Source organism: Microcoleus sp. B4-D4, assembly GCF_036705185.1.
Lineage (GTDB): Bacteria > Cyanobacteriota > Cyanobacteriia > Cyanobacteriales > Microcoleaceae > Microcoleus.
On the sequence record NZ_JAUBTX010000048.1, the window covers coordinates 1 to 48,590 of the forward strand.

Sequence of the window (48,590 nt, forward strand, 5' to 3'; positions counted from 1 at the left end):
CTCTTTATATATACGTCTAAAGAGGGCTAAAGCCCAATTACGTACCTATTTCTAGGATGACAATTAATCCACCCTGCTTCTTAAGGGGGGTTAGGGGGGATCTCCGGATCGAGAAAAGGAGAATTACGACCAAATACGGTTTACTTAATATATTTATGCCCCGGAGATCCCCCTCGCATCCCCCTTAAGAAGGGGAGTAGGGGTTGACTTTAAGAGCATTCTTGTTCCCCCTTTCTTAAGGGGGTTAGGGGGGATCTTTGGATCGAGAAAAGGAGAATTACGACCAAATACGGTTTACTTAATATATTTATGCCCCGGAGAACCCCCTCGCATCCCCCTTAAGAAGGGGAGTAGGGGTTGACTTTAAGAGCATTCTTGTTCCCCCTTTCTTAAGGGGGGTTAGGGGGGATCTCCGGATCGACAGGAGGAGAATTATGACCAAATTAAACGACTCCAATTTCCACCTACCTTACAACCAAAAACTTATCCCAATCGCCCAGGAACTTCGGAAAAATCCAACTCCAGCCGAAAAAAAAAATTGGCAAAATTGTCTAAGAAATTTCCCTTTTCGAGTTTTGAGGCAGCGACCGATAGACAATTTTATTGTAGATTTTTATTGTGCTGCTTTAAGATTGGTAATTGAGGTAGATGGGGAAAGTCATTTTACGGAACAGGGGAAACAACATGATGCAGAAAGAACAGGGATTTTAGAGGGGTATGGACTCAAAGTTGTCAGGTTGACGAATGTTGATGTGTTGCAGTATTGTGAAGGAGTTTGTCAGGAGTTGTTGGCGGAGTGCGATCGTAATAGTTAGGGCCTAGATCCCCCCTAACCCCCCTTAAGAAGCAGGGTGGTTTTATTGTGGGGAGAAGAAATCTGAAACGACAGAAAGCACCGCTCAAAGCTCGCGTCTGGGACGCAAGTGTTATATTAATAAAGGTACGTAGTTGGGCTTTAGCCCTCTTTATATATACGTCTAAAGAGGGCTAAAGCCCAATTACGTACCTATTTCTAGGATGACAATTAATCCACCCTGCCTAACCCCCCTTAAGAAGGGGGGGACAAGAGTATCATTGCGCTCAAAACAGTTGCCAAAAAGAGCACAAGATGAGACAATACAAAAAAATATAGAAATTTCGGAGTTATGATTCTTGGTAAGTATTAAATGTCGGGACATTACCTTCTCAAATATTCAAGCCATAATCTTTGACAAAGACGGCACTCTAGAGGATTCTCAGGAGTTTTTGAGACTTTTGGGGCTTAAGCGATCGCGCCTCGCAGATGCTCAAATTCCCGGCGTTGGAGAGCCTTTACAAATGGCTTTCGGCATCGAAAGCGGCAGCATTGATCCCACGGGTTTGCTAGCAGTCGGCAGTCGCAGAGAAACTGAGATTGTCACAGCGGGATACATTGCGGAAACTGGCAGGGGATGGTTGGAATCTTTAAATATTGCGCGCCGCGCTTTTGATGAAGCTGACGAAATGTTTAAAAATGCGTCATCTTCTCCGATGTTTGTCGGCAGTTTGGAAGTGCTAAAAAATCTTTCGGAAGCTGGTTTAAAACTGGGAATTCTGTCTGCTGCTACGACGGCGGCGGTGCAGAAATTCGTGAAAACCCATGAATTAAGCGATTGGATTCAGTTAGAAATGGGTGTGGATTCGACGGAACTTAATAAACCAAATCCGAGATTGTTTTTGCAAGCTTGCGAACAACTGGGAGTAAATCCTGCAGCGACTTTGATGGTGGGAGATTCAACGGGTGATATTCAGATGGGTCAGAATGCGGGGGCGGCAGGCTGTATCGGGATTTGTTGGGGAAATGCCGAGGTTAGTCATTTGGAAAAGGCTGATGTGGCGATCGCATCTTTGGATGAAATCATAATTATAGCAGATTGAGCAACAATCGTATCACTAAGGCTGGTTTGGCTTGGAAAAATATGGCACTACAGCCTAGTCTAGATCCCCCCTAACCCCCCTTAAAAAGGGGGGGACAAGAGTGTTCAAAGTCCACCTTAAAAAGGAGGAGAAAAAAGAGCATTCAAAGTCCCTTCTTAAGTGGGATTTAGGGGGATCTAGACTAAGCTATAAGCGAGAGATACAAAGGTTTTTAATCTTAATTTAACACCAATTGGCAATGCTTAACTCCCTACAAACAACGCAAACCGAGAATTACGATATCCCTTTCAACGCCATCAAGTTCGGTGACTTGCGGCAGATATCCCCACTGCTGAAAGCCAAATTTCTCGAACAATCTTAAACTCGGCTGATTGTGGGCAAAAATCAGGCCTATCAGGTTTTTTAGTTGCAATTCGGGACTCCGCAGGATTGCCGATTGCAATAATTTTTGTCCAATTCCGCAGCGTTGGCGATCGGGCGCGACGTAGAGGCTAACTTCTGCTGTATGCTGATAGGCGGCGCGTCCGTAGAAAAGCTGAAAACTCAGCCACCCCACAATATTTTGTTCGGATTCCATTACCCAAATCGGCCAGGAATTGGGAGAATGTTCTCTGTACCACGCGAGGCGACTTTCTACTGAGACTGGTTCTAAATCTGCTGTGGACATTCTGCCCGGTATTGCTGCGTTATATATTTGAACAATTGCTGCTAAATCGCTTTCTACTGCGGATCTGATTTTCATAGTTTGGAAGAAGGAAGTGAGAAGTTGTAGGGTGCGGATACATCAAAAATCCCTAACTTGCATATCAATAATCTGACATATCCGCACCTTATACCCTTTCTAAAAATTTTGCTACAAAATTTGTATTCGGTTTGTTTTTCGGCCCTGTTGTCAGGTGCGTCGTTAGGAGATTTTTTTTATAATTTCAGGATTTTAAACGGCGACGCACCCTACGGCTAGAAACTTATCTTTACTGCACTTTGTACAGTTCCATGATATCGCTAACTGCCATACGCGAATTGGCTCCTAAATTCAGCGGTGACGTGTGTCCTCGCTGCAAGTGTTCTGCTGCTGCACAGCCGATCATTGCTGCGTTATCCGTACAATATTTTAATGGGGGAAACAATACTCGCAAGTTGTGTTTGGCTGCTGCTGTTTGTAAGTGTTTTCGCAGTCCGCTGTTTGCTGCAACTCCGCCGCCGACTACAATAGTGCTGAGCCCGAAATTTATGGCACAGCCGATCGCTCTTTTTGTTAAACTCTTAGCTACTGTTTCCTGAAAACTCGCCGCAATATCATTAATTGTAGAGTCAGCTAAAATGCCTTCGCCACCGGTATTAATATCTTGTTTTTTAAGTTTCTGCACTAATTGCAAAACTGCTGTTTTCAACCCGCTAAAGCTACTATCGTAGGGATGGTAGCCGCCTCCCGGCATCGAAATTCTGCCTTCTGGTAGGGGGTATGCTTGGGGATTGCCAAGGGCTGCTAATTGGTCAATTACCGGCCCGCCTGGATATCCTAGCTGCAAGAGTCGGGCGACTTTATCAAAAGCTTCACCGGCAGCATCGTCGCGTGTTTGTCCTACTGTTTCGTAAACGCCGCAATCTTTGACGTAAATCAAGCTAGTGTGTCCCCCGGAAACTAACAAGCACAAAAATGGTGGCTGCAAGTCGGGTTCGGTAAGGTAAGAAGCGTAGATGTGTCCTTCGAGGTGGTGGACACCTAAAAAAGGTTTTTGGTGGACTATTGCTAAGGTTTTGGCTGCTGTGAGCCCGACTAACAATGCACCTACTAAACCGGGTGCACAAGTGGCTGCAATGCCGTCAATTTCTGACCAACTCAGGTTGGCTTCACTCAAACACTGGGCAATTACCTGATTTAGCATTTCTAGGTGACTGCGCGAAGCTACTTCGGGCACTACTCCACCATACTGCTGGTGGATTTTAATTTGTGATGCTACAACATTGCTGCAAACTTGACGATTCTTAACAATTGCTGCTGCTGTTTCGTCACAACTTGTTTCGATCGCGAAAATGGTTGCCATTAACTGGTAATTTTATTTGATAGGTTAGCTATTGCTAGCTTAACTAATTCGGCGCAACTCCCCCGCTATACTTGTACTCAGGTTATAGTTCGCGGGAGCATCTGCCTCCCGAAGGACAGATGCGGACGATCGAGAAGTGATGCAAGCTGTGAAATATCCTTGCGGTATTGCTAGCTCTCACGCTGACTGATAAAATGCGAATCCCTGATTGTATTGGGTTTTCCCGCATCAATGATGGAGATTTTACACTCTCAGCAAGTGCGGTAATCTAGATTCGCGATCGGCAAGTTGAAATGCTTGTAAAAAAACTTATTGTTTTGTAACAAAGGGAAACAATTTCATGCGACGATTGTTTGCTGCAATTTTAGTGGTTAGTCTGTGGTTCAGTTTTGCTCCAGTTGCTTCGGCTTACAATTTAGTGCCGTGCAAAGACTCTCCCGCATTCCAAGAACTTGCTAAAAATGCGCGTTCTACAAATGGCGACCCAGCATCTGCGAAAGCGCGATTCGAGCGTTATTCTGCCGAGATGTGCGGCCCGGAAGGATACCCGCACTTAATCGTAGACGGCAATTTGAGTTTCGCTGGCGACTTTTTGATTCCCAGCGTCCTGTTCTTGTATATTGCTGGTTGGATTGGTTGGGTGGGCCGCGCTTACCTGCAAGCAGCCAAAAAATCATCAACTCCCGAGGAAAAAGAGATTATTATCGACGTTCCTTTGGCAATTAGCTGTATGCTGAGCGGTGTTTTGTGGCCTCTGGCGGCTGTCAAAGAAATCACCACCGGTGAAATGTTTGCTAAGGACGACGAAATTACTGTTTCCCCCCGCTAAAATTGGGAAATGGATCGGCGCTAATAGCTAGTAGTTAACCAATTGCACTGCAAATTAGCGCAATTAGCGGTAGACCGACAATTACCACCTGTCTCAAATTTTCAGGAGCAGAATTCATGCAATATTTTGTCAAGTTTCTTTCGACAGCACCAGTATTGGCAATCCTCTGGATTTCAATTCAAGCTGCGGGTTTGATTGAATTTAACCGCTTTTTCCCAGACTTGCTTTTCCATCCGCTACCGTAAGATTTGAGCGAAATTAGATCGCCAAACCTAGGGGAAAATAGTTGAGAGTTTTGAGTTTTGAGTTTTGAATTAAATGTGAATTGAAATTTCAAACATCAAAACTCTCAAAGCCGGTTGGTTAAAGGCCACCCGCGCGGGGAAAATCTCCGGCTTGGTAAAAAGTATTTTTTGTTTGAGTGCGAGGTGTTGCGGCAACGGTTAGACTCGCTGGCGGGGAAAACTCCAGATTGCAACACCTCGCACTACAAAAGCACTCCAAAGAGAGGCTTCCCCCGCGCCAGTGGGAAAAAGCCAAAATTTTCAACTATCTAGTTACCACATTAGTTTCTCAAGTTTCTGATAACTAATGACTAATGACTGATGACAGATGACTATTGACTAATGACTATTGACTATTGACTAATATTGTGAATCGATGAAGTCTTATCTCGCCGCAGCAATTCAAATGACTAGCTTGCCTGACCTGGAAAAAAATTTGGTTCAGGCAGAGGAATTAATCGACCTAGCAGTACGTCGGGGTGCGGAATTAATTTCCTTACCAGAAAACTTCTCCTTTATGGGAGAAGAAGAGGATAAAATTGCTCAAGCAGAGGCGATCGGACTCCAAAGCGAAAAATTCCTCAAAACTATGGCCCTGCGCTTCCAGGTAACGATTCTGGGCGGCGGGTTTCCGGTGCCGACGGAAAGCGGTAAGGTATACAATACTTGTTTGCTGGTAGACCCAAACGGCAATGAGTTGGCAAGGTACAAGAAAGTACATTTGTTTGATGTGAACGTGCCAGACGGCATTACTTACAGGGAATCGAACACGGTGAAAGCTGGTGAAGATTGGCCGCAGGTTTATGTGTCGCCGGAGTTGGGGACGCTGGGACTTTCTGTGTGCTATGACGTGCGGTTCCCGGAAGTGTACAGGTATTTGTCGCACAAGGGTGCTGATGTTTTGTTCGTGCCGGCGGCTTTTACGGCTTACACCGGTAAGGATCACTGGAAGGTTTTGCTGCAAGCTAGGGCGATCGAGAATACTTGTTACGCGATCGCCCCGGCACAGACTGGACACCACTACGGCCGCCGTCAAACTCACGGTCACGCGATGATTGTAGACCCTTGGGGTGCGGTTTTGGCGGATGCGGGAGAGGAACCGGGTGTGGCGATTGCAGAGATTAATCCCGATCGGCTAGAACAAGTCCGCCGCCAAATGCCATCGCTGCAACACCGGGTTTTTCTGTAAATTTCTTGCCTAAATCTTTGATGCGATCCGGTGAACAGCAGATGTAAAGCAGATCGACACAGATGATTTCAACAAGAGCGAGTTAATGAATGCAACAAATCTTGTGAGTTAGGGTTTCTTGGTACTTGCCAATTTTGTCACCAATTGGTGTCAAAATTTCAGTCTGTACCAGGCACCAAACCTCAATAATTTTTATTCGACCGATGAATTGTGTACGTTCGTACACAAAAAAACTTAGTTATTGTAGAGTGCGATTCTGGCCGATGGTGACGGCGACAGACTAAGAAATTTTTCCCTCGATCGCACTCTAAAGTCGTGTTAGCTACAAACAAACGCTAACCGATGCTGGCGGCACACCCTACAAACTCAACCGGTGCGCCACCACAGCATCCTACCGCGCACTTTCTGCAACAGATATTCAGACTAATTTAATAGTTTTAGGAGAAATGAAACACACTCTTTCGGTTTTAGTTGAAGATGAAGCGGGTGTCCTCACTCGAATTGCTGGTTTGTTTGCCCGTCGGGGTTTTAATATTGAAAGTCTGGCCGTCGGCCCGGCGGAGCAAGTGGGAGTGTCTCGGATTACGATGGTTGTACCGGGAGACGATCAGGTGATCGAACAGTTGACCAAGCAACTGTACAAGTTGATTAATGTCCTCAAAGTTCAGGATATAACGGAAACTCCCTGTGTGGAACGGGAGTTGATGTTGCTGAAAGTTAATGCCGCTAGCGGGACGCGATCGGAGATCATTGAGTTAGCTCAGATTTTTAGAGCGCGAGTGGTGGATATTGGTGATGATACGCTGACTTTGGAAGTTGTCGGAGATCCGGGTAAAATGGTGGCGATCGTCCAAGTTCTGAATAAATTTGGGATTAAGGAAATTGCTCGGACTGGAAAAATTGCCCTGACGCGGGAGTCGGGGGTAAATACGGAGTTTCTCAAGTCTTTGGAAGCGAAAGTTTAAGCAGCAGTCAAGCTTGAACATACGAGATGTAACGGATCTAATATCAAATCCGGTAGCATCGGAATTATATAGTGCTGTCCCCCCCGAGCGAAGTCGATGTTCGGGGGGGACAGCATTATCAATAATTTACATATAAAATCCATTTGATATCTATTCTGCGTAAATCTCAGAAACCGGGTTGATCTCTATATTTCTCGTCACCCAACCAAAAACTCTTATAAACCCGGTTTCTCGCCCCTTGCGTAAATCTCAGAAACCAGTTGATCTCTATATTTCTCGTCACCCAACCCAAAAACTCAAAGATGTCAAATGGGTTCTATATAGCCTTTCTCCAAAAAGTGAGAAGTCAGTCGATTTTAGATTGAGGGATTTTAGATTTTAGATTTTAGATTGGGCGAGGGAGGGATTGAGGAATCGATCTGTCAATACCTCATCTTGATGAGAACTGCTTTATGTAAATGCAAAACACAGATTTTCTCACTGTTTCCAGAAAGGTAACTCAGGAACGTTTCGCCAATGCTAAGGTCATGGTAGACAGAGCACCTCAAGTCTGATGATAAATAGCTATGAAGTTTGTCTGCGTTCTGTCCCCTCAACAATTGCTTTCTGCTGGTATCGCATTGTTTGCTGCGATCGAGTGCGGCGTGTGGCTAGCTCCAAACGCGGCTCAAGCCAACGCTAGGGAGCACAATTACTCACCTCTGTCGCCGAAAATCGTCGCTAGTAACGATGTTGGTTGCAAGGTGGAAGCCCGATCGCCCGAAACTCGCTGTCAAGTCGGCGGTTTGTTCGTCAAAACTCAAAATACTGCCAGAGAACAAGTATTTCCTCTCAAAAAAACTGAAGTTAAAGCCAAAATTGCCGGCAATATCTCCCGCGTCGAAGTTGTTCAGAAGTTTGAAAATCCTTTTCCCGAATCTTTAGAAGCTGTTTATGTCTTTCCTTTACCCGACGAAGCGGCGGTGGATGACATGGAAATTAAAATCGGCGATCGCATTATTAAAGGTGATATCAAACGGCGCGATGAAGCTTTGGAAATTTACCAAAAAGCTCGCCAAGAAGGCCGGACTGCGGGTTTGTTGGAACAAGAACGCGATAATATTTTTACTCAGTCTCTGGCTAATATCAAACCGGGAGAAAAAATTGAAGTTACGATTCGCTACACCGAAAGTCTCAAGTTTGTCGGTGGCGATTACGAATTTGTGTTTCCCACGGTGGTTGGGCCGCGCTACGTTTCGCGAAATACGACCGATCCAGATCGCATTAACCCGCCTGTTTTGACTCCCGGAACGCGATCGGGTCACGATATCGCTGTGGAGGTAGAAATAGATGCCGGAGTGGCGATCGGCGATGTCCGCTCTACTTCCCATCAAATTACCACTGACCGCAGCGCCAATATTGTTCGCGTCAAATTAGCTGACTCTGACACAATTCCCAATAAAGATTTAATTTTGCGCTATCGAGTAGCAGGCGAAAATACTCGCGCCACAGTCCTGACTCAATCCGACCAGCGGGGCGGTCATTTTGCTACTTATTTGATTCCCGCCTTAAACTACAAAACCAATGAAATTGTACCGAAAGATGTCGTGTTTTTGATGGATACTTCCGGTTCCCAGCAGGGCGAACCGCTGGCAAAATCTAAGGAGTTGATGCGCCGCTTCATTCAAGGGCTAAATCCCAAGGATACTTTTACTATTATTGATTTTGCCAACACTGCGAAAGCACTTTCAACAACTCCTTTAGCGAATACAGAAGCTAATCGACAAATGGCAATTAACTATATCGATGCTTTGCAGGCTAACGGCGGCACAGAACTCCTCAACGGCATTCAAACTGTGATGAAGTTTCCGGCGACCAAAACAGGAACTCTGCGGAGTATTGTACTGATTACTGACGGTTATATTGGTAATGAAAATGAAGTTCTCGCCCAGGTGCAGCAGAGTCTGAAACCGGGAAATCGACTTTATAGTTTTGGTGTGGGCAGTTCGGTGAATCGGTTTTTGCTCAACCGTTTGGCAGAAGTGGGAAGAGGTACTTCTCAAGTAGTTCGTCAAGATGAACCGTCAGCACCGGCTGCTGAAAAGTTTTTTCGCCAAATTAATAATCCGGTATTGACTAATATTCAAGTTAGTTGGGAAGGAATGGGGGAAAAACCGGAGATTTATCCGATCGCCCCGCCAGACTTATTTACCAGTCAACCGCTGGTTTTGTTTGGCAAAAAGAGCGATCGGGCTAACGGCAAACTTCGCATCCGCGGCACTCAAGCCGGCGGCAAAGTTTACGAGCAGGTTTTACCTGTGAATTTTGCTCGCGAATCGGGGCGACAGCGGGAGTCAACTTCAGTCGCAGCAAGTGTTACAGATTTTGGTAATCCGGCGGTGGCTCAACTTTGGGGGCGATCGCGCATTAAAGGTTTAATGAATCAAATGTTTGGCGGCGAGACTAAATCTCTGGTGGAAGCTGTGACTAATACTGCTCTGACTTATCACTTGCTATCGGAATACACGGCTTTGGTGGCGGTGAGCGAAGAAGTGCGAGTCGATCCAGATGGATCGCGCCGTCGCGTGCAAGTGCCTGTAGAATTGCCGCAGGGTGTCAGCTATGAAGGTATTTTTGATGCCCAGAAGGACGAGCAAACTAGGGGCATGGTTCGCAGTATGACCCGGACTCGCGCTTCTGCACCGATTGCTCCAGCTCCTGGTGTCGCGCGGCTAGCCCCTTACGCCGAACCAGCACCGCCGCCGCCGCCCGCGCCGAAGCCTTTGACTTCTCGCTTGCAAGTAGTCAGTGCCCAAGGCTTGGATGCCACGAGTCGCGCTGCTCTGATTCAATACCTGCAATCTGTTAATCTCCCGGCGGGAGTTAGCGGCGAGACGGTGTGGGAGCTGTCGGTACAAAACGGCCGCGTACAGAAAGTGGCGATAGACTCTGGAAGCTCTACCCTGAAAGCAACAGACGCTCTAGAGACTCTCAAGAAAGCCTTGATTTCCTGGCAACCGCCGGCAGGGTTCCAGGGTACGGTGCGCCTGAATTTGCGGATTAATCCCGATCGTTAAGGAATGACTATCTATGTCAAGGAACATTAACTTTTAAGTCAAAAGTACCGAAATGGCGATCGCTACTGTGAGAACAATATAAAATCTTTATTAAGAGATTGTGTTTGAACAGAAACTGGTGTTATAGGAAGTTATAAAGTTTGAGGCAAACGCTAAAACAGTCTAATTTCTGACACAGTTCCATTTCTGAAACAACCTCCTAATTAAGATTTCTCGATCGCCCCCCCAATCAGAGAAGGTATCACGCCCTATGGAAGTTAGCGAACTGCTCAACAATTACGAAAAAGGAGAAAGAGACTTTGCTGGAGCCGATTTGCGCGGTGCGAACCTCAGCGGAGCCATCTTAATCGGAGTCAACCTTTCGGGCGCTAATCTTTCCGGGGCGAACCTCAGCAGAGCATTTCTCACCAAAGCAACGCTCAAAGGCGCACAAATGCACAGAACAAATCTGAGTTTTGCCAAAATGGGCGAAACCAAACTCTCCGGCGCAGATTTGACAAAAGCTAATTTGAGCGGAGCTTTTTTGGTAAAAGCAAAATTGCCTAGAGCTAAATTAAGCGGCGCAAATTTAAGCGGCGCAAACCTGCGGAGTGCTGTATTGTGGAATGCCAATTTGTGCAGCGCCGACTTGCAATTAGTTAACTTCCTGGGCGCGAATCTGACGGGAGCTAATTTTAAATGGGCAAACCTTTACGGTGCAAAGCTCAACAGTGCAAAACTTTTTGGAGCTCAACTAACCGGAGTCAGTCTGCGGCGAGCGCAGTTGACAGGAGTGAATCTCTGCGGTGCAGATTTGAGCGGCGTTAATGTCAGCGAAGCTAAACTGATCGGAGCTAATTTGGAAGGCTCGAATTTGGCGGGAGCAAATTTCAGTGCGGCTCAGTTGCGAGGCGTTAAATTGGCTGGTGCAAACTTAACTGGGGCTAAGTTTAAGGGAAGTTGTTTGATCGGAGCAAATCTGAATTGGACAAAGCTGTGTCAAACTGATTTGATGGCAGCAGATTTGAGCGAGGCGACTTTAATCGGAGCTAATTTAGACAGTGCTTTGTTGGCGGGAGCTATTTTGCCGGAATCTACTAGGCGCTACTTTTCCTTAGCTGGGGCGTGCAGAATCAATTCTTGGGAAGTTGCGGCAATTTAAAATAATTAGTTAGTAGTTATTGGTTATTGGTTATTGGGAATTGGGAATTGGGAATTGGGAATTGGGAATTGGGAATTGGGAATTGGGAATTGGGAATTGGGAATTGGGAATGTCTAAGGATCGAAAACTTAATAACTTAAACATCTCCTACATTCCTCTCTCCCGTAATTTGCCAGATAAAAGGAGGCTCTTCCTCGCCCCAGAAGCATTACCCGGCTCTTCCTGGTAACGAGCAATCGCTTAAGTTATTAAATTTTTATTCCTAAGCTGTTGCGGTATTTAAATTAATTGTATGTTAAAAAAAGGATCGAACAATGAGTCGGGTGTCCCGCTAGCCCTGAATACACAATTTAAATGCGCGACAGCTTACCGTTTTCCTGCTAGAAAATGCGATCGGGCTTTTCTATTCAAATTAATTATTTAATCTCAAAACTTAAATCGTTATGACAGTTAATTTTGGAGTGGTACTGGTAACAGCAGGCTCGGAAGCCGAGGCCGAGAATATCGCTAAATCTCTAGTCGAAAACAAGCTGGCTGCTTGTGTGAGTTTGTCGCCGATTCGCTCTGTTTATACTTGGCAAGGCGAGATTCATTCCGAGGCGGAGTGGCAGTTGGTGATTAAAACTGATTTGGCTAAATTTGAGGCTTTAAAAACAAAAATACAGGAACTCCATTCCTATGAAGTTCCCGAAATTATTGCTATTCCGATTGTCGCTGGCAGCGAGGCTTATCTCCATTGGCTGCGACAATCTTTAAGTTTGGAGTCAGGACTTTAGTCCTAAATTATCCCAAAAATAGGGAATCAAGTCCCTACTACAAACGATCGGAAACCTACAGATTTTGACTGGTAGGGCCGATGACACCGACTTTGTGACGAAAACTTAGTTCGCCGCCGAACCAGCCTGTAACGCCCAGCAAGGAAGCAACGACGACCGACAAGGCTAAACCTGTAAAGACGATCGGCTCAGCCGGATTGCCCTGTCGCAACAGCAGGTTAATCAGCGAAAGTACGAGAGCCGCCACATTGCCGCCCATGTGCAACCAACCGGCACTGCGATCGCGCACTCTTTTAATTCTCGTAAAATCTAAAAAGCCCGTGATTCCAGCCAAAATCCCCGCACCAAAACCGCAACCGATCAGCCAAACCGAAGCCCTCGCCCAAAACGGATCGCTTGTCAGCCAATAACCGATATCCGTGCCGGCGGCTCCGACTAAAAAGGCTACCGGAAACACGATCAGCACTGGGTGGAGGGGATGGCCCGCAACTGAAACTGTACTGGTAATCCCGGCATCGCGATACTCTGCGTCATCACTTTCGAGAATGGGCGGAATATTGGGATAAGGTGTACTATTTGTTTGATTTGTTTCCATGATTTTTACAGATAACTTTTGTACGACAAACCCGTTTTTATGGGATTGAAGTTAATCCATAATCCGATCGCCATTTTCGTCAACGCGGATCTGCCGAACTACATCAGAAATTTCCTCGGCGTCTTTGACGTGGTGCAAGGCTTTCTTTTCCCCGTCTGGTTCTTCTACGATTACATAAGTTGGAACTGTAACTGTGTCTCCCGTGATGTCTGGCACATGATCTACCGCCAGTTGCTGGGCTTTTTCTTCGATGGTTTGCGGTTTGTCGGAAATGCGATCGCCCGGATTGGCAGTGCGTTCCATATCTCTGCCCGGTTTGTCGATACTCATAAAACCTCTGTAGTATTTCTAAATTTTTTGCTGACTCTAATTCTTAATATTGAACGAAAAATGTGCCTGCGTTAACATCTCCCAAGGGGTGTAAATTGCAGTTATGCCGATCGCGCGCAGCATCTTCCTCTAGGTAGAGACTTTTGAGCTGGTTCCAAAACTTCCTAAGCTAAAATCAAAGTATTATATTAATTCCGGTTGCATCGGAATGATGTTAACTGTTAACAGTTAACAGTCAACAATCAATTTACTATTCCGATGAATAGAGGATTTGATATTATTTGTTCTTTCCCTTTAAATTACTAATGAAAAGTTACGATTGGATTGTTGTCGGCGGCGGAATTACGGGCGCAGCAGTGAGTTACGAACTCACAAAAAAAGGTTTTGCGGTGCTACTTTTGGAACGAGATACTGCGATGCAAAATGCTACTCGTTTTAGTTACGGCGGCTTGGCTTATTGGTCGGGTACGACTGATTTAACTCGCCAATTATGTCAGGAAGGTATCGAACGCCACCGCAATTTATCGACCGAATTAGATGCTGATACGGAGTTTCGCGAGTTGGATTTGTTGCTGACAATTGATGCGGGAAGCGATGCCGAACAAGTAGCGGCTAATTACGCCCATTTTGCAATTCCTCCGCAGCTTTTGAGCGCTGCAGAAGCTGGTGAGTTGGAACCTTTGCTGAATAAAAGTGCGATCGCCGGAGCTCTGACTGTCCGTCACGGTCACATTTCCCCCACAGCCACAAATCAAGCTTATTGTCAAGGGTTTTTGCGGTTGGGAGGAACTATAGAATTTGCTGAAGTAACTGGATTGATTGCAGAAGGAAATCGGATTTCGGGAGTCAAAACGGTACGCGAAAATTATGCTTGCGAAAATGCGGTGATTTGTGCGGGAGGTTGGAGTCGAAGTTTGCTGAAGGCGGCAGGTATTTCGGCAGGAGTTTATTTTACTCGCGCTGAGATTTTGGAGACTCCACCTGTGGATTTGCAACTCAGGACTTTCGTGATGCCCGCGCTATTAAAACGTTTTGAATTGGAAGCTGAATCGAGTAAAATTGAGGTAGATTTTCTTTGGGATGAACCGGGTAAAGAGTTGCACCCGCCGATTTTAGATGCTGGTGCAATTCGGTTTAATGATGGCAGTTTGCGGATCGGGCAATTGTCTCGCACTTTGAGCGATTTGAATGCTAAAGTCGATCGCCAAACTAGCGAAAAAGCAATTCGTGCCGGTATCGGCAAGGTTTTGCCAGATGTGGCAAATTTACCTGCAACTTGGCACGATTGTATTGTAGCCTTTAGCGCCGATAATTTGCCTGTAGTGGGGCCGATTGGCGATCGCCCTGGATTGCAGGTTTTTTCGGGTTTGAGCAATCCTTTGGCTATTGTGCCCGCTTTAGCTGAGCGATTTGCAAATTGGGCGGCGGGAGAAAAAGATTGGGCGATGGCTTACGCCCCGCTACGCTACGAGCTTTTGTCTCCAGATAGATTTGCTAAAAAATGACTAATCTTAACTGTTAGTGGGTAGGGCCGGTTGATGTATATTAATTAGTTGGAATTATAGATATACCGGTTCTCAGAAAAATGAGGTACTATCCGGCGGCATAGGGCATAGGGCATAGGGCATAGGGCATAGGGCATACTCACCACGCTTGAGAACCGCTATAGTTGGTTAACCCGCCCCCTTTCAGCTAATGACTAATGACCAATAACCAATAACCAATAACCAATAACCAATAACCAATAACCAATAACCAATAACCAATAACTAATAACTAATAACTAATGACTAAGAAAAGGAAGCGCGACAATAAATGTAGTACCTTTATCGATCGCACTTTCCACACTTATTGTACCGCCGTGCAGGTCAACTATGTGTTTGACAATGCAGAGTCCCAAACCCGATCCTTTAATCTTACCTACATTAGCACCACGTTCAAACTGCTGAAATAGTTTTCCTTCATATTCCGCTGTCATCCCTATTCCTTCATCTCGAACGCAAAATATTATTTGCTGGTTTTCGCAGCTTAATTCTAAACTAACATTGCCGCCATTAGGAGAATATTTAATAGCATTTGATAGCAAATTAGTCAGGAGGTGGTGCAGCAATTTTACATCAAGATTGGCGTACAGCGGCTTGGTTTGGGCGCGAAAATTTAGGATGTGTTTATCGGTGACGATAGGTTGCAGTTCCTCTAAAATAGAGCAGCAGAAATCTGTCACATTGAAACTATCTAAATTCAAGGAAAGTTTGCCGGCTTCTGCTTTACTGAGCATTAAAATATCCTCCAGCAATCCACTCATATTACTGACGGCTTTTTTGATGCGAGCGACATTTTTATTGGGAGTTTCTGGAGTTTTACACAATTCGCTATCTTCCAGCATTTCGGCCGATAGTTGTATCGTAGTTAAAGGAGTGTTTAAATCGTGGTATGCCATTGAAATAAATCGCGATCTATTGTTGCTTTTCACGGCGGCTAATGCAATAAGTGTTTGCATTTTAACTGCTTCTTGATGTTTGCTCAGCGCTATCTTGATCGTAGCGTGCAGTTCTCTTTCTTTAAACGGTTTGAGGAGGTAGCCGTAAGAACCACTATTTTCGGCTCGCTGCAAAGTTTCATCGTCTGCATAGGCAGTTGTATAGATAATTGGGATATCTAATTTTTGATTAATTCTTGTTGCTGTTTCTATGCCGTCAATCTCGCCTTTTATGACTATATCCATTAAAATCAAATCGGGTTTGATTTCGCCTGCACGCTGGATGGCATCGGCTCCTGAAGAAACGATACCAGCGATTGTATATCCCAATTTTTCTAATTTTACAGATAAATTTTTAGCGATTAATAGTTCGTCTTCGACAATTAAAATATTAATTTCTTGAGTTGCAAACATCATGACTTTAAAACCTTTGAGAGTAGTTGAGTTCGTTAAATATTACGTGAAATTCGGTGCCGATTTTTCTTGAGATTTCGATGGTTCCTTCTAACTGTTCGGTTAAGGTGCAGACAACTTGAAAGCCCATCGAGTTAGTTTTCCGAAAATCTAAGTTTTGAGGAAAGCCAATGCCGTTGTCCTTGACCAAGAGGTGGATTTGCAGATCGCCCGTTTGATAGCATTCTACACTAACTGTACCGCTAGCACCATCAGGAAAAGCGTGTTTCAGGGTATTTGAAACCAATTCATTGGCAATTAAGCCGCAAGGAGTAGCAGTCTCTAGATTGAGGGAAATTGGTTCAGCTATTACCTGCAACAGAATGCGGTTGTCACTAATATTGTAAGAGTGAAACAAGTTAGTTACCAAATCTTCGAGATATTCGCCAAAATTAATTTGCGCCAGGTTAGTCGATCTGTACAGTTTCTCGTGAATCAGAGCCATAGAGTACAGGCGGTTCTGACTTTCTTCAAACATTTGGGCTAATTGCGGATCGGCAACGGTGTTAGATTGCAATTCTAACAAACTGGCAACGACGCAGAGGTTGTTTTTGACGCGGTGGTGAATTTCTTTGAGCAAAATCTCTTTCTCTTTGAGGGAGTTTTTCAAATTTACTTCCGCTTGGAAGCGCTCGCTCAGTTCAGCTTGCAGTTGCTGGTAGAGTAGAGATTGGTGAATGGCGATCGCCAATTGATTAACCAACTGCTGAAATAAATTGATTTCCGATTCTTGCCAATCCCTGGGCCCATCGCACTGGTGTGCAATCAGCAATCCCCAAAGCTGGCCCTGCTGAATAATCGGCACTACCAACTTTGCCCTCACTTCAATTTGTTTCATAAACTCCATTATACAAGGGGTAATAGAGGCATCATTTATATCGGAAATCGCACGAATTCGCCCTTGCAAATAAAGCTGATAGCTTTCGGCAGGAAAAACCTCTTCGCCAAAAAAATTCCCTACCAGCGGGCTGCATCCTTCTGCCACGGCTTCAGCAACGACCAAACCGCCACTTTTAGGTAAAATTTGATAAACCAAAACTCGATCGGCTAACAATATTTGCTGGAGTTCGGCAACCGTGGTGTTGAGAATTTCCTCTAATTGCAAAGACTGGCGGACGCGACGGGCGATCGCCTCCACCAGCCGTTCTTGCTCGAACTGCTGCCGCAAAGCTATTTCGGCGCATTTAGAATTACTAATATCGGCGGCATAACCAATAATTTCGATCGGTTTTCCTCTGCTATCTACCAATAGTTTTAGTTCCGTCCGCAGCCAGCGGTAAACTCCGTCTTTGTGCAGAAATCGGTACTCGCAAATGCAATTTTTCACCTCAGACAAATCAGAAATATTTACTAAAAATTTTGGCAAATCGTCAGGGTGAATGCGGCTCGACCAAAACTTAGAATCGGCTAACAGCTCTTGGGGGTCGTAGCCAACAATTGTCTTAACGTTGTCGCTGATGTAAGTAGTACAAAAATCTCCCATCGTTGCAGCAGTAAAAATTACCGCCGGATTAGAAGCTAGTAAAAATTGCAGGCGTTCTTTTAACTGCTGCAATTCCATGTCTGCCCGCTTGCGATCGCTGATATCTTCGATCGCCCCCATGCTGTAGAGAGGAAAGCCCTCGCCGTCGCGGATCAGCGTCACCGTCAAGTTAGCCCACATCAGCTCGCCATTCTTCTTAATCAAACGTTTTTCCATCCCGAAGCGAGGAATATTGCCCTCGATTAACTGCTTGACTTGCTCTAAATCTGCTTCTAAATCTTCTGGGTAAGTGATATCGGCTAAACTCATTGTCGCCAACTCCGCATCGGTGTAACCCAACATCTGCCGGTGAGCTTCATTCACTTCGCTCAAGCGGTAGTCGCGCACGGTTGTCAAACAAATCGCAATTGGAGCATCATCAAACAAATTGCGAAACTTTTCCTCACTTTTTTGCAGTGCAGCTTCTACGTGTTTGCGAGGGGTAATGTCTCGGGCCACCCACATCACCCGATCGACCCCAATGGGCGAAATACGGCCATCAAACCAGATTAACTTGCCCTCAATTTCCATGCTGTATTCAACTCTGTGGGTTTCCCCAGATGCCAGGGTTTGGCGAATGTGGCCGAGGGCAAAATTAGCTTCCGCTTCTGGGAAGATTTCGGCGAGGGTTTGGCCCAACATTTCAGGAGCCGGTTTGTACAGCAGTTGGGGAGCCGTGGGGGCGACTTTGAGGTAGCGGCCCCTGCCATCGAAAACCATCACGATATCGGTCATCGCATTAAACAGCGCCAGCAGTTGAGCTTCAGAGTTTTGCAGTTTTTCTGCAGTCAATTTAGCTGTTAATACGGCTTGTTCGTAGCGTTCAGTGCGCTGCTGAACTCGCTGTTCTAACTCTGCGTTGAGTTTTTGCAAAGCGGTTTCTGCAAGCCAGCGATCGCTCACATCTCGACCCACAGCTTGATACTCGACGATTTGTCCTGTCTCGTCGAATATAGCCCGATTGCTCCACTGCTGAGTGCGAATTTCTCCGTTCGGCAAAATTACCCGGTGTTCGCAAGTAAAAACAGGCTGTTCGGGAGACACTAAATTATATTGCTCCACAATAGATTCTCGGTCTTGTTCTAAAATTAATGGCAGAAAGCTATTACCGAGCAAGTCTTCTAGTTTCATGCCAAAATAGCGGCAATAAGCTTGATTGACAAATGTGATTTTGCCGTCAGCGAGGTAGCGGCAAATCAGTTCGGTTTGGTCTTCCACAATCGCCCGGTAGCGGGCTTCGCTGTAGCGAAGGGCTGTTTCGGCATTTTGGCAATCGCTGACTTGTTTGGAGATTTCTGCATTGTTTTCTAAGAGTTCAGACTGTTTGTGCTGAAGTTTTACAACTTCTTGCTGCAACATTTTGACTAGGCTGTAAATTTCTGGGCGAATCCTTTTTTCTGTGACTAAACCTACGGGCTGACCCCGTTCGTCCACAATTGGCAAGCAATCGATCGAGTGTTGACAAAACAGCTTAAATATGCTAAAAACATTTGTAAATTCAGATTCTTTTAAAACAATTAAATTTCGCGTCATTACATCGGCAACTTGCATTGTTTGCCAGCCGGATTCGGCGACTAAGTTCAGCACATCTGGCGGGCTTAGCAGTCCGACTAGCTGATTTTTATCGACCACTAAGAGGCAACTAATCAATGTTTTTACCGTTTCGTGCGAGTCTGGCGGTGAATTTGGCAGCCCACAAGGATTTTTCGCCTGACGCATCAGGGCGATCGCCTCTGGGAGCAAAGTTGAGGGCGCAACCGTCACTGGCGGGCGATCGACAAATTCTAAGGGCGATCGTAAATTTGTCAACAAATTAGCAAATTCCATCCGTCTAGACCTAAAAAGTATTGTTAACTCACTTTAGCAACACTTTTAGTCATCAGCCAGATGACTCATGACTCATGATATCAAATCCTCTCTTCATCGCAATAGTAAATTCACTGTTGACTGTTAACTGTTGACTGTTAACATCATTCCGATGCAACCGGAAACGATATGACTAATGACTACTGACTACTGACTAATAACTACTGACTAATAACTACTGACTACTGACTACTGACTACTGACTACTTGTTTTTTCCTAACGAGCAGATAAGTTTTCATACCCCCTTTTCCTTTAACTTGAATAATTCCCCGTTCCTGAAATAAATATTGGTGTTCCAATAACTTATAAGTAGTTTCGCTAACTTGAATCCGCCAAGATATACCGTGAGACTCCATTCGGGAAGCAATATTTACCGTGTCGCCCCACAAATCATAAATAAACTTTTTGAGACCAATTACTCCGGCAACAACCGGGCCGCTGTGAATACCGATGCGGATGCTAAAAAATTTGTGATTCTTTTGATGAAACCGAGCCATTTCTGTTTGCATATCTAGAGCCAGTTTGGCGATCGCCTCAGCGTGATCTGCCCTGGGATTCGGCAGCCCTCCCACAACCATGTATGCGTCGCCAATTGTCTTGATTTTTTCTAAGCCGTGCTGTTCGCACAACAAATCGAATCTTGAAAAAACTTTATTGAGGAGTTCCACGAGAGCGATCGGATTCATGGTGCTAGACAACGCTGTAAACCCCACAATATCTGCAAACAAAACAGTCACTTCAGGAAAATATTCAGCAATAGTGGTTTCGTTTTGCTTGAGGCGTTCTGCTATTGCCTTCGGCAAAATATTTAACAGCAACTTTTCTGATTTTGCTTGTTCTTCCCGCAGGGCATCTTCCGCTTGCTTGCGTTCCGTAATATCGTGGTAACTCCAGACTCTGCCGATAATCTTGTCTCCCAGCCGCTGCGGTTCCGAATAGCGTTCAAAAAATCGGCCATCTTGAAATTCCAACAAATCGAAACTTTCGGCTTCTGGCTGATCGTAAAGCGATTCTATTCTGTCTTGGAATCCTTGGGGATCTTTGAGTTGGTTCAGCACAAAAGCGATCGTTGTAGCATCGTCTCGCAGCGCCATCACTTCATTAGGTATCCCCCACATTTCCACAAATTCTCGATTGAAACTGACTATTTTTCCGTTCCTGTCAATAGCTAAAATACCGTCAGCAGTAGAATCAAACGTTGCTTGCAGCAAAGACACCGATTGTGCCAGGGCATCTTCTGCCACTTTTCGAGCAGTAATATCTCGCAAAATAGCGCGAATCGCCACTAACGAACCTTCCGAAAATTTACAGCTTATGCTACCTTCTAGCAAAATCAATTCAGAAGATTTCGTGATAAATATTACTTCGATAGACTCGGGATAAAATGTATCTTCATTAAAGTCATTTTTACTGATAGCTTGATATAATATATCCAGAGACTCAGGGGAACTGTTGGGATGAATAATATCAAAAACACTCATTTCAGCAATTTCTGCTTCGCTGTAGCCCAGAGTTTCCCGCCAAGCCCGATTTACATACAAAAAATGACCGTCAGCTCCAATACTTTGAATTAAATCAGTAGCATTTTCAAATAAATCTCGCAGTTGTTCTTCGCTTTCCCGCAACGCTATTTCAGCTTGTTTACGCTTAATAAATTGACCGAGTTGACTGCCGATTGTTCCCATTATTTGGAGCAATTCTTCATCAAAACTCCGCACTTCACAGCTAAAGAAAGTCATCACTCCCAACACAGACTTTTCCGAAGTTTCCTGCTCGTAATCGCCCAAAATAGGGAAGGCAAAAGCTCCGTGCAGTCCTTCTGCAACAGCGATTTCTCGGCGCAGAAAAATGTCACTTTTTGTGACATCGGCAATCCACTCAGGGGAACCGCTAGCCCAAACGAGACCGGGCAATCCTTCCCCCAACTCACAGGTCATTTGTTCGCCAAATTCGGCAAATTTGGGGATAGAAACTGAGCCTTTTGTCCAACTGGCCGCGCACCGGAGCAAATTGGGGTCGGAAACCGCAGTTATTCTCTTACTTCCTGACAGCAGTTTTTCGCCAGCTTCCGGCATCCAAAGTTCGGCGGTATCCCATTCCAAGGTGTCGCAAATTACCGGAAGAATTGCTGTTAAAGCTTTTTTGATTGTTTCGGATGTAGACAGGATACGAGTGGTGACGTACTGAGCTAGTTTTCGCTTGCGGGCTCGCTCTCTATCTGTAACGTCGCGGCCGATGTACACGAAATCTTGGAGGGCGGCCCTTGTTTGAGAAATTCCTTGAATTTCACTCGGAATTGGCGTACAGGAAAAAGCAACTGTGAACTTTTCTCCGGTTTTTGCCGTGCAAACTACTTCGACATTGGTTGGAGATGATTGAGACTGCTGTTGGCTGACTGCTTGCAAAGATTCACCATCAGCAGCAAGAGCGTTTATTTGCTGTCCTACTAATTCTGATTCGCTGTAACCGAATAAATCTTGAGTCGCTTGATTGATTTTTTTGATTTTTCCCGATGCAGTTGTCACCAACAAAACTTCAGCAATTGAAGTAATAATTTTTTCAACATAATTATTAGTAGCGGCTAAGGTACTCAATAAAATATTCATTTCATTGGTAGCTTGGACTAGAGTTTGTTCTAAACCCATCCTGTCGGTTACGTCTTCAAAAAAGATAATTAATCTCTGATAATTATCGTCATTGCTGAATTCGACGATATACATATCAAAATAAAGCGGCGAGCCATTTTCTAGTACCCGAGTTATCGCTTTAAATTCAAAGTTTGGCAACCGCCCTTCAAAAATATCGATTAAAATTTCTTCAGTTCCCACCAATTCAGGAAAAGGAAGCCGCACATCGTTGCCGGCCGTTACTTCTTCGGGAAAGTCGGCGAAGCGCTGCACTTGGAAAGATGTCTCTTGGATTAAAAAGTCTTTATCGAGTGCTAGGTACTCCAGGTGGTGGGGAACCAACAGTTTTTTTAACAGGGTGTTCATGTTGGATTCTTAGTAGTGAATACGCCCTCTGTTCCTGATAGTTATCAATCAGTAAATTTTAGATTTATATCCTGTTCGATCGACTATCATAACAAAAACAGTTCGATCGCGCGTGCGTCCTCGTGTCCGTTCTTATGCTGCGGACTAAAGTCCGCACTACGAAACAATTTTACTGCGGTTTATCATCAAACATGATATTACTCCATAGATGATCTGCAAGCAAGTACCCGTTTTTGAGCGGGGTAATTCCCAAATCGCAAATCGCAAATTGTATTATTTTTGTTTGTAAAATGGAATTGTGACTATAAAAGTAGTGCCTAACCCTGTCTCGCTGGAAAATTCGATTTGACCTCCGTGCAAGTCTACACACTGCTTGACTATAGATAAACCCAGTCCTGTACCGGGGATTTTTCCGACATTTTGGGCCCGGTAATAGGATTCAAATAGTTGTTCTTGGTCTTCTATCGGAATGCCAATGCCTGCGTCTTGAATTTTAAATATAGCTTTTTCATGATAACAATTTAATTGAAAATAAATATTGCTTTCGGTAGGTGAATATTTTACTGCATTAGAAAGCAAGTTTGTCAAGATGTGCCGCAGCAATTTTGGATCGAGTTCGGGATCTGGTTGTGTTTTCTCCGAATCGCGATCGGGTTTTTTCGCAGGCGGAGTTGATTGTCGGCAAATAAAGTTAATTTTACGATCTTTTCCCTCACTAATTTTAATTGATTCTACTAATTCGCTGCAAAATTTTTGCAAGTCAACTGGTGCGGGATTGAATTGGAGTTTTCCGGCTTCGGCGCTGCTGAGCAACCGCACATCATCTAATAGGTGAGCCATGTGTTTAGATGCTGATTTAACGTGTCCGAGATATTCTTGTTTTTCTGCGTGGGTGATTGAGTCGCCGTATTCTTGGAGGATTTGAGTAGCAAATAATACTGTATTTAAAGGATTGCCGAATTCGTGAGCAAGCATTGAAAAAAAACGCGATTTTATTTGTCTGAGTTCTTGCTCTTTTACCAAAGAACTACGAATTTCTATATCTTGTTGTTTGCGTTCTGTGATGTTTCTGCCGATATAAATGAAATCGTAAAGTCCTTGTAATTCTGTCTGAATTGCCGAACAGGAAAATTCTACCCAAATTTCTTCTCCTGTTTTGGTAGTACAGACTACTTCCAGCTCTCGGAGCAGCTCTTTTTGAGACAAAATATAGCGATGGCGAGCTTGGTAAAGCAAGGTTTCTTCGACTACTATTTTGGAGAGTGGATGGTCGATTAATTCTGCTTCGCTATACCCAAATAACCCTTGTGCCGATTGATTGACTGTTTTGATAATTCCTAATGTTGTTGTCACTAACAAAGCATCACCCATCGATCTAATAACTTTATCTATATAATCTTTAGAAGCTGCTAGGGCGCTCAACAACAGATTAGCTTCATTCGCTCTCTGAATTAATGATTGCTTCATCACCATTTTTTCGGTGGCATCTTCAATCAAAATGAGCAAATAATTTGCCACACCTTGTTCGTTTTCATGTTCTACTGCCAACATATCGAAGTATAAAGGGTGGTTGTTGTCGGCAAACCGAGCGATACCTTTGAGTTCAAAACTCGGCCGCCGTCCCATTGCGATGGAAATCAGGATATTTTCAATACCAATCAGTTCGGGAAAACTGATGCGAGCATCTGTACCGGGGAGCGCGTCGCCGGGAGTATCGGCATAATGCTGTGCTTCGGCGGAGATTTCCTGAATGATGAAGTTGTGATTTACTACCAGATACTCTGTTTGTCGCGGGCCTAAGAGTTTCTTAAAAAGGGGGTTCATGTTTGTTCTACCATTGTGTAAGCTAGTTTTTGGAAAATTTCGTCAACGTCTTGGCCTGTTTTGGCAGATGTGGTGTAAACTGCTATTACTTTGTCTTTAGCGATCGCGTGGCAGATTTCCACTAGCATTGCCAATTTTTCTTCGTCTATCAAGTCTACTTTGTTCAAGGCGATGATAATTAACCCTTTGGGATTGACTGAAGAAAAAAGCTTAATGTGTTCGGGGATTCGCTCAACTGTTTCGGTTCGGCTGACATCGGCAACGATTAAAACGCCGCTAGCTCCTTGCAAGTAAGTCGGTGCAATTCCTTTGAATTTTGTATGCCCTTCTAAGTCCCAAATCAGCAACTTGGCTGTGACGTTTGCCTGCTGTTTTATATTTTCTAATGTAATAATTTTGCTGGAAATTTTGACTCCTACAGTGGAGAGGTACTCGTCGCTGAATTGCCGATCGACAAAACGGCGGATCAAGCTGGTTTTACCCACGCCAAAATCGCCGATCATGCACATTTTTTTAGATATAGTAGCTGACATAATTATTTGTTGTTTGCGGTCTTAGTTATTGGTTCAAATACCACGCATCTGCTCAAAAGTAGTGGTTGATTGGGTTCCACGCCGTCGGGTGAATTGGGGCTGGCGATCGTTTGAAGGCGCTTGGGGTCTGCACCGACGCGCACCAAAGCATCTCGCACTGCTGCAGCACGCCGGAGCGACAGCCGTTGATTTGTGGCAACTTCGCCAGTTCCATCGCTGTGCCCAATTATCTTAATATGTTTTTGAGGATATCGATCCATGAATTTTTTGACACTGGCGATGATTTCTGCGGATGTTGAGTCTAATTTCGCCGTTCCTGGGTCAAAGTAGATGCGGCTTGATATTTGGAGCGGATCTAGTTTAATCGTGCTGACGACGGACTGAACGCCGGGAATTTGTTTTAGGGACTGAGCAATTTTTTGTGAGTCTGCAGCGTCGGTGATTGTGCCCTCTACTGTAACTTTGCGATCGCCATAGCGACTAGAAATAGAAACGCCCTCCCTCTGGTTCAAAACAGCAGTAATTCGCTGCACCTCGCCGGCTGTCAAAACAGGGTCGGGAGGTACATCTACAGCGATTATTTGATTGTCTAATTTTAGATTTGGTGCAGTTGATGCAGCTATTTTTGCGGCTTTTGCTCGCAATTGTGGATTTGGCAATTTTCCGGTTAACTTGAGAGTGTTGCCCTCAAGGTCGGCGTTTAAGCGGTAAACCGCTAATTCTGGCGTCGATGCTAAAGCTAAAGCGACATTTGCTACCAGGGGGCGGTCGATGCTGCGGCGGTACTGATACATTCCCCAAGGTACTAAGATTAAGCTGAGGGCGAGTAAACTGATCCCGGCTAGGGCGATCGGGGGTTTTGTGGATTTTTCCTTGTCCAGGGGGTCGAATAAAGTTTTGATAAACGGGTGCAGCGACTCCGGTATAGTATCGGGGTCGCCGTTAAATTCGTGAATTAATTTAGCGTAATTAAGGATGAGATTACTAAGTGTTTTCCGCAGCTTGCTGATGAACGAGTCTGGCGGTTCTCCTTTAATTACGACTGCCATGTAGCAGTATCCCGCTACTTCTAGCAGAATTTTTGAGTCGCCGTATTCAATTTGATTAAGTTCGGAAACTTCTCCCGGTTTAACGATACACTCGTTAACAAAGCTGCGAATAGCTGTGAGCATTCCTGCTACCATTTCCGATTCTAACTGGTAGCTTTCTGGGTTTTGAACTTCGGAAATTATTAAGCCTGATGCTTTGTGAATTAAGAAGGCTGCTTGGATGGTAAAGGGTACTGATTCTTGGAGGATTAATTCGGCTTCGGAGACTCCTTGTACTTTGGAGCGAATTTTGCGCTTCACTCCTTCCATGCTCATGGCATTTGACACTTTTTCATTGATTGTCTTGATAGCTTCTGTCATGTATCTGGCAATAGTATTGCCAATTACGGGATAGAGAGCATCGACCATTGCGTCTCGTTCGAGGGCTATTTGGGCTGTAATCGCTTTGCCCATTTCCGGGGCGAGGGCTTGGGCGATCGACTCTTGGTCGAGGCGAATTTGCTCTTTAATTGCCATGCCCATTTCTGGGGCGATCGCCTTAGCAATTTCTTGTGGCGAATTTTTTATTTGTTGAGCAAGGGCGTCTGGGAGCAATTCAGCGATCGCCGAACTCATTGCTGGCCTGTTTTCTACCGTTTTTGCCCTAATTACTTCATCAATAATTGGCACGATCGCGTTAACAACTTCTTCTCGGGAATCGGTAATTTTGCGGCTGAGAATTTCTGCGATCCAAGGCAGCATCAGCGCGATCAGTTCTTGGGGATCGTGGATTTGGTGTTCGAGTTTTCCTAATTTATCGTTGATAGTTACCATCAGGTGGCGCACCCCCGGCAAGTCATTTTGTTCGAGGAGATTTTTGACTTGCTCGATATCCGAGATTTGCGAGCCAAAAATCAGACTTTGCAGCCTTTCCATCGCGTTGTCGGCTTCATTTAAGTCTTGTTTAATTTCGCCTAATATTTCTGCTCGCTGCGATATCGGTGTCGGCTGTTCTGGCAACTCTGCCATCAATGGCAGCGAAGTAACCACCGCATCTAGATACATTTTTTCTGACGGCTGTGAAGGTGCGGAAACTGCGGCATTTGGATTAGTTGCTGCGGGTGATTCTAGAGTTGGGCGATCGGACAAATCCTCTAAAGCCGTGTCTAAATCCTGGGATTTTTCCGCCTGTACGTACTGAGGATAATCTGAAATTGTCAAGTCAGGCGATTCTCTCTCAAACTCCGAAACATCTGCGGAAATATCTATAGTTTTAGCTGAGGAATAGTTTCTTTCTAGTTCAGAACTGTTGAGTTTTTGAGTAGGGAAAAGCAAGCTTTTCGACTCGCCTACAACGGCCGGAAAATTTGTAGATTTGGGTTCGCCAGAGGCAGTTTTGTGCTGGACGCTCGCTGCAATTTCCTCTTGCTCTCGCTCAGAAATACCTAACAAATCCATCAACCCGCCGAGGGCTCCAGCTTGAGCTTTTTTGCTGTTGCTGTGACTTTCGGAATCGGAATTTTGCGGCGCTGCAATTTCCTCTTGCTCTTGCCGAGAAATACCTGACAAATCCATCAACCCGCCGGTAGCTGCCGCTCGATGGTTTTTGCTGTTGCTGTCAGCTTCGGATTGGGGAGATTGAGTGTTTGAGGGGGCAGTTGTGGTAATTTCCTCTGCTTCTGCTGAGGAAATAGGTAACAAATCCATCAACCCGTCGAGGGCCCCAGCTCGATCGTTTTCGCTGTTGCTGTCACTTTCGCGATCGGAATTTTGCTGGTTTGAATCAGCAATAATTTTGAGATCGAGTAACAGATTCAGGAATGGTTCTAGCTGGGTTGCTGCGCTGGCAGCAGAATCGTCAGGTTGAGAAACAAAACCCTCTAGCTGATTTTCACCTGCTGGATTTTCTTTCGGTAAAGCCATGCGTGATTATCCGTGGTGGTGGCGCTCCGGCAACAAGAATTCGTTATTTAATTTATTATCAGTAACGCCTTTAAGTTCGGGGACAAATTCTGTTCCTTTGAGCCTCATGCCTAGTTCAAACAGAATTTCTGCCATGTCATCTCTGGAAACTTTAACGTCTCTGAGCATGGAAAAGCGGCGGTCGAGTTCTTCAAAAACCTGTGTTTTCAGAGTGCGGGTTTCTTCGGAGAGTCGCTCTCTGGTTTGGGAGAGTTCGTCTCGAATCGAACTGGTTTGATTGTCTATCGCTTCGTCGAGGGATTCTATGCTGCTGGAGAATTTGCGGTTAACGCGATCGATTTGCTGGCGGAGGTCGGCGTTTTCTTCTTGCGTGTTTGAGGTGAGCGATTTAACTTTCTTTTCTAACGAATCAATTGCCACCTTCATTTCTGCAGATAGAACTGTTTTTATCTGTTCGATGCGAGCTTGGGTATCTTGCTGCATCATTGACAGCTCAGAATCTATTTTATCGAAGCGATTGTCGTATTCTCTAAGCTGCGCCCCGAAAATTATATCTCGAATCTGGTCGATATTTCCCAGCCGTTCGCGCATTTCTTCTTTAGTGATTTCTGCCATGTTTGTACCTCGAATCTCCCGATATTGTGAGTTTTAGAACTGTGTTGAATTTTTTGTTAATTTGCCTGTCGAGCATTTTAAGTAGGCTCTAAAGACGCGCCTGCAGCTTTTTCTGCGGTGATTTATTACAACAGTTGGCTGCACTACTTTTTTTGACTTGACAGAACTCTATTGCTTGAAACTCTCACCCTGTGTAGGGGAAGGGATTTTTTAGAGTTTTGACTCCTTGATATCCTGAGATTCAAATTCTTAGAGTGGGTTTTGTAACCTAAAATGGCGGTTTGCTATTCTTGCTTTGCAGCAAGCTCCTCAAGCTTAGAGTTTCCTGCTATACAGGGGATAGGTTTTAATGTCTTGTCTTGACTTTTCCATGATATCGCATCTTTGAGCGCGCCTAATGCTAGGGCATCTAGGTCACGGCAAAAAAAGGGGCGGACGCGCACCAGTGCAACTATCTATAATATCCTGTCTGGTCGATTCACAACGATAAAATTGGTTTCTAGTGCAGAATAAAGTCCGCACTACGAACCGTTTGTGTTACGATCGCAGACAGGACGTGATATAATCTATGGCTCGAAAGATTAAACTCGGCGGTTAAAATCAGGGCTGCACCAACTTTCCTCCGCATCCGCAGACTGAAGAATAAACATCGAACTTTCTCCCCGTCTTCCTCTCAAAAAGCGTAGGGCCCGATCGACAGCGACCAGACCCAATAATATGAGAGCTTTGTTTTTTCTAACAAACGAGATGTGTTTCCGGTAAAGAACGATTACTTACTAGGGTTGACAATTTGTGCAACTTTACTTTTAATCCGCAAGCACAATAAGTCTGACTCGACTGCGGTTTGGCTTAACTGCGCGATCGCTAGTTTTGCCACTATTCCAAGTTGTGTTCGGTTAATTTCGGCTGCGCTGGGGAATGTAGACCGGAGACACCATGCCTATATCCTTGAACTTTGCTTCTAAATATAGCGACCTCCTGTTTCTTTCTGTCCCGGTGTCTATTATTAAGTTAGCACGAGCTTTCGGAGTAGTAAAGCACTATTTGCAAAACTTGATAGGTCTTTACATTACTACGTATAATGATATTAATATCCACATAGATGTAAGTTAGGACTCACGCACTCCGAACAAAGAAACCGGGTTTTTTCACCGAGATTGAGGATTTTAAGCAAATACGCTTGGGTTAACACTGTTGATTCCCCGGAGATCCCCCTAAATCCCCCTTAAAAAGGGGAGTAGGGGTTGACTTTGAGAGCTTTCTTGTTCCCCCCTTCTTAAGGGGGGTTAGGGGGGATCGGGCTTAACTTAACCGTATTGGATTTTAAGCAAGTATTCTATTTAAAAAACCGGGTTTCTGGACATCCGTGCGTAAGTCCTATAAATTCTATTGTTGCTACATCTTCACATACTTAAGTGCTTTTCTCATGTCTATTTCTCCTAAATGTCTCAGTGGTAGCGAAATCCGCCAAACATTCCTCGACTTTTATGCCCAGCGGGGACATAAAATCTTGCCCAGCGCTTCTTTGGTGCCGGAAGATCCGACAGTGTTGCTGACGATCGCCGGAATGCTACAATTCAAGCCAATATTTCTCGGTCAGCGCGCCGCCAATTCGCCGCGCGCCACAACTTCGCAAAAGTGCATCCGCACCAACGACATCGAAAACGTAGGCCGCACCGCCCGCCACCACACGTTTTTTGAAATGTTGGGTAACTTTAGTTTTGGGGATTATTTCAAGAAACAGGCGATCGCCTGGGCTTGGGAACTTTCCACGGAAGTTTTCGGTTTACCAGAGGAAAACTTAGTTGTGAGTGTTTTCCGAGAAGATGACGAAGCCTTTGCGATTTGGCGCGATGAAATTGGCATTCCGGGCGATCGAATTCAACGCATGGGAGAAGCAGACAATTTCTGGCAATCTGGCCCCACAGGCCCCTGCGGCCCTTGTTCCGAGATTTACTACGATTTTCATCCAGAAAGAGGCGACAATATCGATCTCGAAGATGATAGCAGGTTTATCGAATTTTACAACCTGGTTTTCATGCAGTACAATAAAGATGCAGAGGGCAATTTAACACCGCTGGAAAATCAAAATATTGATACTGGGATGGGATTGGAACGGATGGCGCAAATCCTCCAGAAAGTCCCTAACAATTACGAAACAGATTTGATTTTTCCGATCGTCCAATCGGCGGCAGAAATTGCCGGAATTGATTACCACAATAGCGATGAAAAAGTCAAGGTTTCGCTGAAAGTAATTGGCGATCATATTCGGGCTGTGGTACACATGATTGCGGACGAAATTCGCGCGTCGAATGTTGGTCGCGGTTACATTTTACGCCGGTTGATTCGGCGGGTGGTGCGCCACGGGCGGCTGATTGGAATTCAGGGCGAATTTACGGTGCGGGTGGCTGAAAGTGCGATCGCCCTTTCGGAAGCAGCGTATCCCAACGTGCGATCGCGCGAAGCTCAAATTAAAGCAGAATTAGCCAGGGAAGAGGCGCAGTTTCTCAAGACTTTGGAACGCGGAGAGAAGCTGCTGGAGGAAATTGTCGATCGCACAAAGCAGCAAACCAACCAACAAATCAGCGGTAAAGATGCTTTCACTCTTTACGATACCTACGGTTTCCCCTTAGAACTGACACAAGAAATTGCTGAAGAACAGGGAATTACGGTTGACTTGGACGGCTTTGAAGTCGCGATGAAGGAACAGCAAACTCGCGCCAAAGAAGCTCATCAAACCATCGATTTGACAGTGCAAGGTTCCTTAGATAAATTGGCTGAAACTATCCAGAAAACAGAATTTGTCGGTTATGCTGAATTATCTAGTTTAGCTGAAGTGGAAGTTATCTTAGTTGACGGTCAACCTGTGGAATCTGCAGAGGCGGGAACCGAGGTACAAATTGTGTTGAACCAAACGCCGTTTTATGCTGAATCCGGCGGACAAACAGGGGATAAAGGTTATTTGAAAAGCGGAGAAAATGGTGATGGTTTGTTGGTGAGAGTTGATGACGTGAAAAAAGAATCGGATTTCTTCGTGCATTTCGGCTTGGTGGAACGGGGAACCTTGAAACTAAGCGAAAAAATTACTGCAAAAATTGACAATAGCAGCCGCCGCCGAATTCAAGCTAACCACACAGCAACTCACTTATTACAATCAGCTTTGCGGCAAATTGTAGATAGTTCGATTTCGCAAGCTGGTTCGCTGGTGTCGTCGGAAAGATTGCGGTTTGACTTCAATTCTCCCCGCGCTGTCACCGCAGAAGAGTTGCAAAAAATTGAGGATTTAATTAATAGTTGGATTGCTGAAGCGCACGCTGCAGAAGTTGCAGAAATGCCGATCGCCCAAGCGAGGGAAAAAGGCGCGACTGCGATGTTTGGCGAGAAGTACGGCGACGTGGTGCGGGTAATCGATTTTCCCGGCGTTTCGATGGAATTGTGCGGGGGGACTCACGTCAACAATACCGCAGAAATCGGGCTGTTTAAGATTGTTTCGGAGGCTGGGGTTGCGGCTGGTACTCGCCGGATTGAGGCGGTTTCGGGCCAGGCTGTTTTGGACTATTTGAATGTGCGAGACAAGGTTGTGCGCGATTTGGGCGATCGATTTAAGGCGAAGCCGGAAGAGTTACCCAACCGGATTACTAATTTGCAAAACGAGTTGAAGGATACTCAGAAACAGTTGGCTGCTGTGAAGTCGGAATTGGCGATCGCGAAATCCGACCAGTTACTAAATGCGGCTGAGGATCTCGGCGAATTCAAAATCATTGTAGCTCAACTGGGAGATGTGGATACAGAAGCGCTGAAAACTGCGGCCGAAAGATTGCAGCAAAAGTTAGGAAATGCTGCGGTAGTTTTGGCATCAATTCCTGAACCGGATAAGGTAAGTTTGGTGGCTGCTTTTAGTCCAGAAGTCAATAAGAAAGGATTGCAAGCTGGCAAGTTTATCGGGGGAATTGCTCAACTTTGTGGCGGAAAAGGCGGCGGGCGGCCTAATTTGGCACAAGCTGGCGGACGTGATGTTAATAAGTTGCCGGAAGCGTTGGAAAGTGCTCGCAATTTGTTGATTGAAGGGTTGGGTTAGTTGACTGTTGACTGTTGACTGTTGACTGTTTCCTGCTGACTGTTGACTGTTGGCTGTTGGCTGTTGACTGTTGACTGTTGACTGTTGGCTGTTGGCTGTTAAGAAGAAGGGCGGGCCCGCACCATCCACCGCCCCTACTGACTAATGATATCAAATCCGGTAGCATCGGAATGATTCAGATATATATTCTCGGACTCTGTGTACTCTGTGTTCTCTGCGGTTAAATCATTCCGATGCAACCGGAAACGATACGACTAATGACTAATAACCAATAACCAATAACCAATAACCAATAACCAATAACTAATAACCAATAACTATTACTTGTCGCCCAAAATAGCATAAACCACAGTCTCTTCTTGTTTGCCCCGCAATTGAATCGATCCTACTTTTTGGCCTTCGTAGCGATCGCACACGTAATCAAAAGTCTTCCCCGTCACCAACAAATTAAAAGGACTGTCAGAAACAATTTGCTTATTCATCGCCTCCAATCTAGCGGCAACATTGACAGCATCGCCGATCACAGAATAATTCAAACGCCGGGAACCGCCAACGCTACCAGCAATTAACTGTCCGGTATGCAAACCTATGCCAAACTTAATTAAAGGTTTGCGTTCAATTCTCAGCTTCTGGTTAATTTCGTTCAGTTTTTCGTGCATGGCGATGCAAGCCGCAACTGCATTCAAAGCATCTTGTTGAATTGCGGGATATTCTGTTTGGCAAAAAGGCACTCCAAAAACTGCCATAATTGCATCGCCGATGTATTTATCGACAACGCCGCCGTGATCCATAATACAGTCAGTCATCGCTTCCAAATAATTGTTCAGCCAGGTGAGTAAATCCCGCGCGGGCATTTTTTCGGAAATCGAAGTAAAACTGCGAATATCCATAAACAGCACAGTTGCTGTAAGTTCTTGAGGTTCGAGTTCTCCTTGTTCAAATATCTCCGCTTTGCGCTTCCAAATAAGCTGAGCAGTTTCGGGGGCGACGTGCTTTTCAAACAACCTCATTAACTGCTGTTTTTCGTATTGTTCCCGCAGTTGCAAAGCAGTTCCAGATAATATTAAAGTGCCGATGGGTGCGGCAATGGGAATCCACCAAAAATAGTAGCTAAATAATACAGCAGCGGCGGCAATCCAAACGACAGGTAAACCGAGGGTGATCGCAATTCTCTCTTTAACACCTCGGTTGCACAGAACCAAAGCCGTCAGCGGCCCAATTCCCAACAATAAAAAAAATTCTAACAGTACCGGTAGCCGCTGCAGCAAGCGTCGATCGAGTAAATTGTCAATCAACGCCGCATATAAATAAACCCCAGCCGTAGTTTTGTTGAAAGGGGTAGATATCTGATCGACACCGGTAGCGACGACACCAACTAAGACTAATTTATTCGCGAAAGCATTTTCAGGAATTCTACCTTTTACAACATCAACAAAAGCGTAGGTTGGTAGATTTTTTGTTTTCCCTGGCCAGTTAATCCAGACTTTTTGGTCTTGCATATTTTCTGGCTGCGGTAGCAATACAGGATTTTGCGGGTTAGCAGCATTATACCTCTGAACCATTGCTAAACCGAAATTAGGAATAGATCCCAGAAACATTGTTGAATCGCGGCTAATGCCGTCGCTGTTGGCCTCGTGCATGATGTGTCCGACACCTGCGGCTGCTGCTTTTAAAGATGCTACTGGTTCTTCTTTGGTGGTTCTCGGGAGTACAACTTTGCCATTGGCGGCGATCGCCTCCGCTAAAATATCATCTTTCGGACTCGGATCGAGAAAAAGAATGTCGAAGCCAATTGCTGTGGGGGGAGATTTTTTCAGCGCCTGCAGCAATTCGGCGTAGCGATTGCGCGGCCAAGGAAATTTACCGTATTCCTGCAAGCTTTGGGGTTCGATCGCAATTACGGCAATTCTCGAATCCCACCCTGGATTTGGCAAAATTCCCGATTCTCGAATTTCAAATAGTGTTTTGTATCCTAAATAGTCTAGGGGTTTCCACATTCCCAAGTGCAGCATTAGTACAGAAACTACGCCTGCTAAAGCACCTGTCATCCAGGGAGGATTTGTGATTATATATTGCCGGATGGCGATGGGTTGACGTTTGAAATGCTCAATCAGTTTTTTGAACTTCATGCAATTAATATAACACTATAATTGATATCAAATCATCTCTTTATCGGAATAGTAAATTCACTGTTAACTGTTGACTGTTGACTGTTGACTGTTGACTGTTGACTGTTGACTGTTAACATTATGAGTGCAACCGGAATTGATATGACATTCGCGTCCGAGGTTCGAGAAAATTTATGCTATTGAACTTTTACAATACCGCAAGCACAAAGCGCGGGTGCAAATTTTGTTTATTTTGACTGCACAGATTCACCGCTAAATGCTTCGTCTGTAAACGAAATTATCAAGCCAAGCGTCGCCGATTACCATAATAAAAAAGGTTAGTAATGCGGACTGAATTCCGCACTAATAACCAATTTTTGAACTGTAAATTTACCGGATACTATTCTATTTTGCGGACTAAAGTCCACACTACTAACCTTTTTCTGAACTGTAAATTTACCGGACACTATTCTATTTTGCGGACTCAAGTCCGCACTACTAACCTTTTTTCGATCGGTCAATTGAGTTGAAACTGGTGTCATATCTCAGATCTAACTCCTTACAGCTAGATAGGCTGTTTAGGGCACTACAAGGATGTAATGCCGTTGTCTGACGGAGGGGGCTAGCACTACGATGTTGAGGCGGCGGCTGGGAGGTAAAACCCCTTGGATCTTGAACTTGCCGTCTCGATCGATCTTAATCGCTTCGTTATTGACATAAATTATGTCGATCGGGTTAATTTGACCGCTGAGGCGATAGATATTGCCACTGAGTCTGAACAAACTGCGGACTTGGAGTTCTGCTAGGTGAGGGCTTGTTGAGGTGGGCGCGGGAGGAGATTGACGGAAAATTGTCGTCGCGCTGCCGCCGTTGACAACGACTTCGGAGTCGGTGCTCCCGGATACTGCGACGGCACCTTCAATAGTTTCGACTGAGGTTTTGCCGTCGCTGACGCTGACTCCAAAGGAAGTGCCGCGGACTCCGGCCACGCCTTCGGGGGTTTCTACCCTGACAGGGGCGGTTCTGGCAGATTTTTTTTGTTGGGCAATTTGCATGGAGTTGCCGAGTCCGCTGAAGGTATTGAGGGCGGCAATTTGGTTCGGCGGGATAATTGTTGAGGTGTTGGTTGCGGGAGTTGTCGCATTTGTTTTGCTGACGGACAACCTGACTCGCCCCCTGCTGACAAAAATGGCTGTCTCTTTTTCGCCCTCTGCACTACCAGATAAATTGGATATTCTGACTGCGGTGTTTTCGGCAACTTCCACGATGCCGCCGTTGTTGTCGATCGCGATCCTGGCTGTGGAATCTGCGCCGGTGATGATTTCGTCTCCGGGTTCTGTGAGCCGATCGCCCGCGACTGCTGGTCTGCCCTTAAAGCTGACAGTACCGCGAATTTCAGTAATTTGGAGCGATCGTCGGGCCGCTGTTCCCTGAGCGTTGGTGGTTGCTGCTGGGGATGGATTCGCCCCCGATTCTGCCGGATTTTCTGGATATTTTGAGTCGCTCGGCTTTGCTGGCGGTCGAGGATCTGAGACAATTTTAGTAAAGTTTGACTGCTGTTTGAGGGATGGAGAGATCGGACTGGCGATCGCCCCGCTCCATGCCGGCAGACAGGCCAACACAGCCAAGGACAAACTTCTCAACGGAATTTTGCTCGATCGCCAGCACGTAAAAATTTTCTTCATAATTTCAATTTTGTCATTTTGAAGTTCCTACACTTCATTTCCTTTCTTAGACTCCCTAAATCCGGCAATCGTTCCACTTTTTATTCTATCAAACAGCAGCCAAAATAAGCTTTCTCAGCATCAACTCTTACCATTAAATCTTCTGTTTATTGTGAAGTTTTAGTAAAGTTTTACAACGTGCCAGTTTACTAAACTCCGACCTTGGGGAAATTTTATCTGCCACACTCAAAGTCTTTTATAGCAGGACTTTGCGCCGATGTCAAGGTTCATGGATGAGTATTTGTATATAACAAACATAAAATTTATTACTGCTAGTGAGTGCTTTTTGCATTCGGCCGGAAGGATGAATAATTGGGTAGAAATATTGTAATTGTGGGAGTTAATAAAAAAATATTTTTGCAAAGCGATAAAAAATAATGATCTGTAGCAGTGCGGCTGGGTCTGGCGAGTGAAGCTTGCTGCTGTGGAACCGTAGGTCGTCGGCGATCGCGATCGAGCAACTCCGACTAGAATACCGTCTTTTCGGAAAAGTTGGTCGAAATTTCGATCGAAAAATCGTCTGGGGCGATCGGTCTGCTGGTGTTGCTGTTCGATCGAGTCCACCAAACTGTAAAATGGACGCTTGTATAGAGGTTATATAGAGCAGGAGAACAATTTCAGTGGCAATAGAAGTAGGTCAGAGAGTTAAGGTGCGCCGTCTCAGAGATCGAGTACCTGCAAATATCGTGGGCAAGATCAAGGAAAATCCCGTCGGCACCGTTGACGGATTCAGAATGGTTGACGGCAGTGGAGTAGGCGTGATTGTGAAGTTTAACGGTTTTGCGACTTGGTTTTTTGAAGATGAACTAGAACCGGTTTAGCAAAAGTCAAGCGTGAAGTTCGGCTTCGGCCCCCATGTACGGGATGTCAAGGGTGTAACGGATGCTGAGGTTCGAGGTTCGAGAGAAGAAGGAACATTTTTTTCACACTCCGCTTTTCCCTCGCTCCCGTTCTCCCCAACTCCCGTTCTCTGACTGAGAGTTGCGGTGAAATGTTAAGTGGCAAGTTTGGGCGCGGACGTAAAAACGTGCTATATTTTTATCCATAAAAAAACCCGCCAGCGCGGGTTTTAATTTGTTGGGAATTGGCTGAAAGTAAGAGCGGACTGGTAAGGGCTGGGCGGGTTGATATAATTGGTAGATAATTATCAAATATTCAGGCGCGAAGGAACCCTTACAAAAATTGAAATAATACAAGTCTGGTGCTACCAGACTTGATGTTAAAGCGATCGATAAACGCGATAGTTGATCTCAGGAAAAATGTTGTCAATCTCTTCGACCTTCTCCAACCAACCGGAATCGACTTTACCTTCTTTGACTTCATCGTACAGCTTGTGAAAGCGCATTAAGTGCGATCGAGTCCGCCGCACCGCATAGGGAACCATCGTCCCAGTCCGCATGATAAAGGCCCAGTCAGACGATTGAGCTAACAGCACTTCCCGCGCGGCCTGGTTCAAAGCCCGATACTGCAATTCGTCCTCCGGTTCCATACTTCCCAACTCAATCATCCGTTCCGCAGCTTTGTGCAAGTGCGGGTAAATCCAAGCATTGGTATCGTTGAGCCAATACTCGTGAAAACCCCGGAAACCCCAGCTAGACTGCGACGGACGGCAAACTTGCTGATTCGTATTTCCCCGCAAATAATCGGCTAAATGCGTCATCTCGTAGGTATTTTGGTCGTACCAACTCTTGCGGAACAAGTAATCTAAGAACCAAGGCCCTTCGTACCACCAGTGACCGAAAAGTTCCGCGTCGTAAGGCGATACAATAATCGGCGGGCGCTGCATGATGCCGTTGAGGTGTTCGACTTGCCGCTCGCGGTTGAAAGCAAAGTTGCTGGCGTGTTCGGCTGTTTTTTCCCGCGCCCAGTACGGATCGTATAACTGTTTGTCGCCTAAACCCAATCCGCGACCGGTGATTTTGTGATACTTAATCCCGGTGTTTTTGCGCTGGCCGTTGGGCATGATGTAGGGTTTGATGTAGTCGTATTCGGCTTCCCAACCCAAATCTTTGTAGAATTCTCGGTATTCGGCTGCGCCGGGATAGCCGACTTCGGAAGACCAAACCTGCTGCGATGATTCGTGATCTCGACCGAAGGCTGCTACTCCGCATTCGGTGAAAATTGGCGCGTAGCTACCGTAGCGGGGACGGGGGCGGGCGTAGAGAATGCCGTGACCGTCTGTGAGAAAGTAGCGGAGACCGGCATCGGCTAACATCCTCTCTAAGCCTTCGTAATAGGCGCATTCGGGCAGCCAAATACCTTTTGGTCGGCGGCCGAAGTTTTGTTCGTAGCTTTCGCAGGCTACTTGTATTTGCGCCCAAACTGCTTCGGGGTACATTTTCATCAGCGGTAAGTAGCCGTGGGTGGCCCCGCAGGTCATGATTTCGAGGTTGTTGCTGTCTTGGAATTTTTTGAAGGCTTTGACTAAATCTCGATCGCACTTTTCCCAATAATTGCGAACTTGAGAGAAGTGGGCGGCGTAATGTTCGCCTAAATATCGGAGATGACCGTTGCCGCTGTTGTGTTCAATTTCGAGATCCGCTAGTTCTTCGAGTTTCGCTAAGTGGTTGTCGAAGCGGTCTTGCAGCAATGGGTCGCGCAGCATCGCCACCAAGGGCGGTGTCATGCTCATGGTAATTTTAAAGTCTATGCCGTCGCGAAGCAGCCCCTCAAAGACTTGCAGCAGGGGAATGTAGGTTTCGGCGATCGCCTCAAACAGCCATTCTTCTTCTAAAACGTAGTCGCTTTCGGGGTGGCGGACAAAAGGCAGGTGGGCGTGGAGAACGAGGGCGAGGTAGCCAATAGTCATAGCGATTTCGATGCCGTAGTTATTAACTGACGCCAGTAATTAGGGACAGCTTTAAAATATTTTAAGATTTTATGCTGAAATGGGACGCACAAAATGCCGTGTTTTTTTAATGACCTTTTTCTAAAAAACTCAATGTCAGCAAATCTTGAGTTTCGGCTTGCTGTCGGATCAGAATTGCTGCTGTTTGAGAGTCTACTGGCTTGGAAAAAAAGAATCCTTGGGCGAACTCGCATTTTAATCCTTTGAGTATAGATAGTTGCGAGGCTTCTTCGACTCCTTCGGCTACCACATCCATGCCCAAATTGTGCGACAAAGTAACGATCGACCGCACAATCTCTGTCGGGTCAATACTTCCTTTGCTTAGGTCGAACTCGCCTCCCATTCTGCTGACAAAAGATCGGTCTATTTTTAAGGTATTGGTGGGGAAGCGGTGCAGGTAGGACAGGGATGAATAGCCGGTGCCGAAGTCGTCGATGCAAAGGTGTATGTTTCTGGCTCTAAGCTGCACCAGCATTGCTGTTACTGAGTCGGAATTTTCTATGAGTACGCTTTCGGTAATTTCTAGTTTTAAACTGCTACCGTCGAGATGACTTTCTTCGAGAACTAGATCGATATATTCGATTAAATCTGGCTGAGAAAACTGTTTGACTGAAAGGTTGACGTTGACGCTTAAGGGCGGGTTGTTTGGAAATAGTTGCTGCCACTGGCGGATTTGCTGGCAAGCTGTGCGTAGCACCCAACGGCCGAGGGCTACGATTAATCCGGTTTCTTCGGCGATGGGAATAAATTCAACTGGGGAAATTAAGCCGCGTTCTGGATGCTGCCAGCGCACTAGGGCCTCGAAACCGTTAATTGTGTTATTGGCGATGCTGACGATCGGCTGATAGTGAATGATAAACTGGGGGGCTGCGGATAAGGGAGGTAAGCCCGATCGCGCGCATGGATTACATTCTTGTTCTATGGCTTGGTCTCTAATTGATTCGATCGCCCGCCGCAAGTCATTTTCTAGCTGCAACAGTCGCAAAGCGTGGGCGTGCATGGAACTGTTAAAAACTTCGTGTCGGGCTCGGCCGAGTTTTTTGGCGCGGTACATGGCGGTGTCGGCGTCGCGCAGCAGGTTTGTCGTTTCCAGGTCTTCATCAGAACTCAAAGCAATGCCGATGCTGGCGGTGATAAATACTTCGTGTCCGTCTAGCAAAATCGGAGAGGTGATTTGCTGTTGCAGGCGGTTGACAATGCTACTAGCTTCATTGATGCCCTCGATATCTTCCAGCAAAAGCACGAATTCGTCTCCCCCGATGCGGGCTACTGTATCTCCGGGCCTGAGACAAGCTTCTAGACGGCGGGCGATCGCCACTAGCAGTAGATCGCCGATGGCGTGGCCGAGGGAATCGTTGACTACTTTAAATCGGTCTAAATCGAGAAACAGCACCGCAAACAAGTAGTCTGTGCGCCTTTTTGCCAGCCTCACAGAGTGTTCTAGCCGATCGATAAATAGCGATCGGTTGGGTAATCCGGTGAGGGCGTCATGAAAAGCATCGTGCAGCAGTTGTTCTTCGGCGAGTTTGCGCTGAGTGATGTCGTGACAGTTGATCACGATTCCCTTGACAGCAGGATCGTGCAGCAAGTTGGTGGCTACAGCTTCTACATAACACCAAGAACCGTTGCGGTGGCGGACTCTATACTCAACTGGGGACTGGCTTCTTTTGGGGGTTTGAAGGACTTTGTGGAGGGTTTGGGCGATCGCGGCGCAGTCGTCTGGGTGAACTGTCACTAGGGCGCTGCGCCCGATCGCCTTATGGGGCGCGTATCCTAAAATTCGCTTCACCGAAGGGCTGATGTAGCGAAAGATTCCCTCGCCGTCAAGAATGATCGTGATGTCTGTAGCGTTTTCAATCAGCGATCGAAATCGCTGTTCGCTTTGCCGCAGCGCTGATTCGGCAAATTTCCGATCGCTGATATCGAGGGCTACTCCGTCTATAACTACGTCGCCGTTTTTGTTATGAGAAAAGTTGGCGCTATCTTGCACCCACTTGGTTTCGCCGGAATTCAAGACAATTCGGTACTGGCGATCGCAGTGCTCTAGATTGTCACTCGATACTGCTACGCTGCTGTCAAACGAGGTTTTGTCGTCTGGATGAATGATTGCGGTCAATAGTTGCGGGCACGCCATTACTTCTGCAGGATCGAAGCCAGTAAGTTCGCGCACCCCTGGACTGATGTAGGGCATCGACATCTTGCCGTCTGGATGCAACACGGCGCGGTAGACTGAGCCGGGAATGTTGGCTGCCATCGTGGCTAGTTGCTGCTGAATGCCGCGGACTTCTGCTTCGGCGCGCTTGCGTTCTGCTAGTTCGGTTTGGGCCGTTTGGTAGAGTTCGGCTTGATGGATCGCGATCGCGCACTGATCGGCAATAGCTTTGACTAGCGACAGTTCTTCGGCGCTCCAAGAGCGCGGTCGATCGCACTGATAGAGGCCAATTCCTCCCAAAAATGACTGCTGGTAGAGCAGTGGAGCCATCGCGACGGCGCGAAACCCTACAAACTGTGCTGATGCTTGCAGGGACTGGCACAGGGTCGATAACTCGTCCAAGTCCACGGTTTCCCCGGCTGTGAGCCTGGAGCGGTAGTGTTCGGCAAATTCGCAATGTAGCCCGACCAACCGTTCTCTGTCGGCTGCTTTGCTGATGTAGCTAACTCTGATGCCACCTTCGGCATCTGGTTGCAATATTGTGCAGGCGCTGATTTCGAGTGCTTCGTGCAGTTGATCTGCGGTGGTTTGCAGCACTTCGTCCAGTACGAGGGTGAAGCGCATGGCTTGAACGATGCGGTTGACGATCGCCTCACGAGTCGCTTGCCGCTGAATTTGGGCGATCGCCTCTTGCTGCTGGCGGCGCATTTTGTATTCTTGGAGCGATCGTTCTAATACTGTTGGCAACCTAAACAGCCGCCCTTTTAATACGTAATCGGTCATGCCGGCTTTGATGCAGTCAACCGCCGCTTCTTCTCCCAAACTTCCCGTTACTAAAATAAAAGGTATGTCTTGCCCCAATTCCTGCATTAACTTCAACACTTCTAAACCGTTGAATTCCGGGAGGCGGTAATCTGACAGCACAGCATCGTAATTGCTATTTTGGAGTCTTTCTCTGCACTCTGCTGCTGTTTCTGCTGTGTCGAAATTAAAATTAACTCCGCCCGCTTCTAAGGCTACTTCTATTAATTCTATATCTTCTGCCATGTCTTCTATTATCAACAATTTTAATGTTGATTCGGCTACCATTTTCAGTAAAGAATCGGTCGATTTTCTATTTAACATACAGTTTTTCGGAATCTTTAAATGGTGTTTTTTTTGCTATATGTCATTTCTGAAATTTACTTTCATTGAGCTTTCTAAATTTTTAATTTATTTTTGGGACGATTTATTATCTATTCTCAAGACCTTGATTTCGCACCTGCCACTGAGGGATTGCCGAACCGACTGTGACTTATTAAACTGCATGATAGTTTTCAATTCTGAATTAAAAACTACTATAGCGGTTCTCAAAAAAGTGAGATATGCCCTATGCCCTATGCCCTATGCCCTATGCCCTATGCCCTATGCCCTATACCGGATAGTACCTCCTATGAAAGCTCGAAAGGCTATATCCCGATCGCTCAGGAATCTAGATTAGCATTTGAGATTGTCGGCCCTAGTTTAAAGTAAAACGTGGATCCTTGACTGGGTACGCTTTGAACCCAAATCGTGCCGCCGTGGCGGTGAATAATCCGCTGGACAATCGCCAAACCTATGCCAGTACCTTCAAATTCTCTCTGGGAGTGCAGCCGCTGAAAGGCTCCAAACAGCCGATCGGCATATTCCATCGAAAAACCTACTCCGTTATCCTTGACAAAAATAGTTCCGTCAGGTAAAGCATCAATCACTATTATAGCCGGAGTGCGTCCGCGACTGAACTTGACAGCGTTGTCGATCAAGTTGCTGAACACCTGTTGCAGCAAGGTGGGATCTCCCATCACCCCCGGCAAATCTCCCACGGTAAATTCAACTTGGCTGTCGGGATTTTCGGCGGTATCTGTCGCAGTTCGGGGTTTACTCAATTTAATCGCAGTTTGCACCAACCGAGCAAGATCGATCGGAATTTTGATTAAATCAGTCCGCCCCACCCGCGAAAGAGCCAGCAAACCATCAATCAACAAGCTCATTTTTTGGCTGCTGTCCTCAATTATTTCGATGTAATGAACAATTTTAGGATCGTTCAAAACCTCAGTTGATATTAAGCGCTGTTTCAAAGCATTAACAAAACCTGAAATGTGGCGCAAAGGAGCGCGCAAGTCGTGGGAAACCGAGTAGCCAAAAGATTCTAATTCTTGATTGGCAACCTCTAATTGCTCCGTGCGTTCCGACAAAGCTTGTTTCGTCTGGATCAACTCAGTGACATTGCGAGCCGTGCCAATTAAAGCATAAACTTCGCCGTCGAGATTCCTGAGAGGAATTTTAAAAGTGTCGAAATAAACAGCATCATCAGCAACTACAAAATCTTCCTGAAAATGAATCGTCTGCCCCGATACAAATACTTGCATATTTTCTAAGTAAAATTGTTCTGCAAGTTGGCTTGGATAGCATTCATAAATAGTTTGGCCCTGCATCTGTTGCCTGCTGTCGAATCCGCAAAATTCGACAAAAGGCCAGTTGACAAAAGAGAAGCGCATATTCTCACGTTCTACCACAAAAATAAGATCGGGTAAAGAATCAAAAAAAGTCTCTAATTCGGCTGTACGCAGGGCTACTTGAGCTTCTAAAGTTTCGTTGAGCTGCTGGAGTTCGGCTTCGGCTCGCTTGCGGTCGCTGATATCTTGACCGATACCGATCGACCTGCCGTCGGAGATGCGAACGTTTGCCCAAGCAGTGTCGATAACTCGCCCATCTCTAACTTTAGTTTGGAAGTCGCCCCAGTTCTGGGTTGCTGCTTGAATCCACTCGAAAACGTATTGTCGGTATTCCGGCTGCGGATAAAATTCTGCCAACATATCGCGGTTTTTGGTTTCTGCAAAACTCCAGCCTAGCACTTGTTCCCAGTGGCGGTTTACCCAGCTTAATTCACCCTGGGTATCTAAGAATGCCAGCATGACTGGCACGTTGTCGAAGATTGTTTGCAGCAATTCGTTTTGCTGTTTTAAGGATTCTTCGGCTTTTTTGCGATCGGTAATGTCCAGTACAGAACCGATTACTTGCTTTATTTTTCCATCGGGAGTTCTTTTGAAGATAGTCGATCGATCGTGAACCCAGCGCCATTCTCCATTTTTGTGTTTTATCCTGTAGTCGATGTCATCGGTTTCGTGGGGGTTGGTACTGTTTTCCAGCCGCTGCATACCTACAATTAACTTGGGCATATCCTCCGGGTAAATCAAGCTAGAGATTGCTTCTGAACCCCTGTCTTGCAATTCTTGGGGACTGTAGCCCAACATGGCTGTGACTGCCGCATTTGCATAGATATTTTGGTGTGCTTCTGTGTCGTAAATGTACAGGAAGTTGGGAATAGTTTTAATGATGCTTTCTAAAAGTTCTTGCTGTTTTTGCAGTTCTAATTCGGCTTGTTTGCGCTCGGTCACGTCCAGCACAAAACTCACTCCTAATTCCTGCGAACCTTCTAACAATGCAGAGCCTAGCAGCACCGGAACGCGGCTACCGTCGGCTCGGATGTATTCTTTTTCAAAAGGGGTATTTGTGTTGTTAGCTAACACTTCTGCAAGTTTTTCTTCATCGAGGCTGCGATACTCTGGCGGTGTCATTGTTTGCCAGCCAATTTTTTGGGAAAATAAATCGTCTCGCGTGTACCCTACCAGGTTTAAAAAAGCGTGATTCGCATCGGTGATCTCGCCGTTAATGTTCCAAAATATTATGCCGATCATGTTAGAATCAACTACGCGCCTAAATCGAGCTTCGCTTTGGCGCAACTGGGCTTCGACTTGTTTGATTTCTGTGATGTCGCGGGTAATCGCCAAAACAGTTTCTACTGAATTGTCCTCAGCAAATTCTGGAATGATTCGACACTGATAGTATATTGTCCCGTTGGAAGTGGGGAAATCAAATTCGATAGTTTCTTGTTTGCCGACGCGGAAAACTTTGATACAGGCTTCGTCCCACAGGTTGCAAATATCGGGGGCAATTCCTAATTCTTTGTTACTTTTGCCGATAAATTCTGAGGGGGATTTGGCGGTGGCTCGTTCAATTTCTTGGTTAACATAAAGGTGGCGCAGTTGTCGGTCGAACCGCGCTATGATATCGGTAGAATTTTCGGCAAGCGTGCTAAATTCCTGTTCGCGCTGGTGAAGTTCTTTTTGAGTGCGGTGTTGTTCGGTTATGTCTCTAGCAAAAGATAGAATTGAAACTAATGTTCCCGATTCATCAATGAGTGCAGAATTGTACCATTCGCAGTAAATTACCGAGCCATCTTTGGTATGGTTGCGGTTGCAGCAAACGGTGCGGGTTTCTTTGTTCTTTAACAGTTGATTTGTGACGGCGGACACCAGATCGAAGTCTTCTGGATAAACTATTGACCATTCGTGCCAATATTTGCCGATTACTTCTGCTGCACTCCAGCCAAATATTTGTTCGGCCACTGGCGACCACCGCACTACCCGACCTTCCCTGTCCCACTCTATAACTGCTAATGGCGAGTTTTCTAAGTGAAATTCCCGCCGCGAGTTGGCTTTTTTTATTTTAGTTTGAAGTTGCTGGCGCAGTTGCTTGGCTTGGGCAAATCGCTCGCCGATCTTTTCTGCGTTTGCTTGGTCGGCTTTGGCTATCTGAGCAATAGTTTCTGCTGTTTGTTTTTCGAGTTCTTCCCAAGCGATTTTGAGGGCAGATTCTGCCTGTTCTAGCTCACTGATGCTGTTCTGAAACTGTGCGGTACTTTCTACAGGGATTTCAGGCATAGTTTTGATTGTTAGGCAAGTGTTTGTTTAAAAAAATTAATATAGTTGAAAAATTAAAACCTAAAAATAGGCAATTGCTGGTTAAATTATACATTTAAAATCTTTGATTGGTGCGCGGAGTCAGCGGTTGGAGGCGGGAGGCTCTATGGCCTTTCTCAAAAAGTTGAGAAGTCAGTCGATTTTAGATTGAGGGATTGAGGGATTGGGGAATCTATCGATTTTAGATTTTAGATACTTCGGCTTCGCTGGCTCACAAGTTTTAGATTTTAGATTGGGGAATTGGGGGATTGGGGAATTGGGGCGATCGATATCTCATATCAGAGCTCCAATTGCTATATTCTCCCACAGAGTTGGGGTTTGGGGGCGATCGCGAAGCTGTAGTAGGGCGTTGGCGCTGCCGATCGCACGGCGGTTAGAAACCCGGTTCACACAAATAAAACCCGGCGTTGCTGATTTACGGTATGAAAGGCTAAATATGCAAGTCATAGAAACCAGAATCCACAAAACTTCTGAATTTTCAACTTATTTTTTTCATACCCTGATTAAGCAACGCCTAAAACCCATCCCAAGCGGGCCCAAGAGGCGGTTGCAACCGATATTTTTTGCCAGCCCTGCCGGTGTTCAGTGAAAACCGTCCCTAGCCTACAAAGAATCTCAAGTCAGTTTGGCAAATAAAAAGTTAAAATATAATCTAAAGTTATTCATTTTTTTAGGTCGCCTATGACTGCTGCAGCACCCTCTTCGATAAAAAACCAAACTCAGTACGAAGCCATTATCGGTCTCGAAACTCACTGTCAATTGAGCACGAATACTAAGATTTTCTCCAGTTCTTCTACAGAATTTGGCAATGCCCCAAATACTAATATTGACCCAATTTGTATGGGAATGCCGGGAGTATTGCCAGTATTAAATCAAAAAGTGTTGGAGTATGCGGTGAAAGCTGGTCTGGCTCTCAACTGCGAAATTGCACCTTACAGTAAGTTTGACCGCAAGCAATATTTCTATCCCGATTTGCCGAAAAATTATCAAATTTCTCAGTTCGATTTGCCGATCGCTACTAACGGTTCGATAGAAATTGAACTGGTGGACGAGGCTGGCAATTCTACTAGAAAAAAAATCGGGATTACTCGGTTGCACATGGAGGAAGATGCAGGCAAATTGGTTCACGGCGGCAGCGATCGGCTTAGCGGTTCTACCTATTCAATGGTGGATTACAACCGCGCCGGCGTGCCTCTAATCGAAATTGTGTCGGAACCGGATTTGCGATCGGGCGCTGAAGCGGCCGAATACGGTCAAGAAATACGCCGGATCGTCCGCTATATCGGTGTTGGCGACGGGAATATGCAGGAAGGTTCGCTCCGGTGCGATGTGAATATTTCGGTGCGCCCGGTTGGGAGAAAAGAGTTCGGCACCAAGGTGGAAATTAAAAACATGAACTCTTTTAATGCGATCGAACGGGCGATCGATTACGAGATTGAGCGGCAAACTCAAGCTATCGAAAATGGCGAAACTATCATCCAAGAAACGCGGCTGTGGGATGAAAACAAGCAGTGTACTTTCAGTATGCGGATTAAGGAAGGTGCGAGCGATTACCGGTATTTCCCGGAACCGGATTTGCCTCCGATCGAAGTTTCAGCCGATCAATTGCAGGATTGGAAAGCTCAACTGCCGGAATTGCCGGCCGAAAAGCGACACCGCTACGAAACTCAATTAGGTCTTTCTCCCTACGACGCGCGGGTTTTGACTGACGACAAAGCGGTGGCGGAGTATTTTGAAAAAACGATCGCCGCCGGTGCTGTTGCTAAACAAGCTGCTAATTGGGTGATGGGCGATATTACTGCTTATCTGAAAAATGAGAAACTGGCGATCGCAGAAATTCCTTTCCAACCGCAGGATTTGACCGAACTGCTGGCGCTAATTGATGCTGGCACGATCAGCGGCAAAATTGCTAAGGATATTTTGCCGGAGTTGCTAGCAAGCGGCGGTTCGCCGACTAAGTTGGTTGAGAGTAAGGGTTTGATTCAAATTTCGGATACTGGGGCGATCGATCGGGCGATCGATGCAGTGTTGGCCGCCAATCCCAAGGAGCTCGAACAGTACCGGGCTGGCAAAACTAAGCTGTTGGGCTTTTTTGTCGGTAAGGTGATGAAGGAAACGGGCGGCCGGGCAGATCCGAAATTGACTAATGAGTTGCTTGCGACCAAGCTTAACGGCTGAAGTCAAGGCCGCCGTTAAGGGGATTGTGTAGCGGACGCGCGCGCAGGGTGATCGGTTTTTCCCGATCCCGCCGCGCGATCGCCGATCCCGCTGCATGATAACTTTATAATTAATTAATACACATTCTTTTACCATATCTTCATGCTTGGGGGTGTCACCCCTCATCCTGGTAATGTTATATTGTGTTATGTAGATGCACCCTGATGGCAGAGAGAGTTACTTAGGTAACTCTCTCTTTTTTTGTCTTTTTTATCTTTTTTGTCTTTTTTGGCGATCGGGAATGTGTAATACGATGTCCGGTAGCATGGGAATTATATATTTTAATCATTGATAGTGCGAGCGTCCCCGCTCGCGAAGTCGATCGCGAGCGGGGACGCT

The 48,590-nt window shown here is 45.8% G+C and carries 32 protein-coding genes; 15 read left to right on the top strand and 17 right to left on the bottom strand.

The window, feature by feature from the left end; genetic code table 11:
• Window positions 1–434: 434 nt before the first annotated feature.
• Together QUB13_RS25080 and QUB13_RS25085 are read left to right on the top strand one after the other, a co-directional pair.
• Window positions 435–815: an endonuclease domain-containing protein gene (locus tag QUB13_RS25080; RefSeq protein ID WP_333386315.1), complete on the top strand. Its 381-nt coding sequence runs from the start codon at window positions 435–437 to the stop codon at window positions 813–815.
• Between the two features lie 337 nt (window positions 816–1,152).
• Window positions 1,153–1,896, top strand: coding sequence for an HAD family hydrolase (locus QUB13_RS25085; protein ID WP_333386319.1), 744 nt, complete (start codon window positions 1,153–1,155; stop codon window positions 1,894–1,896).
• 250 nt (window positions 1,897–2,146) lie between these two features.
• On the opposite strand, the gene QUB13_RS25090 is transcribed toward QUB13_RS25085, so the two are convergent.
• Window positions 2,147–2,638, bottom strand: a complete 492-nt coding sequence (locus QUB13_RS25090; protein ID WP_333386322.1) for a GNAT family N-acetyltransferase — start codon at window positions 2,636–2,638, stop codon at window positions 2,147–2,149.
• A gap of 229 nt (window positions 2,639–2,867) precedes the next feature.
• Complete coding sequence (tsaD, locus tag QUB13_RS25095) at window positions 2,868–3,941, bottom strand: tRNA (adenosine(37)-N6)-threonylcarbamoyltransferase complex transferase subunit TsaD (RefSeq protein WP_333386325.1); 1,074 nt, start codon at window positions 3,939–3,941, stop codon at window positions 2,868–2,870.
• 340 nt (window positions 3,942–4,281) lie between these two features.
• Here tsaD and QUB13_RS25100 point away from each other — a divergent pair, with 340 nt between their 5' ends.
• The 8 genes from QUB13_RS25100 (at window position 4,282) to cutA (ending at window position 12,181) form a co-directional block, all read left to right on the top strand.
• Complete coding sequence (locus QUB13_RS25100; protein ID WP_194012451.1) at window positions 4,282–4,770, top strand: Photosystem I reaction center subunit III; 489 nt, start codon at window positions 4,282–4,284, stop codon at window positions 4,768–4,770.
• Between the two features lie 116 nt (window positions 4,771–4,886).
• Window positions 4,887–5,015 carry a photosystem I reaction center subunit IX gene (gene psaJ / locus QUB13_RS25105; protein ID WP_193971956.1) on the top strand — a complete coding sequence of 43 codons (129 nt, stop codon included), beginning with the start codon at window positions 4,887–4,889 and terminating at the stop codon, window positions 5,013–5,015.
• Window positions 5,016–5,430: 415 nt separating this feature from the next.
• Window positions 5,431–6,243, top strand: a complete 813-nt coding sequence (locus tag QUB13_RS25110) for a carbon-nitrogen hydrolase family protein (RefSeq protein WP_333386328.1) — start codon at window positions 5,431–5,433, stop codon at window positions 6,241–6,243.
• A gap of 446 nt (window positions 6,244–6,689) precedes the next feature.
• Window positions 6,690–7,208, top strand: a complete 519-nt coding sequence (ilvN, locus tag QUB13_RS25115) for an acetolactate synthase small subunit (protein ID WP_333386333.1) — start codon at window positions 6,690–6,692, stop codon at window positions 7,206–7,208.
• Window positions 7,209–7,774: 566 nt separating this feature from the next.
• A complete protein-coding gene (locus tag QUB13_RS25120; protein WP_333386336.1) occupies window positions 7,775–10,264 on the top strand; it encodes a VIT domain-containing protein in 2,490 nt (829 codons plus the stop codon).
• 250 nt (window positions 10,265–10,514) lie between these two features.
• Entirely contained in the window at window positions 10,515–11,405 is an 891-nt protein-coding gene (locus QUB13_RS25125; protein ID WP_333386339.1) for a pentapeptide repeat-containing protein, read from the top strand.
• A 19-nt stretch (window positions 11,406–11,424) separates the two neighbouring features.
• Window positions 11,425–11,634, top strand: a complete 210-nt coding sequence (locus QUB13_RS25130) for a hypothetical protein (RefSeq protein ID WP_333386341.1) — start codon at window positions 11,425–11,427, stop codon at window positions 11,632–11,634.
• A gap of 214 nt (window positions 11,635–11,848) precedes the next feature.
• The gene (gene cutA, locus QUB13_RS25135) at window positions 11,849–12,181 is read left to right on the top strand and encodes a divalent-cation tolerance protein CutA (protein WP_333386344.1); all 333 of its coding nucleotides are present in this window, start codon (window positions 11,849–11,851) and stop codon (window positions 12,179–12,181) included.
• 55 nt (window positions 12,182–12,236) lie between these two features.
• Here the strand turns inward: cutA and QUB13_RS25140 are convergent, their stop codons facing one another.
• Both QUB13_RS25140 and QUB13_RS25145 read right to left on the bottom strand, forming a co-directional pair.
• Window positions 12,237–12,776 carry a DUF2231 domain-containing protein gene (locus QUB13_RS25140; protein ID WP_333386347.1) on the bottom strand — a complete coding sequence of 180 codons (540 nt, stop codon included), beginning with the start codon at window positions 12,774–12,776 and terminating at the stop codon, window positions 12,237–12,239.
• 51 nt (window positions 12,777–12,827) lie between these two features.
• Complete coding sequence (locus QUB13_RS25145; protein WP_333386350.1) at window positions 12,828–13,106, bottom strand: hypothetical protein; 279 nt, start codon at window positions 13,104–13,106, stop codon at window positions 12,828–12,830.
• Between the two features lie 305 nt (window positions 13,107–13,411).
• On the opposite strand from QUB13_RS25145, the gene QUB13_RS25150 reads away from it, so the two are divergent.
• Window positions 13,412–14,611, top strand: coding sequence for an NAD(P)/FAD-dependent oxidoreductase (locus QUB13_RS25150; RefSeq protein ID WP_333386353.1), 1,200 nt, complete (start codon window positions 13,412–13,414; stop codon window positions 14,609–14,611).
• 278 nt (window positions 14,612–14,889) lie between these two features.
• Here the strand turns inward: QUB13_RS25150 and QUB13_RS25155 are convergent, their stop codons facing one another.
• The 7 genes from QUB13_RS25155 to QUB13_RS25185 all read right to left on the bottom strand — a co-directional run bounded on the left by QUB13_RS25155 (window position 14,890) and on the right by QUB13_RS25185 (window position 28,343).
• Window positions 14,890–16,002, bottom strand: coding sequence for a hybrid sensor histidine kinase/response regulator (locus QUB13_RS25155; protein WP_333386356.1), 1,113 nt, complete (start codon window positions 16,000–16,002; stop codon window positions 14,890–14,892).
• A gap of 4 nt (window positions 16,003–16,006) precedes the next feature.
• Window positions 16,007–19,387: a PAS domain S-box protein gene (locus QUB13_RS25160; RefSeq protein ID WP_333386359.1), complete on the bottom strand. Its 3,381-nt coding sequence runs from the start codon at window positions 19,385–19,387 to the stop codon at window positions 16,007–16,009.
• A 228-nt stretch (window positions 19,388–19,615) separates the two neighbouring features.
• Window positions 19,616–22,420 (bottom strand): adenylate/guanylate cyclase domain-containing protein, encoded by a 2,805-nt coding sequence (locus QUB13_RS25165; protein ID WP_333386362.1) that lies wholly within the window; start codon window positions 22,418–22,420, stop codon window positions 19,616–19,618.
• Between the two features lie 273 nt (window positions 22,421–22,693).
• A complete protein-coding gene (locus QUB13_RS25170) occupies window positions 22,694–24,244 on the bottom strand; it encodes a sensor histidine kinase (RefSeq protein ID WP_333386366.1) in 1,551 nt (516 codons plus the stop codon).
• Window positions 24,241–24,777, bottom strand: coding sequence for a Rab family GTPase (locus QUB13_RS25175; RefSeq protein ID WP_333386369.1), 537 nt, complete (start codon window positions 24,775–24,777; stop codon window positions 24,241–24,243). The genes QUB13_RS25170 and QUB13_RS25175 overlap by 4 nt, the downstream gene beginning before the upstream one ends.
• A gap of 2 nt (window positions 24,778–24,779) precedes the next feature.
• A complete protein-coding gene (locus tag QUB13_RS25180; RefSeq protein ID WP_333386372.1) occupies window positions 24,780–27,728 on the bottom strand; it encodes an OmpA family protein in 2,949 nt (982 codons plus the stop codon).
• Window positions 27,729–27,734: 6 nt separating this feature from the next.
• A complete protein-coding gene (locus QUB13_RS25185; protein WP_333386375.1) occupies window positions 27,735–28,343 on the bottom strand; it encodes a hypothetical protein in 609 nt (202 codons plus the stop codon).
• 1,426 nt (window positions 28,344–29,769) lie between these two features.
• Here QUB13_RS25185 and alaS point away from each other — a divergent pair.
• A complete protein-coding gene (gene alaS / locus QUB13_RS25190) occupies window positions 29,770–32,421 on the top strand; it encodes an alanine--tRNA ligase (RefSeq protein WP_333386378.1) in 2,652 nt (883 codons plus the stop codon).
• Between the two features lie 320 nt (window positions 32,422–32,741).
• On the opposite strand, the gene QUB13_RS25195 is transcribed toward alaS, so the two are convergent.
• Window positions 32,742–34,550 carry a CHASE2 domain-containing protein gene (locus QUB13_RS25195; RefSeq protein WP_333386381.1) on the bottom strand — a complete coding sequence of 603 codons (1,809 nt, stop codon included), beginning with the start codon at window positions 34,548–34,550 and terminating at the stop codon, window positions 32,742–32,744.
• A gap of 557 nt (window positions 34,551–35,107) precedes the next feature.
• On the bottom strand, window positions 35,108–36,214 hold the full coding sequence (locus QUB13_RS25200) for a FecR family protein (RefSeq protein ID WP_333386384.1): 1,107 nt from the start codon (window positions 36,212–36,214) through the stop codon (window positions 35,108–35,110).
• Between the two features lie 455 nt (window positions 36,215–36,669).
• Between QUB13_RS25200 and QUB13_RS25205 the strand changes: the two genes are divergently transcribed.
• Both QUB13_RS25205 and petP read left to right on the top strand, forming a co-directional pair.
• The gene (locus QUB13_RS25205; protein ID WP_333386386.1) at window positions 36,670–36,855 is read left to right on the top strand and encodes a hypothetical protein; all 186 of its coding nucleotides are present in this window, start codon (window positions 36,670–36,672) and stop codon (window positions 36,853–36,855) included.
• 18 nt (window positions 36,856–36,873) lie between these two features.
• Entirely contained in the window at window positions 36,874–37,074 is a 201-nt protein-coding gene (gene petP, locus QUB13_RS25210) for a cytochrome b6f subunit PetP (RefSeq protein ID WP_194010111.1), read from the top strand.
• Between the two features lie 102 nt (window positions 37,075–37,176).
• Here the strand turns inward: petP and QUB13_RS25215 are convergent, their stop codons facing one another.
• From QUB13_RS25215 to QUB13_RS25230, 4 genes are all read right to left on the bottom strand, one after another.
• The gene (locus QUB13_RS25215; protein ID WP_333386389.1) at window positions 37,177–37,449 is read right to left on the bottom strand and encodes a hypothetical protein; all 273 of its coding nucleotides are present in this window, start codon (window positions 37,447–37,449) and stop codon (window positions 37,177–37,179) included.
• A 23-nt stretch (window positions 37,450–37,472) separates the two neighbouring features.
• A complete protein-coding gene (locus QUB13_RS25220; RefSeq protein ID WP_333386391.1) occupies window positions 37,473–39,062 on the bottom strand; it encodes a glycoside hydrolase family 57 protein in 1,590 nt (529 codons plus the stop codon).
• Between the two features lie 106 nt (window positions 39,063–39,168).
• Entirely contained in the window at window positions 39,169–42,378 is a 3,210-nt protein-coding gene (locus QUB13_RS25225) for an EAL domain-containing protein (RefSeq protein WP_333386394.1), read from the bottom strand.
• 338 nt (window positions 42,379–42,716) lie between these two features.
• On the bottom strand, window positions 42,717–45,995 hold the full coding sequence (locus QUB13_RS25230) for a PAS domain-containing sensor histidine kinase (protein WP_333386397.1): 3,279 nt from the start codon (window positions 45,993–45,995) through the stop codon (window positions 42,717–42,719).
• A 720-nt stretch (window positions 45,996–46,715) separates the two neighbouring features.
• On the opposite strand from QUB13_RS25230, the gene gatB reads away from it, so the two are divergent.
• Window positions 46,716–48,212, top strand: coding sequence for an Asp-tRNA(Asn)/Glu-tRNA(Gln) amidotransferase subunit GatB (gene gatB, locus QUB13_RS25235; RefSeq protein ID WP_333086896.1), 1,497 nt, complete (start codon window positions 46,716–46,718; stop codon window positions 48,210–48,212).
• The last annotated feature ends 378 nt before the right edge of the window (window positions 48,213–48,590 follow it).

Coding starts and splice junctions, on each gene's coding strand:
- QUB13_RS25110 (WP_333386328.1), top strand. CDS start 5,431: ATGAAGTCTTATCTCGCCGCAGCAATTCAAATGACTAGCTTGCCTGAC.
- QUB13_RS25090 (WP_333386322.1), bottom strand. CDS start 2,638: ATGAAAATCAGATCCGCAGTAGAAAGCGATTTAGCAGCAATTGTTCAA.
- gatB (WP_333086896.1), top strand. CDS start 46,716: ATGACTGCTGCAGCACCCTCTTCGATAAAAAACCAAACTCAGTACGAA.
- QUB13_RS25155 (WP_333386356.1), bottom strand. CDS start 16,002: ATGATGTTTGCAACTCAAGAAATTAATATTTTAATTGTCGAAGACGAA.
- QUB13_RS25185 (WP_333386375.1), bottom strand. CDS start 28,343: ATGGCAGAAATCACTAAAGAAGAAATGCGCGAACGGCTGGGAAATATC.
- QUB13_RS25230 (WP_333386397.1), bottom strand. CDS start 45,995: ATGCCTGAAATCCCTGTAGAAAGTACCGCACAGTTTCAGAACAGCATC.
- QUB13_RS25145 (WP_333386350.1), bottom strand. CDS start 13,106: ATGAGTATCGACAAACCGGGCAGAGATATGGAACGCACTGCCAATCCG.
- QUB13_RS25100 (WP_194012451.1), top strand. CDS start 4,282: ATGCGACGATTGTTTGCTGCAATTTTAGTGGTTAGTCTGTGGTTCAGT.
- QUB13_RS25160 (WP_333386359.1), bottom strand. CDS start 19,387: ATGGAATTTGCTAATTTGTTGACAAATTTACGATCGCCCTTAGAATTT.
- QUB13_RS25125 (WP_333386339.1), top strand. CDS start 10,515: ATGGAAGTTAGCGAACTGCTCAACAATTACGAAAAAGGAGAAAGAGAC.
- QUB13_RS25175 (WP_333386369.1), bottom strand. CDS start 24,777: ATGTCAGCTACTATATCTAAAAAAATGTGCATGATCGGCGATTTTGGC.
- QUB13_RS25150 (WP_333386353.1), top strand. CDS start 13,412: ATGAAAAGTTACGATTGGATTGTTGTCGGCGGCGGAATTACGGGCGCA.
- QUB13_RS25080 (WP_333386315.1), top strand. CDS start 435: ATGACCAAATTAAACGACTCCAATTTCCACCTACCTTACAACCAAAAA.
- QUB13_RS25195 (WP_333386381.1), bottom strand. CDS start 34,550: ATGAAGTTCAAAAAACTGATTGAGCATTTCAAACGTCAACCCATCGCC.
- cutA (WP_333386344.1), top strand. CDS start 11,849: ATGACAGTTAATTTTGGAGTGGTACTGGTAACAGCAGGCTCGGAAGCC.
- ilvN (WP_333386333.1), top strand. CDS start 6,690: ATGAAACACACTCTTTCGGTTTTAGTTGAAGATGAAGCGGGTGTCCTC.
- QUB13_RS25120 (WP_333386336.1), top strand. CDS start 7,775: ATGAAGTTTGTCTGCGTTCTGTCCCCTCAACAATTGCTTTCTGCTGGT.
- alaS (WP_333386378.1), top strand. CDS start 29,770: ATGTCTATTTCTCCTAAATGTCTCAGTGGTAGCGAAATCCGCCAAACA.
- tsaD (WP_333386325.1), bottom strand. CDS start 3,941: ATGGCAACCATTTTCGCGATCGAAACAAGTTGTGACGAAACAGCAGCA.
- QUB13_RS25140 (WP_333386347.1), bottom strand. CDS start 12,776: ATGGAAACAAATCAAACAAATAGTACACCTTATCCCAATATTCCGCCC.
- QUB13_RS25180 (WP_333386372.1), bottom strand. CDS start 27,728: ATGGCTTTACCGAAAGAAAATCCAGCAGGTGAAAATCAGCTAGAGGGT.
- QUB13_RS25165 (WP_333386362.1), bottom strand. CDS start 22,420: ATGAACACCCTGTTAAAAAAACTGTTGGTTCCCCACCACCTGGAGTAC.
- QUB13_RS25170 (WP_333386366.1), bottom strand. CDS start 24,244: ATGAACCCCCTTTTTAAGAAACTCTTAGGCCCGCGACAAACAGAGTAT.
- QUB13_RS25225 (WP_333386394.1), bottom strand. CDS start 42,378: ATGTTAAATAGAAAATCGACCGATTCTTTACTGAAAATGGTAGCCGAA.
- QUB13_RS25220 (WP_333386391.1), bottom strand. CDS start 39,062: ATGACTATTGGCTACCTCGCCCTCGTTCTCCACGCCCACCTGCCTTTT.
- psaJ (WP_193971956.1), top strand. CDS start 4,887: ATGCAATATTTTGTCAAGTTTCTTTCGACAGCACCAGTATTGGCAATC.
- QUB13_RS25200 (WP_333386384.1), bottom strand. CDS start 36,214: ATGAAGAAAATTTTTACGTGCTGGCGATCGAGCAAAATTCCGTTGAGA.